The sequence below is a fragment of the Ferrimonas kyonanensis DSM 18153 genome, assembly GCF_000425405.1.
Classification (GTDB): Bacteria; Pseudomonadota; Gammaproteobacteria; order Enterobacterales; family Shewanellaceae; genus Ferrimonas; species Ferrimonas kyonanensis.
On sequence record NZ_AUDJ01000011.1, the window covers coordinates 1 to 57671 of the forward strand.

49 protein-coding genes and 2 riboswitches (1 of these 51 running past the window's edge) are annotated in these 57671 nt (G+C 58.2%); of the genes, 19 read left to right on the forward strand and 30 right to left on the reverse strand.

The window, feature by feature from the left end; genetic code table 11:
* The first annotated feature begins 88 nt into the window (after positions 1 to 88).
* Both H598_RS0104825 and H598_RS0104830 read left to right on the forward strand, forming a co-directional pair.
* Positions 89 to 1111, forward strand: coding sequence for an IS110 family RNA-guided transposase (locus H598_RS0104825; RefSeq protein ID WP_028111997.1), 1023 nt, complete (start codon positions 89 to 91; stop codon positions 1109 to 1111).
* A 658-nt stretch (positions 1112 to 1769) separates the two neighbouring features.
* Positions 1770 to 2420 carry an HAD family hydrolase gene (locus tag H598_RS0104830; RefSeq protein ID WP_028111998.1) on the forward strand — a complete coding sequence of 217 codons (651 nt, stop codon included), beginning with the start codon at positions 1770 to 1772 and terminating at the stop codon, positions 2418 to 2420.
* Between the two features lie 108 nt (positions 2421 to 2528).
* Here the strand turns inward: H598_RS0104830 and rssA are convergent, their stop codons facing one another.
* From rssA to H598_RS25440, 3 genes are all read right to left on the reverse strand, one after another.
* Complete coding sequence (gene rssA, locus H598_RS0104835; protein ID WP_028111999.1) at positions 2529 to 3461, reverse strand: patatin-like phospholipase RssA; 933 nt, start codon at positions 3459 to 3461, stop codon at positions 2529 to 2531.
* Between the two features lie 127 nt (positions 3462 to 3588).
* A complete protein-coding gene (locus tag H598_RS0104840; RefSeq protein ID WP_028112000.1) occupies positions 3589 to 4752 on the reverse strand; it encodes a helix-turn-helix transcriptional regulator in 1164 nt (387 codons plus the stop codon).
* On the reverse strand, positions 4736 to 5734 hold the full coding sequence (locus tag H598_RS25440; protein WP_169629217.1) for a helix-turn-helix transcriptional regulator: 999 nt from the start codon (positions 5732 to 5734) through the stop codon (positions 4736 to 4738). The genes H598_RS0104840 and H598_RS25440 overlap by 17 nt, the downstream gene beginning before the upstream one ends.
* A gap of 375 nt (positions 5735 to 6109) precedes the next feature.
* On the opposite strand from H598_RS25440, the gene H598_RS0104850 reads away from it, so the two are divergent.
* Positions 6110 to 7669 carry a SulP family inorganic anion transporter gene (locus H598_RS0104850; protein ID WP_028112002.1) on the forward strand — a complete coding sequence of 520 codons (1560 nt, stop codon included), beginning with the start codon at positions 6110 to 6112 and terminating at the stop codon, positions 7667 to 7669.
* Positions 7670 to 7980: 311 nt separating this feature from the next.
* On the opposite strand, the gene H598_RS0104855 is transcribed toward H598_RS0104850, so the two are convergent.
* Entirely contained in the window at positions 7981 to 10746 is a 2766-nt protein-coding gene (locus H598_RS0104855; protein WP_028112003.1) for a hypothetical protein, read from the reverse strand.
* Positions 10747 to 11440: 694 nt separating this feature from the next.
* Between H598_RS0104855 and rihA the strand changes: the two genes are divergently transcribed.
* Positions 11441 to 12376: a pyrimidine-specific ribonucleoside hydrolase RihA gene (gene rihA, locus H598_RS0104860; protein WP_028112004.1), complete on the forward strand. Its 936-nt coding sequence runs from the start codon at positions 11441 to 11443 to the stop codon at positions 12374 to 12376.
* A 62-nt stretch (positions 12377 to 12438) separates the two neighbouring features.
* On the opposite strand, the gene H598_RS0104865 is transcribed toward rihA, so the two are convergent.
* The 3 genes from H598_RS0104865 to H598_RS23370 all read right to left on the reverse strand — a co-directional run bounded on the left by H598_RS0104865 (position 12439) and on the right by H598_RS23370 (position 15480).
* The gene (locus tag H598_RS0104865) at positions 12439 to 14088 is read right to left on the reverse strand and encodes a methyl-accepting chemotaxis protein (RefSeq protein WP_028112005.1); all 1650 of its coding nucleotides are present in this window, start codon (positions 14086 to 14088) and stop codon (positions 12439 to 12441) included.
* 359 nt (positions 14089 to 14447) lie between these two features.
* Positions 14448 to 14771 carry a hypothetical protein gene (locus H598_RS0104870; protein WP_156896941.1) on the reverse strand — a complete coding sequence of 108 codons (324 nt, stop codon included), beginning with the start codon at positions 14769 to 14771 and terminating at the stop codon, positions 14448 to 14450.
* A gap of 124 nt (positions 14772 to 14895) precedes the next feature.
* Positions 14896 to 15480: an MliC family protein gene (locus H598_RS23370; protein ID WP_169629219.1), complete on the reverse strand. Its 585-nt coding sequence runs from the start codon at positions 15478 to 15480 to the stop codon at positions 14896 to 14898.
* Positions 15481 to 15684: 204 nt separating this feature from the next.
* On the opposite strand from H598_RS23370, the gene H598_RS0104880 reads away from it, so the two are divergent.
* On the forward strand, positions 15685 to 16299 hold the full coding sequence (locus tag H598_RS0104880; RefSeq protein WP_028112007.1) for an outer membrane beta-barrel protein: 615 nt from the start codon (positions 15685 to 15687) through the stop codon (positions 16297 to 16299).
* A gap of 109 nt (positions 16300 to 16408) precedes the next feature.
* Here the strand turns inward: H598_RS0104880 and H598_RS0104885 are convergent, their stop codons facing one another.
* The 13 genes from H598_RS0104885 to H598_RS0104945 all read right to left on the reverse strand — a co-directional run bounded on the left by H598_RS0104885 (position 16409) and on the right by H598_RS0104945 (position 28037).
* Positions 16409 to 16897, reverse strand: coding sequence for a DUF2059 domain-containing protein (locus H598_RS0104885; RefSeq protein WP_028112008.1), 489 nt, complete (start codon positions 16895 to 16897; stop codon positions 16409 to 16411).
* Positions 16898 to 16970: 73 nt separating this feature from the next.
* The gene (locus tag H598_RS25445; RefSeq protein ID WP_051252430.1) at positions 16971 to 17516 is read right to left on the reverse strand and encodes a DUF1131 family protein; all 546 of its coding nucleotides are present in this window, start codon (positions 17514 to 17516) and stop codon (positions 16971 to 16973) included.
* 30 nt (positions 17517 to 17546) lie between these two features.
* Positions 17547 to 18479: an esterase-like activity of phytase family protein gene (locus H598_RS23380; RefSeq protein WP_051252431.1), complete on the reverse strand. Its 933-nt coding sequence runs from the start codon at positions 18477 to 18479 to the stop codon at positions 17547 to 17549.
* Between the two features lie 70 nt (positions 18480 to 18549).
* Positions 18550 to 19440 carry a cation diffusion facilitator family transporter gene (locus H598_RS0104900; RefSeq protein ID WP_084144334.1) on the reverse strand — a complete coding sequence of 297 codons (891 nt, stop codon included), beginning with the start codon at positions 19438 to 19440 and terminating at the stop codon, positions 18550 to 18552.
* 236 nt (positions 19441 to 19676) lie between these two features.
* The gene (locus H598_RS0104905) at positions 19677 to 19913 is read right to left on the reverse strand and encodes an RNA recognition motif domain-containing protein (RefSeq protein WP_028112010.1); all 237 of its coding nucleotides are present in this window, start codon (positions 19911 to 19913) and stop codon (positions 19677 to 19679) included.
* A gap of 90 nt (positions 19914 to 20003) precedes the next feature.
* On the reverse strand, positions 20004 to 20348 hold the full coding sequence (locus tag H598_RS0104910) for a hypothetical protein (protein WP_028112011.1): 345 nt from the start codon (positions 20346 to 20348) through the stop codon (positions 20004 to 20006).
* A 170-nt stretch (positions 20349 to 20518) separates the two neighbouring features.
* Positions 20519 to 21280, reverse strand: coding sequence for an SDR family oxidoreductase (locus H598_RS0104915; RefSeq protein WP_028112012.1), 762 nt, complete (start codon positions 21278 to 21280; stop codon positions 20519 to 20521).
* A 2-nt stretch (positions 21281 to 21282) separates the two neighbouring features.
* Complete coding sequence (mmsB, locus tag H598_RS0104920) at positions 21283 to 22185, reverse strand: 3-hydroxyisobutyrate dehydrogenase (protein ID WP_028112013.1); 903 nt, start codon at positions 22183 to 22185, stop codon at positions 21283 to 21285.
* A 2-nt stretch (positions 22186 to 22187) separates the two neighbouring features.
* Positions 22188 to 23303 carry an enoyl-CoA hydratase/isomerase family protein gene (locus H598_RS0104925; protein WP_035415497.1) on the reverse strand — a complete coding sequence of 372 codons (1116 nt, stop codon included), beginning with the start codon at positions 23301 to 23303 and terminating at the stop codon, positions 22188 to 22190.
* Positions 23303 to 24076, reverse strand: a complete 774-nt coding sequence (locus tag H598_RS0104930; protein WP_028112015.1) for an enoyl-CoA hydratase — start codon at positions 24074 to 24076, stop codon at positions 23303 to 23305. The genes H598_RS0104925 and H598_RS0104930 overlap by 1 nt, the downstream gene beginning before the upstream one ends.
* A gap of 12 nt (positions 24077 to 24088) precedes the next feature.
* A complete protein-coding gene (locus tag H598_RS0104935) occupies positions 24089 to 25246 on the reverse strand; it encodes an acyl-CoA dehydrogenase family protein (protein ID WP_028112016.1) in 1158 nt (385 codons plus the stop codon).
* A 10-nt stretch (positions 25247 to 25256) separates the two neighbouring features.
* Complete coding sequence (locus tag H598_RS0104940) at positions 25257 to 26750, reverse strand: CoA-acylating methylmalonate-semialdehyde dehydrogenase (protein WP_028112017.1); 1494 nt, start codon at positions 26748 to 26750, stop codon at positions 25257 to 25259.
* 99 nt (positions 26751 to 26849) lie between these two features.
* A complete protein-coding gene (locus tag H598_RS0104945) occupies positions 26850 to 28037 on the reverse strand; it encodes a thiolase family protein (RefSeq protein ID WP_028112018.1) in 1188 nt (395 codons plus the stop codon).
* A 165-nt stretch (positions 28038 to 28202) separates the two neighbouring features.
* Here H598_RS0104945 and H598_RS0104950 point away from each other — a divergent pair, with 165 nt between their 5' ends.
* From H598_RS0104950 to H598_RS0104970, 5 genes are all read left to right on the forward strand, one after another.
* Positions 28203 to 29702 (forward strand): FMN-binding glutamate synthase family protein, encoded by a 1500-nt coding sequence (locus H598_RS0104950; protein ID WP_028112019.1) that lies wholly within the window; start codon positions 28203 to 28205, stop codon positions 29700 to 29702.
* Between the two features lie 589 nt (positions 29703 to 30291).
* Positions 30292 to 33108, forward strand: a complete 2817-nt coding sequence (locus tag H598_RS0104955) for a TonB-dependent receptor plug domain-containing protein (RefSeq protein ID WP_028112020.1) — start codon at positions 30292 to 30294, stop codon at positions 33106 to 33108.
* Positions 33109 to 33453: 345 nt separating this feature from the next.
* Positions 33454 to 33780, forward strand: coding sequence for a c-type cytochrome (locus tag H598_RS0104960; protein ID WP_028112021.1), 327 nt, complete (start codon positions 33454 to 33456; stop codon positions 33778 to 33780).
* A gap of 34 nt (positions 33781 to 33814) precedes the next feature.
* Complete coding sequence (locus H598_RS0104965) at positions 33815 to 35395, forward strand: DUF3373 domain-containing protein (protein WP_028112022.1); 1581 nt, start codon at positions 33815 to 33817, stop codon at positions 35393 to 35395.
* 65 nt (positions 35396 to 35460) lie between these two features.
* Entirely contained in the window at positions 35461 to 36843 is a 1383-nt protein-coding gene (locus H598_RS0104970; protein ID WP_028112023.1) for a tetrathionate reductase family octaheme c-type cytochrome, read from the forward strand.
* Between the two features lie 57 nt (positions 36844 to 36900).
* On the opposite strand, the gene H598_RS0104975 is transcribed toward H598_RS0104970, so the two are convergent.
* Together H598_RS0104975 and H598_RS0104980 are read right to left on the reverse strand one after the other, a co-directional pair.
* Positions 36901 to 37845 (reverse strand): GlxA family transcriptional regulator, encoded by a 945-nt coding sequence (locus H598_RS0104975; RefSeq protein ID WP_028112024.1) that lies wholly within the window; start codon positions 37843 to 37845, stop codon positions 36901 to 36903.
* The gene (locus H598_RS0104980) at positions 37842 to 38729 is read right to left on the reverse strand and encodes a LysR family transcriptional regulator (RefSeq protein WP_028112025.1); all 888 of its coding nucleotides are present in this window, start codon (positions 38727 to 38729) and stop codon (positions 37842 to 37844) included. Before H598_RS0104980 ends, H598_RS0104975 begins: the two co-directional genes overlap by 4 nt.
* A gap of 175 nt (positions 38730 to 38904) precedes the next feature.
* Between H598_RS0104980 and H598_RS0104985 the strand changes: the two genes are divergently transcribed.
* On the forward strand, positions 38905 to 39450 hold the full coding sequence (locus tag H598_RS0104985; RefSeq protein WP_028112026.1) for an NADPH-dependent FMN reductase: 546 nt from the start codon (positions 38905 to 38907) through the stop codon (positions 39448 to 39450).
* Positions 39451 to 39499: 49 nt separating this feature from the next.
* Here H598_RS0104985 and H598_RS0104990 read toward each other — a convergent pair whose 3' ends face one another.
* Positions 39500 to 41044, reverse strand: coding sequence for a methyl-accepting chemotaxis protein (locus tag H598_RS0104990; RefSeq protein WP_028112027.1), 1545 nt, complete (start codon positions 41042 to 41044; stop codon positions 39500 to 39502).
* Between the two features lie 136 nt (positions 41045 to 41180).
* A complete protein-coding gene (metA, locus tag H598_RS0104995) occupies positions 41181 to 42110 on the reverse strand; it encodes a homoserine O-acetyltransferase MetA (protein WP_028112028.1) in 930 nt (309 codons plus the stop codon).
* A 165-nt stretch (positions 42111 to 42275) separates the two neighbouring features.
* On the opposite strand from metA, the gene H598_RS0105000 reads away from it, so the two are divergent.
* On the forward strand, positions 42276 to 43001 hold the full coding sequence (locus H598_RS0105000; RefSeq protein ID WP_028112029.1) for an SDR family NAD(P)-dependent oxidoreductase: 726 nt from the start codon (positions 42276 to 42278) through the stop codon (positions 42999 to 43001).
* 58 nt (positions 43002 to 43059) lie between these two features.
* Here the strand turns inward: H598_RS0105000 and ompW are convergent, their stop codons facing one another.
* The 5 genes from ompW to H598_RS23385 all read right to left on the reverse strand — a co-directional run bounded on the left by ompW (position 43060) and on the right by H598_RS23385 (position 47998).
* Entirely contained in the window at positions 43060 to 43689 is a 630-nt protein-coding gene (ompW, locus tag H598_RS0105005) for an outer membrane protein OmpW (protein ID WP_028112030.1), read from the reverse strand.
* 244 nt (positions 43690 to 43933) lie between these two features.
* Positions 43934 to 44332 (reverse strand): YbaY family lipoprotein, encoded by a 399-nt coding sequence (locus tag H598_RS0105010; RefSeq protein ID WP_028112031.1) that lies wholly within the window; start codon positions 44330 to 44332, stop codon positions 43934 to 43936.
* Between the two features lie 77 nt (positions 44333 to 44409).
* Positions 44410 to 45771: an alanine/glycine:cation symporter family protein gene (locus tag H598_RS0105015; RefSeq protein WP_028112032.1), complete on the reverse strand. Its 1362-nt coding sequence runs from the start codon at positions 45769 to 45771 to the stop codon at positions 44410 to 44412.
* 107 nt (positions 45772 to 45878) lie between these two features.
* Positions 45879 to 45971, reverse strand: a riboswitch (glycine riboswitch).
* A gap of 3 nt (positions 45972 to 45974) precedes the next feature.
* Positions 45975 to 46065, reverse strand: a riboswitch (glycine riboswitch).
* 89 nt (positions 46066 to 46154) lie between these two features.
* Entirely contained in the window at positions 46155 to 47024 is an 870-nt protein-coding gene (locus H598_RS0105020; RefSeq protein ID WP_028112033.1) for an acyl-CoA thioesterase domain-containing protein, read from the reverse strand.
* An 86-nt stretch (positions 47025 to 47110) separates the two neighbouring features.
* On the reverse strand, positions 47111 to 47998 hold the full coding sequence (locus tag H598_RS23385) for an SDR family NAD(P)-dependent oxidoreductase (protein WP_051252434.1): 888 nt from the start codon (positions 47996 to 47998) through the stop codon (positions 47111 to 47113).
* 233 nt (positions 47999 to 48231) lie between these two features.
* Between H598_RS23385 and H598_RS0105030 the strand changes: the two genes are divergently transcribed.
* Together H598_RS0105030 and H598_RS0105035 are read left to right on the forward strand one after the other, a co-directional pair.
* On the forward strand, positions 48232 to 49113 hold the full coding sequence (locus tag H598_RS0105030) for a 1,4-dihydroxy-2-naphthoate polyprenyltransferase (RefSeq protein WP_035415435.1): 882 nt from the start codon (positions 48232 to 48234) through the stop codon (positions 49111 to 49113).
* Positions 49114 to 49245: 132 nt separating this feature from the next.
* A complete protein-coding gene (locus H598_RS0105035) occupies positions 49246 to 50934 on the forward strand; it encodes an NAD-dependent malic enzyme (RefSeq protein ID WP_028112035.1) in 1689 nt (562 codons plus the stop codon).
* Between the two features lie 56 nt (positions 50935 to 50990).
* Here the strand turns inward: H598_RS0105035 and H598_RS0105040 are convergent, their stop codons facing one another.
* Positions 50991 to 52916: a propionyl-CoA synthetase gene (locus H598_RS0105040; protein ID WP_028112036.1), complete on the reverse strand. Its 1926-nt coding sequence runs from the start codon at positions 52914 to 52916 to the stop codon at positions 50991 to 50993.
* A gap of 167 nt (positions 52917 to 53083) precedes the next feature.
* On the opposite strand from H598_RS0105040, the gene H598_RS0105045 reads away from it, so the two are divergent.
* The 5 genes from H598_RS0105045 to H598_RS0105065 form a co-directional block, all read left to right on the forward strand.
* Positions 53084 to 53485, forward strand: a complete 402-nt coding sequence (locus H598_RS0105045) for a MerR family transcriptional regulator (RefSeq protein WP_028112037.1) — start codon at positions 53084 to 53086, stop codon at positions 53483 to 53485.
* Between the two features lie 70 nt (positions 53486 to 53555).
* Positions 53556 to 54725 (forward strand): isovaleryl-CoA dehydrogenase, encoded by a 1170-nt coding sequence (locus tag H598_RS0105050; protein WP_028112038.1) that lies wholly within the window; start codon positions 53556 to 53558, stop codon positions 54723 to 54725.
* 47 nt (positions 54726 to 54772) lie between these two features.
* Entirely contained in the window at positions 54773 to 56380 is a 1608-nt protein-coding gene (locus tag H598_RS0105055; RefSeq protein WP_028112039.1) for a carboxyl transferase domain-containing protein, read from the forward strand.
* A gap of 10 nt (positions 56381 to 56390) precedes the next feature.
* On the forward strand, positions 56391 to 57173 hold the full coding sequence (locus tag H598_RS0105060) for an enoyl-CoA hydratase-related protein (RefSeq protein ID WP_028112040.1): 783 nt from the start codon (positions 56391 to 56393) through the stop codon (positions 57171 to 57173).
* A protein-coding gene (locus tag H598_RS0105065; protein ID WP_028112041.1) for an acetyl/propionyl/methylcrotonyl-CoA carboxylase subunit alpha crosses the window boundary here: on the forward strand, positions 57173 to 57671 show its 5' end (the start). Its footprint extends 1457 nt past the window's final position; only the first 499 of its 1956 coding nucleotides appear in the window; it begins with the start codon at positions 57173 to 57175; its stop codon lies beyond the right edge, outside the window. Before H598_RS0105060 ends, H598_RS0105065 begins: the two co-directional genes overlap by 1 nt.

Here is a 57671-nt window from a genome sequence, read left to right on the forward strand (position 1 = left end):
TGGGTGATGAGATGGACGCCCCTAAATTCGGCGTCAAATGCGCCAAACTGAGATTTGTACAAATCAGTTCACATTAGGAGCGTCCATCATGAAAGCTAACACAATCACCATCGATCTGGCTAAAAATGTGTTTCAATTGCTTGGTGTCGATAGCTCGGGCAATAAGCTGTTCTCCAAGCGATTGAATAGAGCAAAAATGATTGAATTCATGAGGCTGCAACCTGCTGCGTTTGTTGTCATTGAGGCTTGTTTTTCATCTCATTATTGGGGGCGTTTGTTTAATGAGATGGGGCACCAAACAGCCATTATTCCAGCTCAGCACGTTAAACCTTTCGTTCGTGGCAACAAGAATGATAAGAACGACTGCCTCGCGATCTACGAAGCCAGTCGGCGTCCAAACATTCGGTTTGTGCCTATCAAATCAGAAGCGCAGCAAGAAGTGCTGGCACTGCACCGCATGCGGGAGCGCTTTATCGGTTGCCGAACCCAGTGTATCAATCAAACTCGCTCCATCCTGTCTGAATTTGGCGTCACTATTCCCCAAAGCCACGCTCAATTTAAGATAGCGCTGGTTGATTACATGGGCGACAACACCATCCGGCCCTCAGTGCGCCTATTGCTGAACACGGTCTACGATGAGCTGGAACAACTCAACCAACACTTAGCACTTATCGATAGCCTCATTCGCCAATACAACCAACAAAGCCCGGCAGCCAAACTCATGCAGAGCCTTCCAGGTGTTGGCCCAATCATTGCCTCAGCATTCTCTGCTGCTATCGATAAAGGTCAGGCCTTTCAGAACGCCAAAGAGCTTCCGGTTTGGTTGGGCCTAACCCCTAAACAGCATGCTTCGGGTGAGACAAACCAACTTGGGTCGATAACCAAGAGAGGCGATAGATACCTGAGAAAACAGCTTATTCACGGTGCGAGAACGGTGGTGTCACATGCTCACAAGAAGAACGATGACTTTAGTCGTTGGATTAACCGACTCGTCGAGCGACGGGGCAAAAACAAAGCGGTTGTAGCAACGGCGCATCGGCTTGCTCGCCTGATGTGGATTCTGTTAGCCAAAGGGGAGGCCTATCAACCTCAGTACACGGCTTCAGCTTGAAGACGGTGGCGTACCAGTCATCGCCACCAGGGTAGCTCGGACAAGACAAGGGTCAACGAGCCCGGTTGGGTGTTTAGAGCCTCTGGTGGCCACTACCTGCTAACTTGGCGAAGATGAACAACGGTATACCCGGCCTACACTAAACCCGCTTGGGACATGGCTTTAAAAGCCGCATGGGTGAAACCAGTTTAGGGTGTGTTGGCTCGGAACTCATTTGGGGCGCTGCAAGGCAGTTAAGCCCGGATATATGTCAGAGTAGCGCAGTAAACTACTACAAAATCGACCAAATCATCGCATTGCGAGTCGGTAGGAGGTTAGAGCAAAGTACCGAGATTTACATCTTGGGGGCATTGCCTACGTTGACATCGCTGGGGCGCCCATATATGTCTTTATAAGGGATTCGACAAAACACACCGAATACGACGTCGACCTGACAGAACCAACCAATTTCCCCTCTTCGGAACTGATGCCTATCAATTCTGGTAAACGCTTTTAACCTGGGTGTCTTTATAAGGGATTGATAAGGGGTTGGGTGTCTGAATATGAGAGTCGTAAATAGGGGCTGGTAGTCTGGGTGTCTTGATATGAGGGATTTGTCAGTGACAGGGGTGGGGTTGTGGCATAATGCCGGCCTTCGCTCACTTTTGCTGTACGCCAAATGACATATCACGCTGCCATTTTCGACATGGACGGCCTACTGCTGGACACCGAACGCCTGTGCATGCGCATCTTTCAACAGGCCTGTGACACCCAACAACTGCCGTTCCACCAAGACGTCTACCTGTCTATCATTGGCCGCAACGCCGCGGGCATTGAACGCATCTTTCGACAGGCGTATGGCGAGGATCTCGACCGATTGCATGAAGAGTGGCGCTGCCGCTACCACGCCGTGGTGGAGCATCAGCCGATTCCGGTAAAACCCGGCGTGATTGACCTGCTGGAGTGGTTGCAATCCAATGGCATCGCTATGGCGGTCGCCACCTCGACGGCCAGAGAGGTAGCCAGAAAAAAACTGACGCTGGCAGGGCTAGACCGCTACTTTGACAGCCTGGCCACTGGGTGTGAAGTCAGCCAGGGCAAACCGGATCCGGAGATTTATCGGCTGGCCGCCAGCCGGCTCAATGTTGCCCCGACAGAGTGTCTGGCCTTTGAGGACTCCAACAATGGCGTCCACTCCGCCGTGGCGGCCGACATGATCACCTACCAGATCCCGGATCTCGTGGCCCCCAGCGATGAGGTACTGGCGTACGGCCACACCGTCCTGCCATCGATGGTTCAGGTACTCGATGATTTGAAACGGCGTCAGTAACTGCAGCACTGGCTGCGCCCATTGGGCCATTGCGGCTCACTCTCCAACGTAGCCAACCGCTGGCCAGTTCTGAGGCACGCCGAGTTAAGCGCTCGCCTCCCTGATGCGTTACGAGAAGCGCTGCACTTCGGCTTCGATCTGGTGCTGTATCCTCAGCACCGCTTCTTCACCGGCGGCAATCGCCTCACCCGCCCGCTGAAATTCCATGGTGTTGATGTCGCCCACTCTGGGCATCACCAGGGCTTCCGGCGGATCCCCCATTAACCGTGCCCGCTTATGCCGCTGCTCGAGAATCTCCATCGACTGGTGCATTACCGCCAGCATGTTCGGCTGAGCGGTCGCGGCATTAGAGAAGCGGTCGGCAAACTCATTCACCAACTCCTTACCACTGGCCAGCAGGTCCATAAAACCGGTCGCCGACTCCTCAGGTTGTGGCTGCACCTGGCTGGCAACCTTGGTCAGGCGCACCGGCTCGGCCACCGCCTGGCGGGCATCGCCGTGCAGGTCCACCGCAATCACCAGCTCCGCCCCCATGGCACGACAAGCCGATACCGGCACCGGGTTCACCACCGCCCCATCCACTAACCAGCGCTCGCCAATCTGTTTAGGTTCCATCAGGCCGGGGATGGAACAGCTGGCACGGACAATGTCAGACAGCGAGCCACTGTCCAACCACACCTCTTGCCCGGTGTACAGATCCGTGGCCACCGCCACATAGGGTTTGTTCAGCTGATCGATGTCGATAATTCCCAGTGCATCACTGGCGGCTTTGAAGATCTTATCTCCGGACACCAATCCGCCCCGGCGCCATGACAGGTCCAACAGCCCCACCACATCCCAGCTGGAAAACCCCCGTACCCACTGCTCCAGTTCATCCAGCTTGCCCGCCGCATACGCTGCGCCCACAAACGCCCCAATAGAGCAACCGGCAACATGAGTAGGAATGATGCCGATGCGATTCAACCCTCTCAGCACGCCAATGTGCGCCCAACCTTTGGCAGCACCGCTGCCCAGAGCCACTCCAATTTTCACATTCGCCATAGGATCTCCCGATTACGACCAACGTCCCGAAATCGGCGGCGGTCGCGAATAGAATCGCATTACTGCTTGATATACAAAGAATACAGTCAGGGTTGAAAAGGAACAAGGAAGTTGCCGTGTCGGGACGTTACCGGGCAGGGATCAAATCCGGGTGACCGGCCAGGGTCAGCAGGGGGTCGTGCAAGCGCGCAATCAACTGCTGCTGGCTGTGAACATTGAATTTTCTCAACAGAGACTGAATGTGAGTCCGCACCGTGGTTTCCGCCACAAAGCACTCATTGGCTATGGACCGGGCATCCAGCCCCCTGGCGACGTATTGCGCCACATCCAACTCCCGGGCCGACAACCCCATCTGCCGTTGCATCAGACTCAGGCTCAGGTGCTCAGCCTGGTGGTGGCTTCTTAACAGCAGCACCGCATTGAGGCTGGCATCCTCGAAGCTGTGGCTACTGACACACCAGGGGCGCACCAAGGCTTCCAGTGGCGAAGTACGGCTGCCCAGCATCAAGGGAGACAGTTGCGGCACGCTGTGCTCATCGACAATGTTGCAGGCACGATACAAGGCCTGCTGCAGCGCCTGTTGCTGATTGTGGTCACTGAGCACCAGACGGCCACCGCTGATCTTGCCGCCGCCATTGGCCAGCAACAGGGTTTCGGCCTCGGCGTTAAAGGAGCGCACCCGGCCAGTGGCATCACACACCACCGCCCCCACCTTCATCTCATCGAGATGACGAAATGGGCCGGCACGACACTGCAGGTGGTAACGGCTCAACTCATCCAGTTGCAGCGTCTGAGTCAGGTGCGGCATCAACAGATCAAGTCGACGAACAAAATCGGTATTGAATGGCGCCTTATCGGCTCCGCGGAAAAACGACAGCCGAAACACCTTATCACTGCCCGGCAAGCTGGCGTAGCCGCCGCACAGATGCAAGATACCGTGATCGGCATTGAAATCGTTATAGATTTCCGAATTCAGGTAGTTGTCGAAATCCACCACTTCCTGAATGGCGTAGAAGCGCCCCTCTTTCAATTCCCGGTTGACCATCAACGCTTCGGCCACCATGTCTTTATCGTGGTAGTAGTGGTTGTAATCGGCAATGCCTTCGAAGCCTACGTCGGCCAGACTGTCTGCCGCCAGCGTCTGCTTATCCACCAGCGTCACCCAACCGGCATCGGAACCGGCGTCCTGAAGAAAAGTCTCCAGCCAATACTGCCAATGCCCCCCGTGCACCACCCCTTGATAGAGGTTGATAATCAGGTCATTAACCTGATTGTCAGACAGCCTTGGCATCGCTCTCCTCCCCGCTGTCTTTGTAGCGCCGCAGCGATGGGTACAGGCCGCTCCATTCCAAACCATTGAGGCCGCAATGCATCTTCACCATCAGGTGATTAAGGCTGCGACTGTCGGTTTTTTGAAGGATCTTTCTGATGTGACTGCGAACGGTGCTTTCACCGATGTAGAGACTCTCGGCAATCTGCTGCGCCAGCAAACCGTTAGCCAGCAGCACCGCCACAGCGGCCTCTTTTTTGGAAAGGTCGTACAATTTCTGAAAATAGTCCGCGGAAAAAGCCCGGCTTTGCCCCTGCACCCGAATCAGCATCAGGTGCGATCCCGGCGGGTCGAAGAATGGCCGTACCAAGACCTGATAACTGCGACCCCACAGCATCCTCGGTACCCAACAGGATTGATGGCTTTCCATTACACTGGTCAGGGCCGTCATCAGCGGCGACGGCAGCATTGCCACAGAGTGGGCAGACTGACACCGAAGCAGTTCGGCCCCTAAGGGGTTACTGGCCAGCAGTTGACCACCATGGTCACACAGCAGTGCTGCGGTATGATCCGCCGAGAGCAGAAACTGTTCCGGTTTGACGCTGGCGTGCAGCACACTGCCCCATTGCACCAGATGGGGCCGTAACAGGTCCATGGCGGGATGCTGCCACAACATCGACTGTTCATCGGAACCCAGGCACAACCACAACCCGTAGGGGGTGTCCTGGCGGGCAAACCAGCCAAATCGTTGCTGCACCCGATCGTGGTCACGCTCAGACATCAGCGCGGCCTTGAAGGCATTCAGATTATCCCGAGCATGGCCATCATCGTGGTCACAACTGATAACCACGTCGCGGCCATCGGCAACCCCCACCACCGCCAATTGCACGGCGTCGGCTTGCAATAGTGCCTGCAACTGCCTAATCCAGGCCAACCAGGGCTGTTCCTCGGTGCCCGCAACGTACAGCCGCTGTATCAGTGGATTGACAGATTCAATCACCACAATGATGCCTCCTTGACTCCCCTTTAACATGTTCGCAAACACCTGAAAAATCAACCGTTGCCGTCAAAAAAGTGTCACCAGGAATATTTCATCAATAAAGATAACGTTAATCCTCAGATTTAATGCCGAAACAGATATATCCACCAATAACCAATATTTCCCATATTTTTCATAGGGATAATTACACAATCAAACCAATTATTATCCCAAAAGAAAGCGAATATTCTCGAGCAAACTTTGACATATAAAGCTTCATATTCCATACCTTCCCAAAAGCAACGAAAATGTAATTATTTTTGACTATCCTAGTCAATAATGTCAGACTGCGCGGCTTTTTAGTGTCCCATCAACCAACATACAGTGGTGAAATAAGCAATGTTTGAGCTTAGAAGTAATCCAGACGCATCGGCTCGGGCCGATATTCTGTCGGGATTAACCGTTGCCCTCGCGCTGGTGCCAGAGGCCGTTGCCTTTGCATTCGTCGCAGGAGTCGAACCCAAAGTCGGCCTCTACGCCGCCTTTATGGTCGGCCTGATCACCGCCCTCATCGGCGGCCGCCCAGGCATGATCTCCGGCGCTACCGGCGCCCTGGCTGTGGTCATGGTCAGCTTGGTCGCAGAGCACGGCGTTCAGTACCTGTTCGCGACAGTGGTGTTGATGGGACTGATTCAGATTGGCGCTGGTGCCTTTAAGCTGGGTAAATTCATTCGCCTGGTGCCCCATCCTGTTATGCTTGGTTTTGTGAATGGCCTGGCAATTGTGATCTTTATGGCACAATTGGGCCAGTTTAAGGTGGCCAATGCCGCCGGCGAAATGGTGTGGATGCAAGGCGAGCAACTGTACATCATGCTCGGTCTGATTGCCCTGACCATGGCCATCATCCGCTTCCTGCCCAAGCTGACCACCGCCGTGCCCTCCTCGCTGGCCGCCATCGCCACGGTGACGGCTCTGGTGCACTTTGTCGGCATTGAAACCGGTACCGTCGTGGACTTCCTGCGCAACATGACCGGCGATGCCAATGCCAGCCTGTCTGGCACGCTGCCGGAGTTTGCCATCCCCATGGTGCCTTTCACCCTGGAAACTCTGTACATCATTCTGCCCTATGCCTTTATTCTGGCCGCCATCGGTCTGATTGAGTCGCTGCTGACCCTGACCCTGGTGGATGAACTGACCCAGACCCGTGGTCAGGGAAATCGTGAGTGTGTCGGTCAAGGGGTTGCCAACATCGTCACCGGTTTCTTCGGCGGCATGGGTGGCTGCGCCATGATTGGCCAGAGCATGATCAACATCAACTCCGGCGGCCGCTCGCGCCTGTCCGGTGTCACCGCCGCCCTGGCCCTGCTGGCCTTCATACTGTTTGCCAGCAGCCTTATCGAGATGGTGCCGCTGGCCGCCCTGGTGGGCGTGATGTTTATCGTGGTTCTGGGCACCTTTGAGTGGTCCAGTTTCCGCATCATGCGCAAAGTCCCCAAGTCCGATGCCTTTGTGATTGTGCTGGTGTCTGCGGTAACCGTGGCCACCGATCTGGCCATCGCGGTACTGGTGGGTGTGATCGTTTCGGCGCTGCGCTTTGCCTGGGAACACGCCACCCATATGGTCATCAGCAGTAAGGAAGATAAATTCGGCCGCAAGGTTTACCAGATCAATGGCCCGCTGTTTTTCGCCTCGACCTCCAGCTTTCTGGAGCAGTTCGATGCCAACAATGACCCTCAGGAGGTGATTGTGGACTTTGGCGAATCCCGAGTGTGCGATCACTCGGCACTGGAAGCCATCGATACTCTGGCAGAGCGCTACTTGAAACAGGGCAAGCACCTGCATCTGCGCCACCTGTCCGACGAATGCCGCAAACTGCTGCAAAAAGCCGGTAACCTGGTCGAAGTGAATGTCATCGAAGATCCCACCTACAAAGTGGCGGTCGACGAACTGGGAGGCTAACGCCTCGCTGCTTCACCACAACGCCGTGGCCCTGCCGCGGCGTTGTCGTTTTCGGACCCCAACCGCCTTAGCCACACCAGGCTCTTCCCCTTGTCATGCCCCCCGCCTATGGGAATCATCGCCTTCAGCGATCTGTGCCAAATAAATACAACAACGCCGTGGTCCTGCCACGGCGTTGTTGTCTTTGGCCCGTAACGCCGCATCCATTGCGGTAAACAGGCTAGCAACTGCTAGTCACGATGAAGAATCATCCGAGTGCAACGACAGTCCCCTGGAGACAGTAACGCCCCCAATCGGGGGCGTTGTCTTCGCTAGGGAATGACGATATCCACGTCCAGCAACCACCAGACCCTGGCCTGAATCTCGCTGCTGTCAACCACGCCTCCCGGCTGGTATGGACGAGCATAGTGCACCAGCATCAGCGGCGTTTTCGATACAAAATGACCCGACGGCAAGCTGGCGTTAAAGGGATCAGCATCGTTGAATGTCACCGTCACCTGAGACGAACAACTGTTTACCAAAGTTGAGGCCAGTGGCAACGCCAACTGAGATCCATCCTGACACACCGACGTTTTTTGCAACCTCAACGTCAAATTCAGACAAGCCGTAGGACGATCTTTCAGACACACCGCGGCGGCCTGCAAGCTGTAGCCTCCGTGAAGATTGTCGTCATCCCCTGAGGTGGTACCATGACGACCCAGCTGAAAAACTGAGAAGTAGCTGGCTTCTTTGGCTGCCACCTGTGCAGGCGAGTCAATCACCAGCGAGGTTCCGTCAAAACTCAGCGTGCTCTCCTCTCCGCTTCCCGCCTCATAGTTTTTGAAATACACCGGGACAATTCGGGAGGCCGGCTGATAATTGCGACCGCCATCATCGGTCACCAGGACGTTTATCGGTGTGCTTTGAGGGTATCGATGAACAACCAGGGTGCCATCTTCTCTCAGGTCATAATCCGATGTTGTATAGTCTGCCACGAGTCGATAATGCAGGCTGCCCTTTGGATCGACCACCGCAATCGGCGGCAGGAGCATGCCGGGTACAAACGCTTGAGCGATGGGGGCCTCAATTTCCAGAGAATCCGGGTAAGAGGCTTTATTCACCCGCAGTGTATACTCCAGGCTGGTGTCTTCGAAGTTGCGGCTGGTTTCTGTCACCACAAACTTTGCCTCACCGGCATTGTTGACGGTCATTTGGCCACTGTCGTAGTCCAGATCCACCACCTGTTGATTGAAGTCCACCGGCAGGAACTGCAGCTTGCCATCCTCGGCTTGCCCAGTTACCGTCGGCGCCAGCACGGTTTTACCATCCTCAAAACGCGCTTCGAGCAAGGTCTGCTCCAGCGACAACGTGGTGTTCTGCGGCGCCTTATCAATGGTCACCCGCATCATGACACCCCGGGCTCCATGGCCGGCATCGCCAGAATCAGTAATGCCGATGACGGTCGTTCCCGCATTGCGAATGATCAGGCGACGTTTGTCCAGATCGATCTCTACCACGTCTTCGGGCTGAGCACTGTCATAGCGGTAGCTCAATCTCCCCAGCACACCGGATATCGGAATCGACAACTGCTTGCCTTCAACATAACCGGCCGATACGTTCCCCACTTTCAAAGTGCCATCGGCATAGGAAACGTCCACATGAAACTGGGTACTGCTGCTCAGGTAGAAATCATCGCCACTGTCAGTCACCGTCACCAGACTGCTGCCAGCCGCAACCAGAGTCAGGCTGCCATCACCGTTTTGACGCAACACATCACCGTTTTCAACGCTGAAGCTGAGCTGGCCGCGGTTGCCTCGAACCACAGGCGTTAACTGCACATCGTCGGCAAACTGCAACAACAGGTCATCAGCCACCAAAGCCTCATTCACCATCTTGTCGATGGTAATCTCGACGGTGGCACTCTGAGGCTGATAGAGACCATCACCGTCATCATTCACCCACAAGATGGTGGTGCCGGGCTTCAATACCTGAATCTGACCGTCGTCAGACACCGTCACCACATCCTGAGGCTGACCTTCGACAAGGCCAAAACTCAACTGACCGTTGGCACCAATCACAGGCACAGCGAACTGGGCATTAACCCCATACGTCCGACGCACCGCTTCGGTGGTCAATCCGGAGCTTGGTAGCTGGTTAACGTTGATGGTTGCCGTCACTTCGGCGGGCAGGTGGTCGCGATCGCCGGCATCGGTGATCACCACCTCTGTGTCTCCAATACCGTCAAAGCCAAATAGCCCCTGAGCCGCATCGATCAGATGCACGACACTGTTGTCGTCCTGGTTCAGGGCATAGGTCAATGCCCCCTTGGCACCAGAAGCCACTAGGGTAAACGATTGATCGAAGCCGTAATCCAACGTCAGGTCCTCTACCGAAAACGCGCTATTGGCGACCTTCTCAATCACGACCCTAAAACGTTGAACCGATACCGGCGTGATCCCGTCGGTGGCAAATTGAGTAACCTCCACCTCCGTTGCCCCGGCATGCAGAATATCCATATCGCCACTGTCTCGATTGACTCGAATAACATCCGCCGCCGCCCCCGCCGCAATCTCGAACCTGTGGTGAGCCTGAAGCGGCCCCACATAAGCGGGTTTTAACTTACCTCCGCTGACAAAGGGCTTTGGCGACAGATCAGTAAAGCGAGCGACCGACTCATCCGTTGCCCGAACCTGAACTGAAATCTTGGCCTCGGCTGGCTGATAATTGCGATTGCCCGCGTCCCGAACCGTGATCTGAGTGGTTCCCACACCCAGCACTCGAATTAAACCAGAATCGTTGACCTCAACCACACCAGACTCACCCGTCAGTGTGTAACTCAGTGCACCTTTGTTTCCTTCAGTGACAATGGCATGTTCATCATAAGGCTGATAACCCAACATCAGATCATCCACCAACAGTGGCGGCCGGTTAGCTTTATTAATCACCACATCGATGTAGGCGGCCGTTTCTTTATAATGACTGCCCCCACTGTCGCTGACCTTTAGTCGCGTGTGGCCGGCATTAAGAATCCGAACTTCATCACGCAGAGTCAGCGCAATAACATCTACCGCTTCCCCGTCGGCAAAGCCGACACCCACAACGCCTTTTCCACCGCTTATCTCCAGCGGCAACAATAAGTCAGACTGATAATCATGGGTAATGGACGCAACCTTAAGACCTGGGTGCGTTTTTTTTTCAACAACATCGGTTGATGTGGATCCTCCGCCACTGCCGCCCCCACAGGCGCACAACAGCAAAGGAAACAGAACTATTAAAAGTCGTTTCACTAGCTACTATCCTAATCTTCAATATTTACTCTTCTATTTTCGCTGGCAATATTAATCCTAAAAATCAAAAAGACCAATCAAAAATCAACCGAGAAGTAAACAATATCACCCGCTCCACCTTCAGGGTTCTTAGCCATTCAACGAAAAACAAAAAAATCCTTAAAAATCATATGCAAATAAAGTTTTCTCAAAAGTTAATTCGTTTAACAATATGAATCCAATGATTAAACAATAAGAAAATATATGACTTAGCAAATATGATGAGCGAGAATATCGATAAGCGGCAAATTATAGGCTTGTTTAATTATGAATGAATATACCCAATAGTCTGTATATTTATCCTTAATTAATATTAATTAATTTAGCAGTACATTAATTAAGGCCCTCTCCCCACCTGTCCTGACAGATTTACCCAGACACCCTGAGTTTCGCTACCCTTGTCACCTTTCCCAGCCGAAAATCCTGATAGCGTTATCTTCCTGCGCAACATCAGTATGGAGCCCCAATGCGTACCCCGATTATTCTTGATTGTGACCCCGGCCATGACGACGCCATCGCCCTCATTTTGGCTCTGGCCTGCCCCGAACTCGAGCCTCTGGCAGTGACCACCAGCGCCGGAAACCAAACCCCGGACAAAACCCTGAACAATGCCCTGCGGGTGCTGACACTGTTACAGCGAAGTGACATCCCGGTGGCCGGTGGCGCCATTAAGCCATTGGCCCGGGAGCTGATCATCGCCGACAACGTCCACGGTGAATCTGGGCTCGATGGCCCCAAGCTGCCGGATCCTGGCTTTGCCCCCCAATCCATCAATGCCGTAGAGCTGATGGCGAACAAACTCAGAGCCAGTTCAGTTGCCGTTACTCTGGTCCCCACCGGCCCACTGACCAACATCGCCCTGCTGCTGGCCAATCACCCGGAGCTGCACAGCAAGATAGAACGCATTGTGCTGATGGGCGGAGCCGCCGCCATGGGCAACTGGACGCCGGCAGCGGAGTTCAATATCTACGTGGATCCAGAGGCCGCCGACATGGTGTTCAAATCCGGCATCCCCATTACCATGTGTGGTCTGGATGTGACCCATGAAGCCCAGATTATGGACGAAGACATCGAGCGAATTCGTGCCATCGGCAACCCCATCTCCAACGTGGTGGCGGAACTGCTGGACTTCTTTATGATCTATCATCGCGATCCCAAGTGGGGCTTTACCGGTGCCCCGCTGCATGATCCCTGCACCATCGCCTGGCTGGTGGCGCCAGAGCTGTTTGACACGCGAGAGTGCTGGGTCGGGGTAGAGACTCAAGGGGAGCACACTCAGGGGATGACGGTGGTGGACTACTACCATCTCACCGGCAAACCGGCCAATACCCTAGTGGCCATAGGCCTGGACCGGCAAGGTTTTGTGGACCTGCTGGCAGAGCGATTGCGCTTCTACGGCTAAGTCCGTCGCAACAAAAAGGCCGGTCCAAAGGACCGGCCAATTACAATCTCACACTCCCTCAATCAACTGACACGAAAGCGCTGGGTCAACTCGGTCAGGCCGTGGGCCAGCTTAGCCAACTCCTGACACGCACTGGCCGTCTGCTGCGTCCCCGCCAGTACCTCAGCCGCCGTATCGTGAATATTGACAATATTGCGATTCAGCTCGGCGGTCACACTGGACTGCTCCTCGGTAGCACTGGCAATGTGTGCCGACATATCCCCAATTTGGCCCATAGCCGCATTGATGGCACCAATCACCTCACCGGTGCGGTTGGTCTCCAACACGCTTTTCGCCATGGTATTGCGACTCTGCTCCATCACCCGCTCGGCATCGGACGCGCGCTGCTGGGTGCTGTCGATGATCTCGTGAATCTGGGTAGTCGAGTCTTGAGTCCGGCTCGCCAGGGTGCGAACCTCGTCGGCCACCACCGCAAATCCCCGTCCCTGCTCACCGGCCCGGGCCGCTTCAATGGCGGCGTTCAATGCCAGCAGATTGGTCTGATCGGCGATCTCCCGAATCACCGACAGCACCACCGCAATCCGGGAGCTGTCGGCCACCAATTGACGAATCACCTCGCTGGCCTCGGTCAGTTCCTGAGACGCCGCCTGAATGCTGGCCTGGCCCGACTGGGCCACCTGCTCGCCCTCATTGGCCGAGATTCGAGCCTGGTTGGCGGTGTCGGCCGCTTCCGAGGTATTGCCGGAGATCTCACCGATGGACGACTGCATCTGATTCATGGCGGTCGCCACCATATCAACATCGGTACGCTGGCGCTCCATGCCAGTGGCCGCATCCTGAGAGATGGCGCTGACCTCCTCGACGGCGGTCGCCAACTGGGTCGCGGCCGTACTCAGTTCAATCACCAGGCTGTTCAACTGACGCTGCATCTGCAGGCCGTCACTGGCCAGTTCCGCAAACTCGCGGGCGTGGAAACCGTCGTCGCTGATGCTGGAGGTCAGATCACCGGCGGCAATCCGGCGCAAAAAGTCCCCCATGGCGCTCAGGGGAACCATGATGCTGCGCAGTAGCAAGAACGCCGAAAACAGCAGCAGAGCAATGAAACAGGCGGACACCACCAGACTGTACTGCGACAACTCACTCAGAGCGGTCACCGTGGTGCCTTTGGCCTGCTCCACCCGGCTGGCGGACAACTGCTTTAACTGATCCAGCGTTTGCTGAACCTGCATGTACACCTCCCAGCTTTGCCGGGACGACAGGTAGCGGGCGGCACCCTGGGTGTCGCCGGCAGCATCCAATGTTAAAAACTGATCGTGGATGAGACTGTACTGAGCAATGTCGCGCTGCAGCTGCTGCAGCAACGTCTGCTCCTGCCCGTGACTCTCTGCCAGGGCTTTGGCTAATACTCGCTGTTGATCCTGACGAAGATCCTCCAGATAGCTAAGGGCGGTATCCGGCATCGGAGCACCGATGTCCCGCCGCAAGATGTACCCCAGCTCTTCGCGCCGCAGGCCGTCGAAGCCAACGCTGATCTGACTCAGATCGGACTGGTTCAAAAAGCCCTGCTCAAGTTGGCCGACGGCGTCGCCAACCCGTGAGGAACTCAGGTAAATGGTTCCAACCACAACCAAAAACAGGGAAAACAAGCCAAGAAATACCCCGGCCAGCAATGCACGGATGGAGGGTGGTTGAAGTAATCGTGTCAATATCATGGATGCAGCTCTCTTTTAAATTGGCAACAAAGTTGCCGGGCAGTCGATGCATCCTGACCCTTGGCCTCAGTGAGGCCGATATAGTTATAGTGGTGTTGTTATACGCTGAATAGCGACGAAAGACCTTGATCTATTAACCGATTCCTATTTCGGCGCGGCAATTTCTCGATCCGGCTCGCACTATTTTGCTCAGCCAACCGACCCGAAGATGATCAAACTTCTGTCCCAGTTCGGCCAAACCTGATGATGCGGGTGGCAACCGGCAAGACGCCGATAGCAGACCCTCTGGTGCTGTCATAGAGACAGCCAACGCCGAAAAAAGAAAAACGGGGCGAACAGGCTTTCGCCCCAGGGAAGAGTTAGCGGGCTTTCACGCCGGCGGAGAGCAGTACCGACACCAGCGCACAGGCGGCAATGCCCATCAACCCCCAGCCAACGTTGTCACCGATATCCATAACGTACTTGCCGGCCAGCAGCAGGGTCGCGACGGAAAACACCACCGCCAGGGCTTTCTGTCTGGCCCAGATAGCAATCGCAAACAACACGGGTAGTCCCAACAACCCGTAGGCGATTCCGCCCCAATGCTCTCCCGTTTGATAGAAACCAGCAAAACTGTTGAACGGCTGATAAAAGAAAAACGCACTGGCCAGCGCCAAGATTACGGCAACGATTTTTTTGTTCACGGCGTGTACAACTCCCAATGACATACAAAATTGCCTTGCATCATAGAGTGTTAGATTTATAAGAACCACCGTTCAAGCCGCTAAAATACCCCCTAGTCACAAAACTGGGTGCTCGCCTTCAACCTCAGTGATTGGCACCATGGCTCTGGCACACCACCGCCTCAGCCTGGTAGCCCCAGGTCAACCTGACCTCCCCCTGATGTTCCCACAGGCTTTCATTGCGACCACGATAACGCACCCCGCTGCCACTGGGCTGGCGAGTCATCAGCGACCGCTGTCCGTTGTAGTCGGCCACGAGCGTCGGCTCCGAGGTGGCATAGTGCCTGATCCGTAACGTCTGCGACGGTGTCGTCTGGCACCGAAAGCTGAGCCAGGGGCCTGCTTCAACCAGTTCGTACTCCGCCTGCAGGGTGACAATGCGCTGCCGATAGCTGTCCGCCATGCAGCGATCGGGATCGGCGCTTTTCCAACAGTCATTGCGCCCCTTAATCCAACCCCGCTGCTCCGCTACCAGCATCGAACCAGGCTGACTCTCTGCCACAGTACGCGCCTGGCGATACACTCGGCTCAATTGCCGATCCAAAGCCGCCAACGACTCCGACCGGCAGATGCGCGACTCCATGCTCCCGCTTTCCACCTGCTGGCAGTCAAAGGCCGGGCCGCTGGGTGACCCCGGCTCGGCGCTGCAACCGGCTAAAACCGACAACACAGATAACACCATTGGAATGCCCCTGTTTCTCACACTTCTCTCCTCACGACAATACCCGCTGCCGGTTACCGCCCCGCAGTGGCAAGCTACCCGGTTAAGCAAAAGTTCAGGCAAGAATCTACCAACTGACCTAGGATAGGTTAAAGGAAAACATAAGTGCATGAACTAGCGATATTAAATTTATGAAAATCTAAGGGAGTGACCATGAAAGCCGTGACATTGATGACGCTAAGTGTGCTCTGCTGTGCCCCGGCATCGGCACAGTGGTTTGTGGCCCCATTTGGCGGCTACAGTTTCGGTGCCAGTGACTTTGATCTGACCAACACCGAAGAAGAACAAGACAGCGGTAATCTGAGCATCGAAGAGTCGAGCCACTTTGGCTTCATGACAGGCACCATGGTCGACGACACCGGCAGCGTCTACCTCTACTACAGCCATCAGGACACCGACCTTCGCAGCGGTGGCGCATTCACGCCACAACTGAGAGAAACGCTCAGCGTCGACTATCTGCACCTGGGGGGGACTCGCTACTACCCGCAGGCTCAGTTCAACCCCTACATCAGCGCCAGCATCGGCCTGACACAACTGCGCCCCGGCGGCGACCTGTCCAATGAAACCAAGTTCTCAATGGGGCTGGGCACCGGCCTGGAGTATCAGATCAGTTCGCGGCTGTCATTTTTCGCCGAGATTCGCGGCTTCGCGACCTTTACCGACTCCGAAGGAGGAATCCTGTGCGACGGCGAGCGCTGCGTCTGGAAAATCAAATCCGACATGTTCTGGCAGGGGCAGACCAACCTGGGACTGAGGCTGAAATTCTAAAGCGGCGCCAGCACTGCTGACCACTGCCGCTCCAGCACCGCCAACGCCGACTCAAGCCCACGGCAGGCCGAGCCGCTGCAATGGGGGGCACCGCCCAGCCACAGCGAGATCAGTGGGCGTGGCCCTCAGAGTCACCTTCCAACGCCTTCAGCCGCGCGTCCTCCTGGGCGATCATCTGCTGCAATTCGGCGATGTTCTGCTGCACTTTCGCCGCCCCCAATTTGGCCCCTTGAGCGGTCAATTGCGGCATCAGGGCAATGCTCTTACGGCCGGTGGGGGTCTGGTAAAAAGCATTCAGGTCTTGCAACTCCTGTGCCGTAAAGGCTTCCGAGTACATATCCACCAACAGCGGTTTCAGACTGGTGTAACTCATGTGTTTATGCAGAAACTGGCTCATTACCTGCTGGTAAGGCGCCATGGCCGGGTTTTGTTGTACTTGCAGAGTCAGCATCTGGTCGATGGACTGCTCCAGTACCTGCGCCATGCCCATGGAATCCAGCAGTCGCTCTGCCTCTCCCCGGGGATCGCCTGCCGCCCGAACCACCATGGTGGTCATCATCATCATTATCACTACGGCCACTCGCCAAATGGGTTTCAAGGGCACCTCCTGCACACACTGTGTCGATAACATCATGCTCATCGCTCAAAGGCAATGGCACTCCATTGATAAGTCAGTCATTGAACCAGAACATGGCCGCCAATGTTGCGCCCTTCAACACAAACTTTGGCGGCAACTCGCCATCGGGGCCGGGCCAATCATAATCAAACAGATAACGAATGTGGCCGCTGCCAGGCGCCGGACAGATCACCCGGCCGGACAACGCCTCCATCCCAGCCACGCACAGTTCGGTTCCATCCGGGTACACCCATTCAAAACCATCGCCAATTCGATGATCCAGGTAGGAGGCAATCTGAGACTGACGATTCTCAAGGCTGTATAAGCCTTTATCGTCAAAATGAAAAATCAGTTCCTGCTGCTGCAGATTGACCACCCGCAGTTGCCGATGGCGCCCAGCCTCAGACAGCGGCCATTCCTCGAATACCTGCGACTCTGGGAACCGGCGCTGCACCTGGGTCCGCGTTGGCGCACTCAGCTCAAGCCCGGTAAGGCCCTCTTCGGTTAGGCGCAATTCCGACCCGGCGCAGGCCGCCAGAGCGGCGACGCTGATGCCCGCCAGCAGACAGCGTCCACGCTTGGTGCCATTACCCTTGCTCATGCTTCTCTCCCATGGCCACAGTGTGGCGCCTCACCACTGCAGGGCATCGAAGTCCGTCGATGGCGGCAGCAATGGCCGCCATACCCCGGGGTAATGCTCATCCTCAGTGGCGAAGCTCATGACGCTGCCGGCCACCCCCGCAGCCGGCCCGGAGAGTGCCTCCACCTTAAAGCCGTCGATAATCCAGCCCATGCCCCGCTTCTGAACTGGTCGCAACAGTGGTCCGGCCGGGGCCGAATTCAACTGTGCCACCGAGTAGATCAGCGATCGAAATGGACCGGCGTCGCCGCCGTCATCGGTGGCCGAAGCCCACAGAGTACCGTCAGCATCCAGATACAGATCGGAGATCGCCCGGCGTCCCGGGCGCTGCGGCCCCGGAGCCGTCACCCGCATCAATGGCGCATCCAGCCAGTTCAGGCGGCCACTCTGAGGCTCAAACTCCCCCAGACGCACTACCCCTTCGGGGTAGTGGCGGCTGCCGCCACGCTCGGCAATGATCACCTTAAAGCCGCGATCCGATGCCAGACACACCATGCCTTCAACATTATCCCCCTCGATCCCGGGCTTACTGTCCACCCGTCTGGGCAACGGGTACACCGCCATCACCCGGGCCCGATCCCCCTCAAGGTGTACGTGGAAGACTCGGCCAAACCGTCCCTGCCAGGTACCGGACTCCGCCAGTAAAAACTCGCCATCCCGTCCCGGCAGGGCGCACAGCGACTCCAGGTCACTGGCCTGGCCATCGGGACTGTGCCAGTCATCGATACGCACCGGCCGATACTCGTAACCGGACGAGGGGGTCAACCGCACAATCCCCAGCCGCTCCCCCGCCGCATCACTTTTGCGGTCCAGCACCACCACAAAGGCGCGGCCATCCAACGGCGCCATGCCGCTGAATCCCGGCACCGACGCCCACACCGGCTGTGACAAGCATGCCACAGCCACCATCCACCAACGCCACATAGAGAGTTTCCGATTTACTGACAACAAAGTGCCCGGACCTCAGTCCGGGCCAGTTAGAGACAGGGGACCATCATATCCATTCCGGGTCATGGGTAAAGCTGACATTCACCCAATAGCCGGGCTGAATCTTCGACGCCACGTCAGCGACGCGATAACGGACTTCGTCCATCTGCCTCACCGTCATCGTTCGATGAGCCATCAACAGATTCAGCTCCACGGTCACGTTCCGGCCGACACTGACGGTACGCAGTTTAAACTGGGCGTCCAACTCGGCGGCAATGGCTTCAGCCTCCCGCCGCAGCGGCGCCAACTGCTTATCGCCCACCCGAAACTGCAACACCTCTTTGAACGCCGACACCAGGCTTTTCAATGGCAGCAGAATAAACAGGCTCGAGGCCACTACCAGCATCAGTGGATCCGCGTAGGGCACCAACCAACTGTACGCGCTTCCCTGCAGTAGAAAAGCCACCGAAAACCCCACCAGGACACCGATACTGAGCAATGAATCTCCCAGCCATTGGTTGCGCTCTGCCTGCAGCAATCCGGATGAAAGGCGCCGATTGCGTCGCTCGATCACCAGGGTTACGACCACGCAGCCCACCGAACTTATCAAGGCATACAGCATCGCCGAAGAGGGGGACACATCGCGGCCACCGGCCATCAGATCGGCCAGGGCTTCAAAGGCTGAAAAGGCACACATGCCAATGAGAGTCAGTGACTTGAACACCACCAACAGGGGTTCAAAATGGGCTTTACCAAAGGGAAATCGTTCGTCTTCATCCGCCTGCTGTATCTGCTGTAATACCAGCAGAGACAACAGGCTCAGGCCCATGCTGATGAGCGAGTAGACTCCATCGAAGAGGATCATTGCGGATGAGGTTAGGAGCCCCCACCCGACCCCGAACAGGGCAAAAGCAAAGGTCACTGCTACCGATAATTGAAGGAGTCTCTGTTCATTCATAAAACCTGCTTAGTTGAGGGTGTTATCCATTCGTAGCAGGAGTCGGGGTTAGCCCGAAGCCCACTCGCACATGAGTTAAGTTCATGTAACTATTAAATTTTACCACAATTTACGAACAAAAACTGACCCTGGAGATCGGCGCCAACCGTTATGCTGCAATAACCCGCCGCCGTTCCACTGCCCCAACCACAAAAAAGCCGCGCAAAGGCGCGGCTGCATGACACGTCATAACGACCTTAATCGGCCTGACGAATCTTAATCGGTTTACGCTCGATCAGTTTGCCATTGAGGGTAAACATCGCCTTGCGGGCCTTGTCGTAGCTCGGCATATCAACAAAACCAAAGCCCTTGGACTCGCCGCTGTGCTCATCCATGACCAGCGTACAGTCGCTGACATCACCAAAACGCTCAAACAAGGCTTTCAGCTCAGCCTCGGTCAGGGTGCGGGCAAGATTTCGTACCAAAAGTTTCATAGTAGGCCGTCGTTATACAAGAAGGGAAAACACAATAAGCCGGCCATTATCCCAGATGCCCCAGCCCAAACCAAGCACTGCGTTTGTTGATCACGGTGCCTGCTGAGCCACCTGCATCTTAAGCCAGTGCCTCTGCTGGCAGCGATTGTAAAACTGTTTGCCCAGTGGCCGAATCGCCAACCCCGCAGTTTCGGTGACCCGATAACTGATCCAGCACTCCGGACAAGAGTCCATTGCCGCCTCCGATTCCGGAATCAGGTCCTGCTCTTCGAGGTGCACCAGCTCGACACCGTTGTCAAACCAGTAGCGGTACTCGGTTTCGCACACCTGCAAATCCTGCTCCTGATGCCAGCGCTGCTGTTGCTGCTGCCTGACCAACTTCACTACGGAAGGGCACTGACCAATGGCCAGGATGTAACTGCTTAATTGCTCCATCGACACTCCCATGGACACTGAGTTTCCGCTCGAGCGGGAACGGTACGGCGCCTCAGTGTAGGGCCACTGAGGCCAAATACAACCCACAACCAGTAGGGTTAAGTCATTGACTCAAAATAAAAACGCCACGAGTTACCCCGTGGCGTCATTCTGGATCCACCCAAGCTGAACTAGAGGCGGATGCCGCCGTCGACCTCGATGCAGCGACCGGAGAAGTAGTCATTGGCAATGATGAATTCGATGGCCTGAGCAATCTCATCCGGCTGCCCCAGACGCCCCACCGGCACCGCCTGCTCCAACCGGGCCAGCGCCTCGGGCTTCATGGCATCGGTCATCTCGGTTTTGATCACTCCCGGTGCCACCACTCCGGTGCGAATGCCGTAGCGAGCCAGCTCCCGAGCCCAGCCTACGGCCATGGTGGCCACCGCCGCTTTCGAGGCGGAGTAGTTGGTCTGGCCGATATTACCGGCTTTGGCCAGCGATGAGATGTTGATGATCACCCCCCGACTGCCGGTTTCCACCATCACCGCGGCGGCTTCCCGACCGCACAGGAAGGTACCGGTGAGGTTGACGTCAATCACCTTCTGAAACTGTGCCAGGCTCATCTTGGCGCTGACGATCCCCTCTTTGGCTTTCAGCAACATGCCGTCCGCCAGCACGCCGGCATTGTTGACCAGCACATCCAGCGCCGCATGATCGCGCTTGATGGCGGCAAACACCGCTTCCACTTCCGCTTCATCGGTAATGTTGACCTGATAGCCACTGGCATCAATGCCCTCGGACGCCAGCGCCTGGCAGGCCTGGTCCAGAGTCTCGGCCTGAATGTCCAGCAGCGCCAGACGGGCGCCCTGACGGCCAAGGCGCTGTGCCATGGCCAACCCCAGTCCTCGGGCTCCGCCGGTAATGGCCACCACCTTGTTGTTGAGTTCCATCTCTACCCCTTGTTCGTGTTCTGCTGTTCAAATTGCTCAAAAATGCTGGAAAAATCCCGCCGACCATTGCCTTTGGCCGCATGCAGACGGAACAGGCTGGTGGCCAGCGATCCCATCGGCGTCGCGCTGCCGCTGTCGGTGGCGGTGTGGGCCGCCAGCCCCAGATCCTTGCACATCAGGTCCACCATAAACCCACCCTGATAGCCGTTGCTGGAGGGCACACTGTCCATCACGCCCGGGCAGGGGTTGTATTTCTCCAGGGTCCAGTTGCCGCCGGAGCTGACCTTGATGATCTGCGACAACACCTTGGGATCCAGGCCATTTTGAATCCCCAGTTGCAGCGCTTCCGAGGTACCGGCCATCAGCACCGCCAGCAGCATGTTGTTGCAGATCTTGGCCACCTGACCGGCACCGGCGGCGCCGGCATGAAAGATGTTGGCGCCCATGGAGGCCAGAATCGGCTGCGCCTGAGCAAAACCATCATCACTGCCGCCGCAGATAAAGGTCAGGGTGCCGGCGGCCGCGCCGGCGGTGCCTCCGGATACCGGGGCATCGACAAACTTCAGCCCCTTATTCTGGGCCGCCTGCGCCACCACTCGGGCACTTTCGGCATCGATGGTGGAGCTGTCGATCAACAAGGTGCCCTGCGCCACGGTCTCTACCAGGCCCGACTCTCCGAGATACAGGCCGCGAACGTGCTGGCCCGCCGGCAGCATGGTGATCACCACCTCGGCACCGGCGGCGGCGCCACAGCTGGAGGGACAGGGAATCGCTCCCTGCTCGGCAATGGCGTGTACGGCGTCGTGATTAAGGTCAAACACCCGCACGGTGTGGCCGGCCTTGACCAGGTTCAGGGCCATGGGCCCCCCCATGTTACCCAGGCCGATAAAAGCGATGGTCGCCATAACTACTCCTTGTTCCAGTTCTGTAATGGGTGATCACGCCAGGGTGGGGTCACCATGGCGTCGATGTGGGCCGCCGGCACCTCGTCGACCGAGGCAAAACGCCACTTTGGCTGGCGATCCTTGTCGATCAACAGGGCTCGAACCCCCTCGACAAAATCCCCCAGCTCGGCGCAGCGTACGGCCATCACCAGCTCTTTTTCAAACACCTGCTCCAGGCTCAAGTTCTGCCCCTGCTGCAGCTGGTGCCACAGCAGATGCATGGTGATGGGGCTGCCCATCGCCAGGGTGGCCGCAGCCCGGGACAGCCACTTCTGGTCACTGTCCAGCCGACTCATACGGGTCACCACTTCGGCCACCTCGTCACCGGCCATCAGGGCATCAATATCGGCCTGATTGGCCTGCAGTACACTGTCCGGTAACTGCGGCAAATCCTCGTCCTGGTACCGCTGCAGCAGCCCGTCCAGAACCTGATGGGCTTCGGCGCCAGACCAATCCAGCTGGCACAGATCGCTCAGCAGCCGCCCACGGCGTTGGCTGGCCACCCCGTAATCCGCCAACCCCACATAACGGGCATCGGCGCCATTCATCTGATAGCCGCTCAGGCCGAGGAAGCGTCCACACTGTCCCGGCATGCGATTCAAAAACCAGGTGCCACCCACATCGGGAAACAAACCGATGCTGATCTCGGGCATGGCGATACGGGAGGTTTCGGTGACCACCCGGTGACTGGCGCCCGCCATCAACCCCAGGCCGCCGCCCATGACGATGCCACTGCCCCAGAGCACGATGGGCTTAGGATAGACATGGATCAGATGGTCGAGTCGGTACTCGGCGGTAAAAAATTGCTCGACCTCCTCGACCCGCTCGCCGGGGTGAGCCACACAGGCGTCGTACATGGCCCGAATGTCACCGCCGGCACAAAACGCCTTATCGCCGGCCCCGTCGAGCAGCACACATTGAATGTCATCCCGACTCTGCCAGGCCAGCAACTGCCGGTACAGACGTTCAACCATGGGCAGAGACAGGGCGTTGAGTGAGCGCTCACTATTGAGGGTCAGCTGACCGATACGGGCACCATCGCGGCCCTGATGTTCTTGAACATGAACCAACTCAGTCATCAGCGATTCTTCCATTGTGGGGCGCGCTTCTCCAGGAAGGCGTTGACGCCCTCTCCCTGATCTTCGCTATCGAACAGATCCAGGAATCGCTCCCGTTCATTCACCAGCGCCTGCTGACGAGGCATGCTGCGGCCCGCCTGAACCAGGGTTTTGCAGGCCGCCACGGCGACCGGACTCTGCCTGGCCACCTTTTGCGCCAGGGTCAGGGTCGCCTCCAGGGCGCCGCCGCGATCCACCACCTGTTCAACCAGACCGATGGCCAGGGCGTGATCCGCCTTGAGACGCTCACCACACAAGATCATCCGCTTGGCCCAGCCCTCGCCCACCAGCGCAGTCAGGTTCTGGGTGCCTCCGGCACAAGGCAACAGCCCCACGGTGGCTTCCGGCAACGCCAGTTGCGCCTGAGATTCCGCCACCCGCAGATCGCAGGCCAATGCCACCTCCAGGCCACCGCCCATGGCATAGCCATTGATGGCGGCGATAGACACGCCTCGAAACGCCGACAGCGCTTCAAAGGCTCGGCCAAAGGCGCGGGCCATATTGGCCGCCACCGCCTTGTCACCGTCGGCAAACAGTTTCAAATCGGCGCCGGCGGAGAAGAACTTGTCGCCCTCTCCGGTCAAAACCAAGGCGTACACCGAGGAATCTGCATTCAATTCCGCCACCAATTGCTCCAGCTCGCCCAGGCTTTGCAGCGTCCAGGTGTTGGCCGGCGGGTTGTTGATGGTCACCAGGGCGATGTGGTCCCGACGCTCAAGTGTCAAAAATTCCATTTACTCTCTCCGTTACACGATGGCGCTGGCGTTGTCGTCCAGCAGGCGCCGGGCGATGATCAACCGCATGATCTCGTTGGTGCCTTCCAGAATCTGATGGACCCGCACATCACGAACGTGGCGCTCCAGCGGGTACTCCTGAATGTAGCCGTAGCCGCCATGGATCTGCAGCGCCTCGTTACACACCATGAAACCAACGTCGGTGGCGAAGCGCTTGGCCATGGCGCAATAGGCCGTTGCCTCGGGGTCGCCGTTGTCCAGCTTGAACGCCGCCAGACGCACCAACTGCCGTGCCGCCACCAGTTCGGTGGCCATGTCCGCCAGCTTAAATTGCAGCCCCTGAAACGCCGCCAGCGGCTTGCCGAACTGCTTACGCTCGGCCATGTACTGCTGCGCCCGCTCCAGTGCCGCCTGGGCAGTACCCAGTGAGCAGGCGGCGATGTTGATGCGACCGCCATCGAGCCCCTTCATGGCGAAGGTGAACCCCTGGCCTTCGTCACCCAACAGGTTAGCCACCGGCACCCGCACGTTATCGAAGGTCACCAGCCGGGTCGGCTGAGCGTTCCAGCCCATCTTCTCTTCGGCCTTGCCGTAGATAATGCCGTCCAGATCCGCAGGCACCGCGATGGCACTGATCCCCTTGGGGCCGTCGCCGCCGGTGCGACACATCACCACCAACAGTTCGGTGGCTCCGGCACCGGAGATGAACATCTTGGCGCCATTAAGTACGTAATGGTCGCCGTCCCGCTCCGCCTTGGTGGTGAGGCTGGCAGCGTCGCTGCCACTGCCCGGCTCGGTCAGGCAGTAGGAGGCCAGTTTCTGCCCGGTAGTCAGCGCCTCGCACCACTGGGTTTTGAACGCCTCGGTGCCCCAGGTTGCCACCATCCAGGTGGCCATATTGTGGATGGTCATCATGGCGGTGGTGGCGGTGCAGCCCTTGGACAGCGCTTCGAAAATCAACGCACTGTCGAGTCTGGACAACCCCATGCCACCGGCCTCTTCCGGCGAATACAGGCTACAGAAGCCCAGCTCACCGGCCTGTTGAATTACCGCTTTGGGAAAGTGGTGGTCCTTGTCCCACTGACCGGCATTGGGCGCCAGTTCCGCCTCGGCAAACTGCTCCGCCACCTCGATGAAGGCCTGCTGATCCTGAGTCAGATTAAAATCCATAATTGCCTCCTTATTTCAGGGCGATGGTCAGGTTCTGACCTTCGACAATGCCGGACTCGGGCCAACGGGCGGTGACGGTCTTGGTTTCGGTGTAGAAGCGCACCGCCTGCTTGCCGTAAGCATGCAGGTCACCATAGAAGCTGTTTTTCCAGCCGGTAAAGGAGAAAAACGGCAGCGGTACCGGAATCGGCACATTGATGCCGACCTGGCCCACTTCAATCTCGTGCTGGTACTTACGGGCAGCGGCGCCGGAGTTGGTAAAGATGGAGGTGCCGTTACCAAAGGGGTTGTTGTTGACCAGTTCGATGGCCTCGGCCAGGGTATCGACGTTGCTGGTGCACAGCACCGGCCCGAAGATCTCCTCGTTGTAGATGCGCATCTGTGGCGTCACGTCGCTGAACAGCGTTGGCCCCACCCAGTTGCCGGACTCGTGACCGGGCACGGTAAACTCGGAGCCATCCAGCAGACAGGTGGCCCCCTCCTCCTTGCCGGACTGAATCAGTTCCAATACCCGCGCCTTGGCACCTGGGTTGATCAGCGGCCCGTAGCCTGCCTCCTCGTCGTCCCACAAGCCGGGGCGAACCTTGGCCAGCGCCTGTTGCAGTTCAGGGATCCACTGCTTGGACTCGCCGACAAATACCGCCACCGAAATCGCCATACAGCGTTGACCGGCGGCGCCCACGGAGGACCCCACCAACTGATTGATGACGGTATCCTTATCGGCGTCGGGCATCACCACCATGTGGTTCTTGGCACCGGCAAACGCCTGGACTCGTTTCAGGTTGGCGGTACCGGTTTTGTAGATGTATTGCCCCACGGGCACCGAACCGACGAAGGAGATGGTCTTGATGTCCGGGTGGGTCAGAATCTGATCCACCACCTCTTTGGCCCCATGGACCACATTCAGCAGCCCCTTGGGCGCCCCGGCCTGCTCAAACAACTCTGCCAGCAGCATCGGCGTCATCGGGTCCTGTTCAGAGGGCTTGAGGACAAAGCCGTTGCCGCAAGCGATGGCCATCGGGAACATCCACAGCGGAATCATGGCCGGGAAGTTAAACGGCGTGATACCGGCACAGACACCCAGCGGCTGAATGTAGCTGTAGGTATCGATGCCTCGAGCCACGTTTTCCACCGTTTCCCCCATCATCATGCTGGCGATGTTGGCCGCCTGCTCCACCACCTCGATGCCACGCCAGACGTCCCCCTTGGCATCGGCAAACGTCTTACCGGTCTCTTTGGCCAACACGGTGGCGATGCGGTCGTGGTTCTCTTTTAACAGGTGCTGATAGCGCAGCATTAAGCGGGCCCGCTCCGAGACTGGCGTTTCCCGCCACTGCAGCTGGGCGGCCTTGGCGCTGGCCACCGCCTGGTTGACCTCCGCTTCGGTGGCACAGTTAAGTTGGGCGATGGTTCCGTTATCGGCGGGGTTGGTGATCTCGATGATGCGGTCGCCGCTGCCATTCAGGCATTCGCCGCCAATTAAGTGCTGTACTTGTGTGGTCATTGTTGCTTCTCCCGTTAGCTATGTCGCCACCTGCCGCCTGTGCCTTAACGGCGTTCTTATCAGCAGGTGACCAATCCTTGGTTGTAAGAGGTGCCGTTGTTAATCGGCCAATTCGATGGCCACCGCGGTCGCTTCTCCGCCGCCGATGCACAGGGACGCCACCCCCTTGCGCAGCCCCCGGGCCTTAAGGGCATGCACCAGAGTCACCAGCAATCGAGTTCCGGAGCAACCGATGGGGTGTCCCAGGGCACAGGCACCTCCGTTGACATTGACCTTGGCGGCATCCAAATTCAGTTCCGAGATCGCCAGCATGGTCACCATGGCAAAGGCCTCATTGATCTCATACAGATCCACCTCATCCCGCTGCCAGCCGGTTTTTTCCAGCAGCCCACTCATGGCGCCAACCGGGGCAATGGTAAACTCCTCAGGTGCCTGAGAGTGGGTATGGTGACCGGCAATGCGCGCCAGCACCGGCAAGCCGTTAGCCCGGGCGTAACCGGCGCTGGTCAGCACCACCGCGGCGGCGCCGTCGGAGATGGAGCTGGCATTGGCGGCAGTAATGGTGCCCTGTTTGGCAAAGGCGGGACGCAGGGCGGGAATCTTGTCAGGGCGAGCATTGCCCGGCTGCTCATCCACAGTCACGGTCACGTCGCCCTTGCGGGTAGTCAGGGTCAGCGGAGTGATCTCAGCCTCAAAGGCTCCGGCTTCGATGGCGGTGTTGGCCCGGCGCAGACTTTCCAACGCGTAGGCATCCATCTGCTCCCGGGTTAGCCCGTAGTCATTGGCCGTGGTCTGGGCAAACACCCCCATGGCCTTGCCGGTATAGGCGTCCTCCAGGCCATCGAGAAACATATGGTCCATCACCTGACCATGGCCCATGCGCATGCCGCCGCGGGCTTTTTCCAGCAGATAGGGCGCACGGGTCATGCTTTCCATGCCGCCGGCCACCACCACCTCGGCACTGCCGGCCTTAATCAGATCATGGCCAAGCATCACGGTTTTCATGCCGGAACCACACACCTTGTTGACCGTCGTGGCACCGGTAGATTGCGGCAGACCGGCTTTCAGGCTGGCCTGACGGGCCGGGGCCTGCCCCAGGCCCGCGGGCAACACACACCCCATCAGCACCTCATCCACCTGCTCGGCAGCCAGCCCGGCCTGCTTGACGACCGCAGCAATGGCAGCGGCACCCAGCTCCGGCGCCGCGACGCCACTCAGGCCCCCCTGAAAACCACCCATGGCGGTGCGACTGGCGGCCGCTATCACAATCTCGTGATCCTTGATCATTTCCAACTCCTTGTATTCCGATTAGGGCTAGGTTACTTGATATCTGACGTTTACGGCAACGTAAACTTTGGTTTAATAACGCCGAAAGTTTCACCACGCTGTAAGCCCACGCTGACGCAATCTCCACTATTCTTTATTCACCAGTTACAAACAGATGGGATTTCAATGGATAACGGACAGATGATGATCAGTTGGTTCAGCCGCCTGCTCGAATTGAGTGCGGCCCTGCTGATCTTCCTGCTGGGGCTGGGATTGCTGGTGGTGATCTACCTGTACATCAAGGACGTCACCCAGACCCAACAGGCGATTCGCCGCAACTACCCGGTGATCGGCCGGTTCCGTTACTGGTTCGAGCACATGGGCGAGTTCTTTCGCCAGTATTTCTTTGCCCTGGACCGGGATGAAATGCCGTTTAACCGGGCTCAACGAAGCTGGGTCTACCGGGCCGCCAAGAACGTTGACAGCACCATCGCCTTTGGCTCCACCCGCCCGTTAAATCAACCCGGCGACATCATCTTCCTCAACTGTCTGTTTCCGACTCTGAAAGAGGATGCGGTACCGCCCACCCCGGTTACCATCGGCGAAGGGGTGGCCCGCATTCCCTATACCACCAGCAGCTTTTTCAACGTCTCTGGTATGAGCTTCGGTGCCCTGAGTGTGCCGGCGGTACGGGCGCTGTCCATCGGCGCCAGGGAGGCCGGTATCTGGATGAATACCGGTGAGGGCGGGCTGTCTCCCTACCACCTGGAGGGCGGCTGCGACGTGGTCTTTCAGATAGGCACCGCCAAATACGGCGTCCGTGACGCCGACGGCAACCTCAGTGATGACAAGTTACGGGAGGTGGCCCGCCATGAGCAGGTGCGTATGTTTGAGATCAAGATGAGCCAGGGCGCCAAACCGGGCAAAGGGGGAATTTTACCCGCCGGCAAGGTCACCGCCGAGATCGCCAAAATCCGTGGCATTCCAGAGGGGGAAGATTCCATCAGCCCCAATGGCCACCCGGAGATACGCAGCGTCGACGATCTGCTGACGATGATCGCTCGAGTGCGCGACGTCACCGGCAAACCCTGTGGCTTTAAATCGGTGATCGGCCACACCGCCTGGCTGGAAGATCTGATGAGCGCCATCAAAACCCGAGGGCCGGACTCGGCGCCGGATTTCATCACCGTGGATTCCGCCGATGGCGGCACCGGTGCCGCCCCGCAGTCGCTGATGGACTTCATGGGCCTGCCGCTCAAACGCAGCCTGCCGCTGGTGGTGGACACCCTGGAGCGCCACGGCTTGAAATCGCGCATCAAGGTGATCGCTTCCGGCAAGTTGGTCAACCCATCCGACGTGGCCTGGGCCTTGTGTGTTGGCGCCGATTTTATCAACTCGGCGCGGGGATTTATGTTCTCTCTGGGCTGCATTCAGGCGCTGCAATGCAACCGCAACACCTGCCCCACCGGCATCACCACCCACGACCCCAAACTGCAAAAAGGGCTGGTGGTGGAAGACAAGGCTATCCGGGTGGCCCATTACGCCACCAACCTGATGCACGAAGTCGGTGTCATCGCGCACTCCTGTGGCGTACGGGAGCCACGATTGCTGCGCCGGGATCACGCTCAGGTGATCAACGACCACGGTTTACCGGTGTCCCTGCAACAGCACGGCGACAGCCAATAACGAACCAGACCAGCAGAGTGTCGATGGCCGAGATTTTTAATAGCCACATTGGTCTTTAATTTCCCAGAGAGGGTAACCACAAGAGCAAAACCAATACCAAACTCGATTTTGTTGTGCCAATCCGTATCCAGGTCAACCGCACAACTTTATCGATATAGGGAATAATCAAAAATAGTGACACTCTATTTTTGTATTAGTCCGCCACACTATAACAACGCCCGGTTTATAATCTGCCTTACGGCAATTAAACCATCACAAAAATTCTCATCTTGAGCCCAACCTTCATTGCTTTTGCCTCCATTCGTTACATCGACCACGACAATTCACCGCCAGCGCAGACTAACCGAGCCTTATTTCGCCCCCAATTCAGTGGGTCTCGCTAATTGACAGCTATTTATCACGACAATTAACCAAGCGAGTTCGGAATAAATTAGAATTTTGCTGCGAATTATTCTGCTCACAGTGCATTTGTAAAATCTTCTACTACGCTCAATGTTGTGTCGTATTAACCGACATTTGCGCTCCGATATTGCGGAGCATGCGGATACAACTACACAGATAATAAGTTTCAAGGGATTTGGAGACGAAGATGAAAAACAGTTTACTGTCCACCACGATCCGTTTTTCCATGATCGCTGGTGCCACCACCGCCGCCCTCGCGGTACCCGTTGTTTACGCCGAAGAGGAAGTCGAACGCATTGAGGTCACCGGTTCGCGAATTAAGCGAACCGATGTCGAGACCCCGGTACCGGTCACCGTCATCAGCCGCTCAGACATGGACGCCATCGGCGCCCTCAATGTGGCCGATGTCCTTAACTCCTCACCGGTGGCCATCGCCGGCAGCGACCAGTCCAACTCATCGTTCTCAACCACCACCGTCGGCCTGGCGACCACCGAACTACGAAACCTGGGAGCGGAACGAACCCTGGTGCTGGTCAACGGCCGTCGCTTTGTCTCGGGTGTGGATCCGTCCACCGGTTATGCGGTGGATCTGAACTCGATCCCCACCTCCATCATCGAGCGGATTGAGATTCTCAAGAGCGCCTCGTCCGCCATCTACGGCTCCGACGCCGTCGCCGGGGTGGTCAATATCATTACCCGCAGCGAAATTGAAGGGGTAGAGGTCAACGCCCAGTACGGCACCTCAGACGAGAGTGACCGCGATACGGTGGAGCTGAACATCACCGCCGGTGGCAGTTGGAGCTCGGGTAACGCCTACGTCACCATGGGCTGGGACGACGACGAGGGCCTTAAGGCCAGCGATCGCGGCTTCTCCGCCCAGGATACCGCCATCTATCTGGATGAAAACGGCAACGAATTTGCCGATGTGCTGTTCTCCTCGTTCCCACCCCAGGGACGGATCACCATTCCCGATGTCGGCAGCTTCAATGCCGATGGCACCCCCTTCACCGCCGACAGTCGCTTCAACCGGGCCGACTACCGTCAGTTGGTGACTCCCATTGAGCGCCGTTACGCCGCCGCCGGATTGAATCAGGAGATCAACGACGACGTACGCTTCTTTGCCGAACTGAACTACAACGGCAGCGAAACCAACGACTCCACCATTGAGCCGACGCCGCTGGATGTGGTCAACGACATCTGGCTGCAAGACCGTAACGGCACCGGCGGCATGGACGTTAACTCGCCGCTGATCCCAGAGCTGATGCGTCAGGAACTGATCAACGCCGGCATCACCAACCTCAACGAAGTGGCCTTTGTGCGCCGACTGGTTGAATTCGGCGCTCGCTCCACCGACGTCGAACGAGACACCATTCGCATGGCCACCGGCTTCGACTGGACCATCAATGACGACTGGGAAGCCGAGTTCTACTACACCTGGGGTAAAACCGACCAATGGCAGGACAACGGCGGTCAGATCAACATCGAACGGGCCGCTCTGGCACTGGATGTGATCGATGACGGCAGCGGCAACCTGGTGTGTCGCGATGAAACCGCCCGCCTGCAAGGCTGTGTGCCGCTGGACCTGTTCGGTGCCGGCACCGTCACCCCGGGCGCGGTGGATTACGTCCGCTCCCCGGCTAAAGCCACCGGCGAAGTCACCCAGGAGGTGTTCGGTGCCAGTGTCGCCGGTGAGATGCCACTGGAACTGCCCGGCGGCCGCATCGGTGCGGTGCTGGGGTATGAATACCGCGATGAGTCCGGTAACTATCAGCCCGGGGATCTGGCCCAAACCGGCTCCTCCAGTACCAACCTGTCTGAACCCACCGACGGCAGCTTCCACACCAACGACATCTTTGGTGAGCTGCAACTGCCGATTCTCGATGAGTTGATTCTGAATCTGGCGGCCCGTTACTCGGATCACTCCATTGTCGGCGGCCAGACCACCTGGAACGCCGGGGTGGAATACTCACCCATCGAATCACTGAAGCTGAGGGCGTCTGCGGCCACGGCGGTACGAACTCCTAACATCGCCGACCTGTTCGGCGGCCGCGGCCAGACCTTTGCCAGCGTCAGTGACCCCTGCTCCGGCCTGATTTCGGAAGGCACCTCCGGCAACATTCTCGACAACTGTCTGTCCATCGACGCCATCGCCCAGCGAGTGGCCGATGACGGCGACTTCGTGCTGACCCAGACCGAGGCTCAGGGTACCGGCGGTTTCGTCGGCGGCAACCCGGACGTGCAGGAGGAAACCGCCGAAACCTTCAGCCTGGGTTTCATCTGGCAGGCCATGGACAACCTGTCGTTCACCGTCGATTACTACGACATCTCCATCGATGATGCCATCACCACCACCACCCGAACCACGGTACTGCGCCGCTGTTTTGAGCAGGACCCGTCTCAGTTTGAAGAGACCTGTGGTGGCAACGCCATCCGTAACGCCGATGGCGCCCTGATTGAGGTCAACTCCGGTACCGCCAACGAAAACCAGATCGACACCTCCGGTTTCGATTTTGAACTGAGCTACAACCAGGAGATGTTTGGCGGCGACTTCAGGGCGGCGCTGATCTACAACTACATTCGAGAGTATGTGGAAACCGGCATCGAGAGTGGCGACAGCATCGATCTGGCTGGAGAAGTACTGAAGCCGGAAAACCGGGCGGTGGCCAACCTCAGCTACGGCTACGACGATTTCGACGTCAGCTGGCGTATCCGCTTCTGGGATGAGGTGGTGGACTCTGTGGAAGGGGCCAACTTCAACTTCACCGATTTCCAGCCACTGGATGAGTTCAACAACGTCGGCACCTACGTGATCCACGATCTGAACTTCGGTTACGCCGTCACCGACAGCGTTCAGACCAACCTGGGTATTCGTAACCTGTTCGATAAAGAGCCGCCACTGCTGCCTCAGGGTACGGTGCACGGCGGAACCGGTATCAATACCGCATCGGAAGCCTATGACGTCACCGGGCGTTACTTCTACGTTGGCCTTAACATGAGCTTCTAAGGCCAGCGACGCTCTCCCTAGACGGCCCCCTCCTGGCACTTTACCGAGGGGGCCTTTTTCATTGTCGGCCGCCGACTTGGGGTGGACCCAACCCGGTTCCTGAACCGCAGCTGTCTTGTTCACAATTTCGTAACCCACTTTGAGTCGTTAACCCCATCCGCCAACCCGGTTCTGCCGCCCTGTGCCCCCACCGGCGTGATCCTGCTCACCCTTTACTCAGTTTCGAGAATCAAGACTTACCCCCTGCCGGTTTTTCTTATACCCCCCACGGTTTTATGCGTTCTGAACAATTAGATTTTTCTAATACAGTTGTAACTAAAGAAACAACATTGCTCAGAGGTATCTATGAAACACCGTTCATTTCAAGCTCTTACCGCAGTTCTACTGCTGACCGTTTCCGCCGGGCTGGCCGCCGCCGACGGGGGGAATCCCAAAAAAGGCAAGCACCTCTATAAGAAACACTGCAAGGCGTGCCACAGCCAGAGCAGCGAAGGCATGGAGTTAACGCCCATGTCCAAGACCATGTCCCAATGGGACCGTTTCTTTGACCGCAATAAACACAAAGCCAAGCCCGAAGCCTTCGAAGGGCTGTCCGAACAGGCTCTGAAAGACATTCAGCAATTCCTGTATGACCACGCCGCCGACTCCGATCAACCGGCGACCTGTGGCTAACCAATAAAAACAAAACCCTGTGTTAAGGAAGATGATGATGAAACCCACACTCGTAGCACTGCTTGTCAGCCAAGCACTTATCCTTCCCCAGGCCCTGGCCTCGGACAGCACCGATCAGAGCATCGAGCAACTCAAACGCCAACTTCAAGAGGTGACCGAGGAGCTGGAATACCTGTCGGACCGCCTCGACAAACCGGAGTCGCACGCCGCCACCGACCGTATCCTGTTTACCGGTGACTTCCGTACCAAGGCCCACACCCTGCACTATCAGGACGTGGTCTGGAGTCCGGGAATGACCATCCAAACCCCGCAAGGGCAGATGATGCGGTCCATGTTCGATCAGGGACAGGGCTACACCCCAAGCCCTAAAGACATCGACAACGACGTCTACTACACCACGCGTCTGCGCCTGAATATGAAAGCCAAGGTGTTCGACAACGTTAACTTTGCCGGCCGCCTGACCATGTTCAAGAACTGGGGCGACTCCACCGGTGTCAACGTGTTCGATTCCTGGAACTCCTTTACCATGGATGGCACCAGCAGCGGTCACCCCAATGGCGATTACGTCCGGGTGGAGCGAGCCTATTTTGACTGGAAAAACATCAACGACAGCCAGTTCTACCTGTCTGTTGGCCGCCGCCCGTCCACCTATGGCTACCCCACCAACTTCCGCGAAAACGAACTGCGTGGCGGCACGCCTTCCGGCCACCTGGTGAACTTCAATTTCGACGGTGCCACCCTGGGTTACCACACCGAACACCTGACCGGCATCGAAGGTCAGGTCGTGCGCTTCTGCTACGGTCAGGGCTATGAGTCCCAGTGGGGCAACGGCGAACTGTTTGGCAACACCTCGGTGGACGATGTTCACCTGGGTGGCTTTAACATCGACCTCCTTAACGACGGCACCAACTTCCTGCAGATGATCCTGTTTGGTGCCAAGGATGTGGCCGATGGCTTCAAGGGCACCATGGCGATGCCCGACGAGATGCTGGGCCTGTTCCAGCAACAGGGCATGGGCAACATCACACCGGTATTGCGCTATCAGCCCAGCACCAACATCGGTGACATCTACCTGGGCGGCCTGACCTTCGTCCGCGACGAAGACAACGGCATTAAGTGGTTCACCTCCCTGGGCTGGACCCGCACCGACCCCAACGGCAACTTCGGTATGTTCGGCGGCATGAACAGCGACCCGCTGTACCAGATGACCAGCCCGACCGAGGCCACCCCCGTCGGCGTTACCGACGCCGAAGCCCACGACGGCTACTCCCTGTACGCCGGCGTGCAGATCCCGGTGGGCAGCGGCAAATTTGGCCTGGAGTACAACTACGGCTCCAAGTACTGGACCCCCTTCACCCAGGCTCAGGATGATCCCATCGGCAGCAAGCTGGCCACCCGGGGTCACGCCTACGAGGGTTACTACATCTACGACGTCAATCCGAAGATGTTCATCAAACTGGCGGCGCTGTATTACGACTATGACTACAGCGGTTCCGGCTCACCGGTCGGGGCGCCGCAGAACATCGACAGCATTCTCAATGGCACCGCCTTCAGCATGCTGCCGGTGGTGGACACCGCCTACGACGTCAACGCCTCCATCACCGTCAAGTTCTAAGTTTCATCATCTCGGCGGCCCAACCTCAGCACCAGAGGGGGCGGCCGCCTCTGCAGGGAAAAGATATGCGTACATTACTGTTAACGACTCTGCTAACCGGCCTGATGTTGCCGGTTGGCGCACACGCGGAGAACCCCCACAAGGAGTTTATCTCCGGTCCCATCAACAACGGCAGCGACGCCACCGCCCAGTGCATCGAGTGCCATGAAGAGCACACCGACGCCTTTATGAAGACCAGTCACTGGACCTGGGCCAAGGAGCAAACCGTCAACGGCAAGACCGTCAAACTGGGCAAGAAAAACGCCATCAACAACTACTGCGTCTCCGTCTCCAGCAACGAGCCCCGCTGCACCAAGTGCCACGCCGGCTACGGCTACGAGGACGCCACGTTTGACTTCAGCGACGCCACCAGGGTGGACTGCCTGGTGTGCCACGACACCACCGGCACCTACCAGAAAGATCTCAGCGGCTATGCCTTCAAAGGGGCTAACCTGCTGAAGATCGCTCAAAATGTCGGTGCTCCGGTGCGCGACAACTGCGGCAGCTGCCACTTCTACGGTGGCGGTGGCGACGGCGTCAAGCACGGTGACATGGACTCCAGCATGGCCTACCCGGACAAGGCACTGGATGTGCACATGGACGCCGACGGCATGGATTTCCAGTGCCAGGATTGCCACAAGGGCGAATCCCACACCATCCAGGGTCAGGCAATGAGTGTCTCCCCCGGCAGCACCGACCACATGGAGTGCAGCAGCTGCCACGACAACACTGTCCACAGCAACGCCAAACTCAACCGCCACACGGAAAAGGTCGCCTGTCAGACCTGCCACATCCCCGAGTTTGCCAAGGTAGAACCCACCAAGCTGTGGTGGGACTGGTCTGAAGCGGGCCAGGAACGGCAAGAGGTCAAGAACCAGTGGGGTCGCAAGGACTACATGAAGAAGAAGGGCAGTTTCCAGTGGGGCCAGAAGGTTCAGCCCGAGTACGCCTGGTATAACGGCACCGCCGAAGCCTACCTGTTTGGTGACAAAATGGATCCAACCAAGATCACCGCCTTGAGCAAGCCTGCGGGCGCTAAGGATGACGGCAAGTCCAAGATCTACCCGTTCAAGGTGCACCGCGGCAAGCAGTTGTACGATGCCAAACACAAGGTGTTTATTCCCACCAAGGTGTTTGGCAAGGACGGTTACTGGAAAACCTTTGACTGGGACAAGTCCGCCACTGCGGGCATGAATACCCACCCGGCCATGCAGGCCAAGGGCCTGACCTACAGCGGTCAGAAAGGGTTTGCCGAGACCGAGATGTGGTGGCGCATCAACCACATGGTCTCGCCCAAAGAGCAGGCTCTGGGCTGCATGGACTGCCATGGCAAAAAGGGACGACTGGATTGGAAACAGCTGGGGTATGACCTCGACCCAATGAAAGCCGCAAACAAGAAAAAGCAGTAAGACTCCCGAGCAGTGTCACCTTGGCCCACCGATATGGTGGGCCTTTTTTGGCGCCGGCTAACGCTGAAACCGAAGCCGAAACTCTCTTGGTGCCAGCCCCATTAACCGAATGAACACCTTACGAAACGCCCCGGCATCTTCATAGCCCACCCGGGCGGCAATCTGCTCCACCGACTCGGTGGTGGACTCCAGCAGATCGCAGGCCTGCTGAATCCTCAGCCGTTGCAGATAGTGCAGCGGCTTCAGGCCGGTGTGTTTGACAAAACGGCGCAAGAAGGTGCGTTCGGTCAGGCTGGACAGACGCGCCAGTTCAACCACACTGATCCCCTGAGCATACTGAGCCTGCATATGGTGCTGCACACGGACGATGGCGGCGTCACCATGATCAAGGCGTGGAGAGAAACGTTGATAGTAACGCTGCTCCCGGGCACCGGTATCCACCAGCAACACCTTGCCCAACTGCCGCATCAGCGCCTCACTGCCAAACCGCGCCACCAGAGCCAAGCCCAGATCCAGCCAAGCCATCAATCCGCCGGCACTGATCACATCACCATCATCGATCAGGATCTTATCGACATTCAGCACCACATCCTCAAACCGATCGGCAAACTCCGATGCCAACTGCCAGTGAGTGGTCATTGGACGCCGAGCCAGCAAGCCGGTCGCGGCCACGATAAAACTGCCGGCACAGGCACAGGCCAGAGTGGCCCCCTGTCGGTGCTGCCTACGTAACCACCGCAGCAACTGAGGATCCGGTTGCCGGTAAAACTCCCCCTCCAGGCAAGGGGGAACCAGCACCACTTGAAACCCTGACGCCTCAAAGGCGGGCAACTGCTGCAGCGACAACCGCTGCAGCTCAAAACCATAGGGGTAGTGATGCTGGCGGCACAACCGCTCTGCCAAGCCAAACAGGTCGCAAAACCCCAGTACCGATGACGGCATCGCCTCGGGGTAATCGATTACGGCGATTCTCACCGGCGTCACGGTTGCCTGTCGGGTCATTGAATAAACGCCTGCTCAATGCTGGACACCAGAGGCCGGAACCAGGGCTGACTCTGGCTGTCCCAGGACGCCAGCAAGCTGCGATGACACAGATGCTCAAACCCATCCAGTTCAAACGCCATCAAGGCCCCCGAGCGCAGATGGGGTCGTATCAAGGCACTGGAGATAAAACCGACCCCCTCTCCGGACAACAGGGCATCCACCATCACGTGCAGATCGCCACAGGAGACCTGAAACTTAAAGCTCTCCAGCTCCATGCCACGACGGCTGAGGTTGTGCATCAACAGTTCGCGGGAGCAACAGCCGGGCTTGGCGACGTACAGGGGGTAGGCCAACAGTGCATTGAGGCTCTGGTAATCGATGCTGCTCAATAACGACGGCGCCGCCACAAAGATCACCTTGTCCGGTGGCAGCGGATGGCGCCAGCAGGTGCTGGTGCTGATGGGCTTAATGTGCTCGGTAATGGCGATGTCATAGCGCCCCTCGTTGAGGGCGGTGACCACCTGGTCGCTGGCCAGGTAGTCAAACTCCACCGAGTGGTGATACTCACGATTGAACTCACTCAGCGCAATGGGAAAATAACTGGCACCAAAGGCCGGCGTGCAGCACAGACGCAGTGCATCGTTGCCAGAGCACTGCAATCGCGACAGCAACTGCGCCTCCATCTCCAACACTCGGCGGCCGTGCTCCAGCACCAACTCTCCCATCGCCGTCGGTTGAATCGGCGTCAGTTGCCGATTCAGCAGCGAGGTACCACAGCGCTCCTCCAGGTGCTTCAGCCGCTGGGACGCGGCGGAGTGGGACAGGTTCATCGACGCTGCCGCCTTGGAGATACTGCCCAGCTCCACGGTTTGTACCAGAGTATGCAGATCCTGAGTTTTCATGCTTCTATCCTTGTCCAAAAGGCGATGGCTGCCAGGCCTATTAGCAATAAGATAACAATTAGAATTAGCCAATTCTAATATAAACATCGGTTCCGTGACCGGATTCACTGCCCGAATCCTGCCGCCGTACCACTCAGCGGCTACACTGAGTGGATTCCCCTTCAGGAGTGATGATATGGACACCATCAATGTGGTTGCCCTGTGTGGCAGCCTTCGGCAACAATCTTTAAACAAAAAGCTGCTGCACCAGGCCATCGAGTTGGCCCCCAAAGAGTTGCGCTTCCGCCATGGCGATCTCAGCGACCTGCCGCTGTTCAATGAGGATCGGCAAAACGCCGGTTTTCCCGCCAGTGTCGACCGGCTTCACCAACTGCTGATTGGTGCCGACGCCATCCTGATCGTAACCCCGGAGTACAACTACTCCATTCCCGGAGTCCTGAAAAATGCCATCGACTGGCTGTCACGCTATCAGCCCCATGGTTTTCATAACAAACCCATCGCCATCATGGGCGCCAGTCCGGGACGAATGGGCACCTGTCGCTGCCAGTACCATTTGCGCCAGGTGATGGTGTTCCTCAATGCCTGGGTACTGAACAAACCGGAGATCATGCTCAGTGAGGCCCATCACGCCTTCGACTCCCAGGGGCGCCTAAAGGATCCCAAACTGGTAGAGCTGGTGCAGAGCCAGATGCGCAGCCTCAAACAGATGGTTCATACCTGATCCACAAAAAAAGCGGGGTCGCCCCCGCTGATTTGCCTCGCAGAGCGGGCTATTGATTAAAACTCAAATGCAACGAGCCGATGACCCCCACCTGCTGTTGCAAGGTCTGGCTGCACGCCTCCACCTGCTCGGTGGTTTCCAGGTTGCCAAAAGTCAACTCCTGAATCTCCGCCAGGCTGGTGGAGATCTCATTCACCGCCTGGCGCTGCTGCACCGCCGCGGTGGCATTTTGTCCGGCCAGGTTGTTGGCCAGATCGATGTGGCTGTTGATCTGCTCTATTTCGGCGGCACTGGCATCGGCGGCCTGGGCGCAGCGTTCCGCCAACTGATGATTGTGCTGCATCTTTTCCACCCACTGCTTCAGAGTCGAGTGCATCCCGTCGATGTTGTTGGTGATCTGGGTGGTGGCTTGCTGAGTGCGATTGGACAACGCCCGCACCTCATCGGCCACCACCGCAAACCCCCGTCCCTGCTCACCCGCCCGGGCCGCTTCAATGGCCGCATTCAGGGCCAGCAGGTTGGTTTGCTCGGCAATGCCATCGATCTCATTCATGGCGATGGCCACCTTCTCCGCTTCACCGTGCAACACTGAGGCATGGGTTGCCGCCGCTTCTACCTCCCGGGCCAGATCGACGATCTTGTCACGGCTGTCGAGCATACCGGTCCGAGCCGCCCGACAATACTGCCGCGACTGCTCGGTGCTGGCCGCCGACTCCTCGGCACAGGAAGCGATCTCGGTGACCGAGACGTTCATCTGCTCCACCGCAGTGGCAATCTGATCCAGGCGGGTATTTTCCTGCTGAACCCCACCTTTGGCCTGTTCACTCATGGCCACCAGGGTATTGGACATGGCATCCAGTTGCCCGGCGGCATCACGGGTCCGCCCCAGCACGCCGGTCATTCTGGCTTGGGAGAGCTGCAACTGAAAATCGAGAATGCTGCTGCTGCCGTGGCCGGAAAACAGATAACGACTGACGCTGTCGTACTCCTGTTTCAGTGCTTCCAACTGCGCCGGCACTCGAAACGCCTCATCAAAGAACAACGCCAGCATCGACGCCACCATCAGCAGGCCACACAGTACCACCCAGGGCTGGAACAGCCAGGCGACCCCGACAAATCCCAGAGTCAGAATGACACCGCTGAGCCAGCGTTTCTGAGCCAGAGTCAGATGGCGGGACAGGGGTTTTCCCGCCGACAGGCGCCGATACAATGCCGTGGCCCGATGCTTGAGATTGGCGCTGGTCGCCCGCCGCACCGATTGGTACCCCACCACCTGACCATGCTCAAAGATCGGCGTTACAAAGGCATCCACCCAGTAGTAACGGCCATCTTTGGTGCGGTTTTTCACGATGCCCCGCCAAGGCTGTTGGGCTTTCAGTTTCTGCCACAATTCGTCGAAGGCCTGCGGTGGCATGTCCGGATGGCGGACCAAATTATGATTGTGGCCGATGAGCTCCTGCTCACTGAAACCGCTGATGTCGATAAATGCCGGATTTGCGTAGGTGATGACACCACGCAAATCGGTAGTGGAGACCAACTCCTGTCCCTGAGGAACCACGACTTCTTCGTTGACGACGGAACGCTCTCGTCTCATGTGACCTACATCCTGTAGTTAATTATCCAATGTCTACCCGGATCACATTTTACCCATTGCCAAGGGATAGCGCCATCTGTTAGGGGCGGAAATCTTTTTCCGCCCCTAGTTTAAAAAACCATATTTATCAGTGGTTTTATTCGGTTTTTTGATGAAGTGAATTCAGATCGTAGGGGGTTTGCTGATAGACACAATAGTTGAGCCAGTTGCTGATCAACAAGGCGCCATGGGCATGCCAACGGGCGTGGGGCGGCTGGGTTGGATCATTCTTGGGGTAGTAGTTTTTCGGCACCTGAGGACTGCCACCGGCGGCTCTGTCGCGTCGATACTCATCCTGCAATGTGGTGCGGGTGTACTCGGGATGACCGGTGACAAACAGGTTGCGGTTGTCCTCGCTGACAACCAGGTAGGCCCCGGCCTCATCGGATTCTGCCAACACCTGCAACTGGTCGTGGGCCTTAAGCCGGTCCAGGCTGACCTGGGCGTAACGGGAGTGCGGTACCCAGAATTCGTCGTCGAACCCCCTCAGCAACGGCACATGGCTGTGCACCCGGCGATGACGAAAGACCCCGGAGATCTTATCGTCCCGCAGGTACCGTTTAATGCCATACAAGTGATACAGAGCCGCATGAGCCGCCCAGCACAAAAACAACACCGAGGTTGCCCGCTGTTGCGACCACTGAATGATTTCACAGATCTCATTCCAATAACTGACCTGTTCGAATTCGATGTTGCCCAGCGGCGCCCCGGTGATGATCAGGCCATCGTAGTTGTTGTCCCGCACCTCATCGAAATCACGATAAAAATCGTCCATGTGGTCAATGGAGGTGTGCTTGGAAGGCTTGCGGTGAATCCGCAGCAACTCGACATCCACCTGTAACGGCGAGTTACCCAACAACCGCAACAACTGAGTTTCCGTTTCAATTTTATTGGGCATCAGGTTGAGGATCAGTAGCTTAAGAGGCCGAATGTCCTGTGATTCGGCCCGCTCATCGGACATGACAAAGATGTTCTCGCTGCGCAAAATTTCCGATGCGGGCAAACGACTGGGTATTCTGACTGGCATGGCACCTCTCCTCACTTGATACCCTGTTATACCAAGACATCTAGACGGCTACAACTCCAGACAGCCAAAAAATCGACATCCTGCCTTTGACGACCCGGGTTAGCCGCAGAAGCCAGGCGCAATAACTGCTATCATTCCGCTACTTAGAATGAAATGAAGGTCGATATGAGCCAACTCTCCGCCATTATCGTCGGCGCCAATGCCGGCCTCAGTCAGATGCTGGCCCACAAGCTGGCCAGTGAAGGGGTTCGCCTGGGTCTACTGGCCGCCGATCTCGATGCCCTGGCCCCGACCCTGGACAAGCTGCCGGACAACACGTTAGCCAGAGAGATTAACATCTTCGACGCCGACGCCAGCCGCGCGGCGCTGCAAAGCCTGTGGCAGCAGTTTGACGGGGTTCAGCTGGTGATCATCAACACCGCCGCCTCCCACCAGGAGCTGGATCTGCCCTGGGCCGCCGATCGACAGGTACTGGAGGTCAACGTCACCGGTTTCACCGCCCTGGCCAACGCCGCCTTTGCCGAATTTCGGGAGCAGAAATACGGCCAACTGGCCGCCATTACCTCCATCGCCGGCGAGCGCGGCGGCGCCAGCAGTGCCTTCCACGCCAGTAAGGCGTTTCAACAAAACTACCTGCAGGGACTGAGACTGCATGCCCAGCGACTGAAACTGCCGATCACCATCAGCGACCTGCGGCTGGGGTTCATGGAAAAGATGCAGGCTCGGGGCAGCAAGGCCTGGGGCTCAAACCTCAACACCATGGCCACCCAGATCCTCAAAGATCTGAAACGAGCCCGCCACACCAGCTACGTCACTCGCCGCTGGCGACTGATCGCCTGGCTGGGTCGTTGGTTGCCTGAGTTCATCTACAACAAGCGCAAATACAAGTAATCTCAGGGCCAAAAAAAACGCCGGCATACGCCGGCGTTGTTCATTGCTCGAATGGCAATCAGAACTTGTAACCCACAGACACCATGTACACCCAGGGATCGATGTCGGTTTTGATCTTCACATCATCCCCGGCCAGCTTGAATTCCACGTCGGTCTGAATGTCGATGTACCAGATGGAGGCATTCACCAGCCAGTTGCTGTTGATTTCATAATCGATGCCCACCTGACCCGCCAGGCCCCAGGAATCCGATGCTTCCAAATCGGTCAGGGCGCCGCCCAGATCGTTGGTAAACTCCTCATCCCAGAAATAGGTGTAGTTGATACCGGCACCCACATAAGGACGCAAGTTGCCACTGCCGAAGTAGTACTGGGCCATGACCGTCGGCGGCAGATGGGTGACTTCGGCAATTTTACCGACCTTTTCCAGACCCACATCGTGCTTAAACGGGCTGGCTGCCAGCACCTCAATGGCCCAGGCGTCGGTCAGCATGTAGGTAAAGTTCAGACCCAGTTGGTTGTCTTCATCCACAGTAAAGGAACCTTGACCGGCCACATCCGGGGAGGATTCATCGGGATTCACCTGAGCCCAGCCGGCGCGGACAATAAAATCACCGGCTTCGCGGGCGGCAAAGGCTGGGGCAGACAGGGAAGCCAGAACCAGGGCGGCTACGAGGGTTTGTTTCATCATTATTCTCACTCCATGAAAACTCGGAAACCAAATTCATGCGGTTTCCCAACAAGTTGCGAAGGAATGTAACAACTAAGAGGTATTGATTTTTTGATCTAAAACAGGCTTTGATTTGCTAATTGCGCCCTAGCAGCTTTTTTTGATCGTGAAAAGTGACCAGGCTCACTTTCGAACAACAAAAAAGGCACCGAAAGGTGCCTTGGCGCAAAATTTGCGAGTCTCAAGAATCTGCCTCGAACCGCGATCAGCGCAGCACCTCCATGGTCACCGTAGCCACCTCTTCGCCATTGGTGATCACCGGGTAGCGCTGATAGGTCTGCAGTACCAACTTGTCTTTAATTTTTAACATCGCCACCACCACGTAGTCGGCATCATCATCGATGCTCTCCTTAGGCAGCTGAAATTTGAACAACGCCGGCAGCTTGGCGACACTGAAGCGTTTTTGTGCCAGGATACTCCCCGGTACCTTGGCATCAATAATGGCCACGGTAATCACCGCCTCCTGAGGCAGGGTGGTCACCCCGTTGGCACCGGCCAGACCTGCCACACTCACCATATCCTGATGCTCAAGCTCAGGTCCGCTCACGGTAACGCAGCCGGTCAACACCAACAGTAGCACCGCAGTCAGCAAGGATTTATACATAAAAAAAGCTCCAGTTATCTGGAGCCTTTATACCAAATCTGCGCTGCGGCGAACAGTCGCCGCAGCGCTCGGCCCCTCTAGCCGGGCTGTTGAACACCGGTCACAGGCTGACGGGCGGCGAAGTAAGCCAGGGTGTCAGCCACCACCTCTTTACGCAGCAACAGCAGCGCAATCAGGTTCGGTACCGCCATCAAACCATTCACCACATCCGCCAGCAGCCAGATCATGTCCAGTTGCAGCAGGCCACCCACGGCCACCAGCGCCACAAAGCACCAGCGGTAAGGCAAGCGGGCGCGTTCGCCCCACAGGAACAGCACGGCCCGCTCGCCGTAGTAGTTCCAGCCCAGGATGGTGGTAAAAGCGAAAAACAACAGCGCCAGGGTAATCACCTGCTGGCCCACTGTCGCCGACAGGCCGGAGGTAAAGGCCGACGACGTCATGGCCGCTCCGGCCAGCTCCCCCTGCCAGGCGCCGGTCACGATCAGCGCCAGGCCGGTGAGGGTACAGATGACAATGGTATCGAAAAACGTCCCCGTCATGGACACCAGGCCCTGCTCTACCGGCGAGTTGGTGCGGGCCGCTGCCGCTGCCATCGGCGCGCTGCCGAGGCCGGATTCATTGGAAAACACCCCGCGGGCAATACCGAACTGAATCGCCATCATCACCGTGGCACCGGCGAAGCCGCCGCCGGCCGCCTGAGGGGTAAAGGCCGCTTCCACCACCAATGCCGCCGCCGCCGGCACCGCCGCCCAGTTCAGTCCCAGCAGCATCACGCAGGCGATCACGTAAAACACCGCCATGGAAGGCACCAGCGCAGTAGCCACCTTGGCAATGCGCTTAACGCCGCCAAGGGTTACCAGGGCCACCAGGATCGCCAGCGCCGCCATGGAGAACCAGTCGGGAATGCTAAAGGCGATGCGGGCGCCGTCGACGATGGCATTGACCTGCGGAAAGGTACCGATGCCGAAAAACGCCACTCCAAGGGTAAAGAAGGCAAACAGCTTCGCCAACCAGGCTTTGCCGGTACCATGGAGGATGTAATACATGGGTCCGCCCACCTGCTGTCCGCGCTCATCCTGACGACGGTACTTCACCGCCAGCATGCATTCGGCGTACTTGGTGGCCATGCCGGCAAACCCGGCCATCCACATCCAGAACAGGGCGCCCGGGCCCCCAAGCTTGATGGCGGTGGCCACGCCGACGATGTTACCGGTGCCGATGGTGGCCGCCAGGGCGGTGCACAGGGCCGAGAAACTGCTGATGTCGCCTTGGGCCTGATTCGGCCTCAGCATCAGTGAGATCGCCAGTGGCAGTTTTCGCACCTGCATCAGGCGTAACTGGTAGGTAAAGTAGCAGCCGGTGCCCACCAGCAGGATCAGCAACGGCGGTCCCCATACCCAACTGCTTAGGGTGGACAGTGCGTGTTCGATTGTGTTCATTGATTGTCTTCCTCAGTGTGACATCTTAACTACACAGAGGAGAACCATGCCGGACAGACAGATCCGAGGATCCGTCCTTTTGAAAGGAAAAAAATTGAGCAATGTCACCCTGTCCTTTTGCCTGAGCGTTTGACTCGCCACCGCCCTAGGGGGTGTCGAGCTTGCGCCTTCGGCGTCCAAGTCAATGGATCTCTCCAGAGGCCCGTCCAGTAACAGTCCATATCGGCAGAAGCCGACGCCTGAAAGATTTACTTCTTCGGCGGACGCAGTGCGTCACTCTCCTATTACCTTCATCCGGGTTTCCACCCGCCAAGGTGGAACTGCATACGTTAGCAAAAAGCGCGCCGTTTAGGCGCGCTTTTTTGGTGATTATTGTCACATAATCAGGATTTTCGGTGCATCTGTCTAAGCAAGCCTTCCTGGGCCGAAGATGCCACCAACTGCCCCTGCTGATTAAAAATCTGGCCACGAACCAGGCCGCGGGAGTTCATGGCATTGGGGGAATCGACGGCGTACAGCAACCACTGGTCGAACGCCACTGGACGGTGGAACCACATCGAGTGATCGATGGTCGCCATCTTCAATCCCGGCGTCAGGTAAGACACCCCATGGGGTTGTGCCGCGGTCACCAGGAAGTTCAGATCCGACGCGTACGCCAGCAGGTGCTGCTGCAGGGACTGGTTGCTCGGTAACGGACCATTGGCCTTCATCCATACATAGCGCACCGGCTCACGGGGTTCCGGTTTCAACGGGTTGATGGGGTCCACCAATCGAATCTCGATGGCGGTATTGTTGAGGTAGATGTCCAGTAACTTGTCCGGCACCTTGCCCCGCATCGCCTCGGCCAACTGGAACTGGTTCGCCAGCCCGTCAGGGCCGGCCACATCCGGCATGGCAGCCTGATGCTCAAATCCGGGTTCGCTGTGGTGAAAGGAGCCGGTCAGGTGAAAAATCGGCCGGCCGTGCTGAATGGCACTGACCCGGCGAGTACTGATGCTGCCGCCATCTCGCATGTTCTCCACTTCATAGATCACCGGCCGCTGCAGATCACCGGCACGCAGAAAGTAGGAGTGAAAAGAGTGCACCTGACGATCGTCGGCCACGGTCTGAGTCGCCGCCGCCAGCGCTTGACCCAGTACCTGCCCACCAAACAAGTGACCAAATCCCAGATCCTGACTCTGACCCCGAAACAGGCCCTGCTCTAGCTGCTCGAGAGTCATGATCTCCAGCAGGGTATCCAGTGAATTGGACATTGATGCGTCTCTATTTTACCAATCAGCCGTTCATGGTACCCAAGGCTCACGCCTTGGGCAACGGCGATGCTGAGACGATGTCGCGACTACCAGCTGAACAGATTGCGAATCCGATCCCGGAACGACGAGTAGGGGTTCACCACCGATTCGCTCTTCAGCTCATCCCAGGCCAGGCACAACTCCTCCGGGCGCTGGTTCTCCGGTCTTAGCTTAATGCCATGGGTCTCAACGGTCTTGGCCAGGGTAAAGTGACCGGCGGCCGCCGTCAGCGTTACCCCATTGGGGGCTTGCGGAGACAGCAGATACAGCAGTCCGGGTACCACGGCACTGCTTTGCAGGTACTTCAGTTGCTCGGCGTCGTAGAAAGAAGACACCATGCGGGTGGCGGCGGAAGCGCATAAGGCGTTGCAGCGAATGCCGTACTCGGTCGTCAGGTGCGACAGGGACAACATAAAGCCGCGATTGGCCATCATACTGGCGCCAAAGCCTCCCAGCTCGCGGTCGCCGTAGAGGCCCGAGAAGCCGCAGCCCACCACGATGGCCCCCTGGCTTTTGATCAGCTCGTCGGTGGCAGCATGAATCAGGTTGACGGTGCCGAAGTGATTCACCTCCATCATCCGCCGGTACTCGTCGAGCTGGCATTGAATCGTTTGCTGAATCAGAATCCCGGCATTGGCCACCACCGCATTGACCCGGCCAAAGCGCTTGACCGCCGCCTCGACCACCGCCTCCATGGCCTGGTAGTCGGTGACGTCGGCGCAGATCGGCAACGCCTCGCCATCGAGGCTGTCCACCAGTGCCGCAACCTCCTCCACGTAGCTGGCATCGACGCCACTACCGTCGGCGTCACAGCCGTTGTCCACCAGCACCAGCTTGGCGCCCCGCTCGGCCAGGGCGATGGCAAACGCCCGTCCCAGGCCTCGACCGGCGCCAGAGAGGATCACCACCTGATCATCAAAACGGATTGAATTCATACACTTTCCATCCCTGAATTCCATACCAACCCAAGTAACTTCCCCATCGATTTCTATTCGCCAAAGAAAGCACTCTCCATTTGAAAACAATGAGTTAATCCTAATTTAATTGCCAGTATTAACTCGGCTTCGTTGTCCGATTCTTAACCCGGATCACAACCGAATAGGATGAAAAGTGAAACTCCTCTCTTTCGGGTTACAATAAACGCGTCCTAACCACTTCCAGAGAAACAATGAACCTACAATATTGGATTCTGGCCATTCGGCCCCGTACCCTGCCGGCAGCCATCGGCCCCCTGCTGGTGGGCAATGTCCTGGCGGTGTACCACCAGGATTTTTCCTGGCTGGTGGCCATCGCCTCCATGGCCTGCGCGGTGTTGCTGCAGATTGGCGTCAACCTGGCCAATGACTATTTCGATTTCAAATCCGGTGTCGATACCGACGAACGCCTGGGGCCAACCCGAGTCACCCAGCAAGGGTTGCTGTCGGCCACCTCGGTGCGCAACGGCATGATCCTGTCACTGACGCTGGCCACCCTCATCGGCCAGTACCTGATCTTTGTCGGCGGCTGGCCTATCGCCGGATTGGCGCTGTTCGCCCTGGCCGGTGCCCTGTGCTACTCCGGCGGCCCCTACCCGCTGGCCTCCCATGGGCTGGGAGAAATTGCCGCCTACATCTATTTTGGCCTGGTGGCCGTGGTGGGCAGCTATTTCATTCAGACCGGCACCACCGACTCCAGTGCCTGGCTGCTGGCCAGTGCCGTCGGCCTGCTCAATGCCGCCATCATGCTGGTGAACAACACTCGGGATCGCAGCACCGACATTAAAGCCGGCAAACGTACCCTGGCTGTGCGCCTGGGACTGGAGCGGTCGCAGTTGCTGTACCAGATGCTGATTGCCAGCCCCTACCTGATGGTGACGCTGGGATGGCTGATGGGACTCCTGCCCGGCGCCACCGTGGCCGCCTGCGCCATCTCCATCCCCATGGCCAAGGCCCTGGCGACCGAATTCGCTCATACCCAGGGCGCCGCCCTCAACCCGCTGTTGGGGCGCACAGCCAAACTGACGATGTTTTTCAGTGGCCTGGCGTCCGGTGGCTTGCTGATGGCGCTGTAAGCCTGCGTCACAGAAACACCCAAGCGGGCCTCGAGCCCGCTTTTTTATTGCCGAGCCTCAGTGATGAGTGTCACACTCAGGCCAGTTGCTGATACACTAGAGGGGTCTAAAACCACAAATAAAAACATGCCGATGGAAGATATTAAACGTCCCCTGTACATCCCCTATGCTGGCCCGGTGCTGCTCGAAACCTCCCTGCTGAACAAAGGCTCCGCTTTCTCCGAAGAGGAAAGAGTGGCATTCAACCTGGCAGGCCTGTTACCTGAAGCGATTGAAAATATTGAAGAACAGGCAGAACGCGCCTACCTTCAGTTTCAAAATTTCAGTAACGACATGGATAAGCACATCTACCTGCGCAACATCCAGGACACCAACGAAACCCTGTTCTATCGACTGGTGAACAACCACATCACCGAGATGATGCCGATCATCTACACCCCCACGGTTGGTGAGGCCTGTGAACAGTTCTCCAACATCTACCGCCGTGCCCGCGGCCTGATGGTCAGTTACCCCAACCGTCACCGCATCGATGACATCCTCAACAACGCCACCCGGCATAACGTGCGGGTGATCGTGATCACCGATGGTGAGCGGATTCTGGGCCTGGGCGACCAGGGCATCGGTGGCATGGGCATTCCCATCGGCAAACTGTCGCTGTACACCTCCTGCGGCGGCATCAGCCCGGCCTACACCCTGCCCATCGTGCTGGATGTGGGCACCGACAACCCCCAGCGCCTCAACGACCACATGTACATGGGCTGGCGCAACAAGCGTATCTCCGGTGACGAATACAATGAGTTTGTCGATGACGTGCTCAGTGCCGTGCAACGCCGCTGGCCCAATGCGCTGGTGCAGTTTGAAGATTTTGCCCAGAAAAATGCCATGCCACTGCTGGAGCGCTACAAAGACCGGCTGTGCTGCTTTAACGACGACATTCAAGGCACCGCGGCGGTCACCGTCGGCTCGCTGCTGGCCGCCTGCAAAGCCGCCGGCACCCAACTCAAACAGCAGACCATCGCCTTTTTGGGCGCCGGCTCTGCCGGTTGCGGCATCGCCGAGGCGATCATCGCCCAGATGGTGGCCGAAGGCCTGGAAGATCACCAGGCTCGAGAGAAGGTGCACATGGTCGATCGCTGGGGTCTGCTGCAGGAAGGGATGCAAAACCTACTGCCGTTCCAGCAAAAACTGACCCAATGCTTGGACAAGACCCAGTCCTGGAGTGGTGACAACGGCGCCGTGTCGCTGCTGGAGGTGATGGAACACGCCAAACCCACGGTGCTGATCGGCGTCAGCGGGGCACCGGGCCTGTTCACCGAAGAGGTGATCAAGACCATGCACAAGCACTGTCCCCGCCCCATCGTGTTTCCACTGTCCAACCCCACCAGTCGGGTGGAAGCGATTCCGGAGGACATCCTGCGCTGGACGCAAGGCCAGGCCCTGGTCGCCACCGGCAGCCCCTTCAACCCGGTAGAGCTGGACGGGGAGGTCTTCCCCATCGCCCAGTGCAATAACAGCTACATCTTTCCGGGTATCGGCCTGGGCGTGCTGGCCTGCAACGCCGACCGGGTCACCGATGGCATGCTGATGGCCTCCAGCCGGGCCCTGGCGGAGTGTTCACCTCTGGCCATCGAAGGGGAAGGCGCGCTGTTGCCACCTCTGGAGCAGATTCAGGAGGTCAGCAAACAGATCGCCTTTGCCGTGGCCCGGGCCGCCATGACCGACGGCGTCGCCAAGATGATCAAGAACGTCGACCTCAAGGACGCCATCGAGCGACAGTTCTGGCAACCGGAATACCGCGACTACAAGCGCACCAGTTTCTGATCAACGCAAAACAAGAAGGGGCTCCGAAGAGCCCCTTGTTTTAGGCCATCGCCCACTCAGGACAGGTCCAGCACCGGCTGATGGGCGGTGGTCAGCCCCATCTGCGCCAACGCCTGGCCGATGACATTGAGGCTGTCCGGGTCTTCGATGGTGGCCGGTGGCACCACCGCCTCACCGTTGGCCAGCTTACGCATGGTGCCCCGCAGGATCTTACCGGAACGGGTCTTGGGCAACTTTTCCACCACCGCCACCAGTTTAAAGGCCGCCACCGCCCCTACCTCGGCCCGAACCAACGCCACCAGCTCGGTTTTAATCCGCTCCAGATCGGTGTCCATCCCCTGCTTCAGCACCACCAACCCCAGCGGCAACTGACCCTTAAGGGTGTCCTTAACGCCAATGACCGCCGCCTCGGCGACCGCCCCGTGCTGCGCCAGCACCTCCTCGAATCGACCGGTAGAAAGCCGGTGCCCGGCCACGTTGATGATGTCGTCCACCCTGCCCATGACATACAGGTAGCCGTCCTCATCCATATAGCCGGCGTCGCCCGTCAGGTAATAACCCGGGTAACGGCTCAAGTAGCCATCCCGGTAACGATCGTCGTTGTTCCACAGGGTCATCAAGGTGCCCGGCGGCAGTGGCAGTTTGATGGTGACCGCGCCACTTTGTCCCGCGGCCACCGGTTGCCCCAGCTCATCCAGCACCTCCACCTGATAGCCGGGCACTGCCAGTGCCGGCGACCCCGGTTTGATCGGCAGCGGCGCCATCCCCAAGGGGTTGGCACAGATGGGCCAGCCAGTCTCGGTTTGCCACCAGTGATCCACCACCGGCACCTGCAGCATGTCCGCGGCCCAGGTCAGGGTATCCGGGTCGCAACGCTCACCGGCCAGGAACAGCGCCTGCAGGCTGCTGATGTCCACCCCCTGCAGCAAACTGGCGGTGGCATCCACCCGCTTGATGGCCCGAATGGCCGTCGGGGCGGTAAAAAAGGTTTTCACCCGGTACTGCTCGATGATCCGCCAGAAGGCACCGGCGTCCGGCGTCCCCACCGGCTTACCTTCGTACAGCAACGTGGTCGCCCGGGCCAACAGCGGCCCATAGACGATGTAGGAGTGGCCCACCACCCAACCCACGTCCGAGGCCGCCCAGAACACATCGCCGGCATCGATGTTGTAGATCTGTTTCATCGACCAGGCCAGCGCCACCGCATGGCCGCCGTTATCACGGACCACCCCTTTGGGTCGGCCTGTGGTGCCAGAGGTATAGAGAATGTAGAGCGGGTCACTGGCCGCCACCTCGACGCAGGGCACCGGCTGTGCCTGCTGCAACAGTTGCTGCCAGTCCCGGTCGCCCTGGCGCTCCAGATCCGCCGGACACTGGGGCCGCTGAAACACCACCGCGTACTCCACCCGGTGCTCACACAGATCCAGCGCTTTATCCAAAAGCGGTTTATAGGGAATCACCCCGGACGGCTCGATGCCACAAGAAGCCGACAGCACCAGCTTGGGCTTGGCGTCATCGATGCGACTGGCCAGCTCCGGTGGTGCGAACCCACCGAACACCACCGAATGCACCGCCCCCAGACGGGCGCAGGCCAGCATGGCATAGGCCGTTTCTGGAATCATCGGCATGTAGATCACCACGCGATCGCCCTTGCCCACCCCCAGATTGGCCATGGCTCCGGCCAGGGTGGCCACCCGCTGCTGCAACTGCTGGTAGCTGATCGCCTCTTCGGTGCCCGTGACCGGGCTAACGTACTGAATCGCTACCTGCTGACCGTGCCCCGCCTCAACGTGGCGGTCGACGGCGTTGTAGCAGGTATTGAGGCTGGCACCGGGGAACCAGCGATAGAAGGGCGCATCACGATCATCCAGCACCTGATCCACCGGTTGCATCCATTCGATTTGAGTGGCGGCGTGACGCCAGAACGCCTGAGGGTTCTGCCACGCCTGCTGCTGCATCTGCTTGACCTTATTTAACGGCATAGGGCCTCCATGGTCGGGATTAACTGGGTCAGGCTTTCAGTTGTAGCAGATGACGGCCGGCGGCCCCATTCGACCATCGGCTAACTTCTGACCAGTCGCAACACAAACTTTACCTTTACGTAAACTTCCTATAAGGTGACTTTAAGCTAGAAGAGACCGATACCAAGATGACAGAAACTACAGACGTGACCTATTCCATCAGCGAGCTGGCTCGTGAATTTGACATCACCACCCGCAGCATTCGTTTCTACGAAGATCAGGGACTGATCAGCCCCCGGCGTCGTGGCCAGACCCGCATCTACAGCCTGCAGGACAAAGTCCGGCTGAAGCTGATCTTGCGCGGCAAACGTCTGGGTTTCTCCTTGGCGGAAACCGGTCGGTTGTTCGACCTGTACGACGCCGACAAGAGCAGCGGCACTCAGTTGCATACCATGCTGGAGCTGATCGAAACCAAGAAAGCGGATCTTCAACAACAGATGGACGACATTAAGGTGGTGATGATGGAACTCAGCTCCGCCGAACAGCAATGCAAGCAAGCACTGCAAGAGCTCACCGCCGAACTACAATAACAGGCGGGCCCTCTTTTGTGGCCGGAGTGCCACCAGTCTTGCTGCCCAAAAGGAACCAAGGGGAGAAGATATGAGCCTTTACCAATCCAGCTTCAATTATGGCTTGGGAGAAACACTGGAGATGCTGCGGGATTCGGTCCGGGACTTTGCCCAGGCCGAGATCGCGCCGCTGGCAGCAGACATCGACAGCAACAACAGCTTTCCCAATGAACTGTGGTCCAAGATGGGCGACATGGGACTGCTGGGGATCACCGTGGCCGAAGAGTATGGCGGCGTCAACATGGGCTACCTGGCCCACGCCATCGCCATGGAGGAGATCTCCCGGGCCAGCGCCTCGGTGGGCCTCTCTTACGGTGCCCACTCCAACCTGTGCGTGAATCAGATCCATTGTAACGGCAGCCACGAGCAGAAAGCCAAGTACCTGCCGAAACTGGTCAGCGGTGAGCACATCGGCGCCCTGGCCATGAGCGAACCCAATGCCGGCTCCGACGTGGTGTCCATGAAGCTCAGCGCTCGCCTCGACGGCGATCACTACATCCTCAATGGCAATAAAATGTGGATCACCAACGGCCCCGACGCCGACACCTACGTGATCTACGCCAAAACCGACACCAGCGCCGGTGCCAAAGGCATGACCGCCTTCATCGTCGAACGCGGCTTTGCCGGCTTCAGCCAGGCACAAAAACTGGACAAGCTGGGAATGCGCGGCTCCAACACCTGCGAACTGGTGTTCCAGGACACCCCGGTGCCGGTAGAGAACGTTCTCGGGGGCGTCGGCAACGGTGCCAAGGTTCTGATGAGCGGCCTGGATTATGAACGGGTGGTGCTGGCCGCCGGCCCGCTGGGGATCATGGCCGCCTGCCTGGACCAGGTGGTGCCCTACATCCACCAGCGCGAGCAGTTTGGCCAGGCCATCGGCCAGTTTCAGCTGGTGCAGGGCAAAGTCGCCGACATGTACACCCGCAGCAATGCCGCCCGGGCCTACGTCTACAGTGTCGCCCAAGCCTGCGATCGCGGCGAAACCACCCGCAAAGATGCCGCCGGGGCCATTCTCTACAGTGCCGAGCTGGCCACTCAATTGGCCCTGGACGCCATTCAGTTGCTTGGAGGCAACGGCTACATCAACGAGTACGCCACCGGGCGCCTGCTGCGGGACGCCAAGCTGTATGAAATCGGTGCCGGCACTTCCGAGATTCGCCGCTTCCTGATCGGCCGGGAACTGTTTACCGAAACCGCCTAACGCACGCTCTGGCGGGGGTCGCCCCGCCCGTTAAAGGACTGACAACCGTGACCATACTCCGTTCCAGCATTAACCGGCAGGAGCCGGGCTTTATGGCCCGGCGCGATGCCATGGCCGACCTGGTGGCCGATCTGACCGCCACACTCGACGCCATCGTTCCCGGCGGCAATGACCGCGCCCGCAACAAACACCTGGCCCAGGGGAAACTGCTGCCTCGACAACGGGTCGAACTGCTGCTCGATCCTGGCGCCCCGTTCCTGGAGCTCAGCCAGCTGGCCGCCCACGAGTGCTACGACGACAAGGTGCCCGCCGCCGGCGTGATTGCCGGCATTGGCCGGGTCAGCGGCATCGAATGCATGATCGTCGCCAACGACGCCACCGTCAAAGGCGGCACTTACTACCCGTTGACGGTAAAAAAACACCTTCGGGCTCAGGAAATTGCCGAAAAATGCCACCTGCCCTGCATCTATCTGGTGGAATCCGGCGGCGCCTTCCTGCCGCGTCAGGACGAGGTGTTCCCAGACAAGGATCACTTTGGTCGCATCTTTTTCAACCAGGCCAACATGTCTGCCAAGGGGATTCCCCAGATTGCCGTGGTACTGGGCCTGTGCACCGCCGGTGGCGCCTACATGCCGGCGATGGCGGATGAATCGATCATCGTCAAAGAGCAGGGCACCATCTTCCTCGGTGGGCCACCACTGGTGAAAGCGGCCACCGGCGAAGAGGTCAGCGCCGAAGAGTTGGGCGGCGGCGCCGTTCACACCCAGATCTCCGGGGTGGCCGACCACCTGGCCGATAACGACGAACACGCGCTGCAATTGGCCCGCCAGGCCGTGGCCCGCCTCAACCACCATCGCGCCCAGCCACTGGCCGACACCGACGTTCGCCCCCCCCGCTACCCCGCCGACGACCTGTATGGCATCGTCGGCAGCAACCTCAAACAGCCGTTCGAGGTACGGGAAGTGATCGCCCGGCTGGTGGACGACTCCGACTTCGACGAATTTAAGGCCGGCTACGGTGCCACTCTGGTGTGCGGCTTTGCCCGCATCTATGGCCAGCCGGTGGGTATCCTGGCCAACAACGGCATCCTGTTCTCGGAATCGGCCCTTAAAGGCGCCCATTTCATTGAGCTTTGCTGCCAGCGCAACATCCCCTTGCTGTTTCTGCAGAACATCACCGGCTTTATGGTGGGCAAGAAGTACGAGCACGAAGGCATCGCCAAGCACGGTGCCAAGCTGGTGACCGCCGTTTCCTGCGCCCGGGTGCCGAAATTCACCGTGGTGATCGGCGGCAGTTATGGCGCCGGCAACTACGGCATGTGCGGCCGCGCCTACGACCCCACCATGATGTGGATGTGGCCCAACTCCCGCATTTCGGTGATGGGGGGCGAGCAGGCCGCCAACGTCCTGGCCCAGGTCAAGACCGACGCCCTGGCCCGCAAAGGCGACAGCTGGAGCGACGATGAACAGCAGGCGTTCAAGCAGCCCATCGTCGAGCAGTACGAACGCCAGGGCCACCCCTATTACGCCAGCGCCCGCCTGTGGGACGACGGCATCATCGATCCGGCCCAGACCCGCGACGTGGTCGGCCTGGCCCTGACCGCGGCAATGAATGCGCCCACCGAAGCCACCCGCTTCGGCGTGTTCCGCATGTAAGGAGAGTGAAATGACCTTTCAATTCATTACCCTGACCCAGAGCGACGGCGTTGCCCGCCTGACCTTGAACCGGCCGGACAAGCACAACGCCTTCGGTGACGCCATGATTGCCGAGATCAATCAGGCCTTGACCGGGTTGACCCGCCAACCGCCGACCCTGCTGGTGCTGGCGGCCAACGGCAAGCACTTCTCTGCCGGTGCCGATTTGGCCTGGATGAAAAGCCAGGCGGCCATGGACCAGGCCTCCAACCTCAGCGATGCCCGCGAACTGGCCCGTCTGATGCACACCCTGGATCGGTTTCCGGCGCCGACGCTGGCGCTGGTGGACGGGGCCGCCTTCGGTGGCGCCCTCGGGCTCATCGCCTGTTGTGACATCGCCCTGGCCAGCCCCCGCGCCCGTTTCTGCCTGTCGGAGGTCAAACTCGGACTGATCCCTGCGGTGATCAGTCCATTCGTGGCCCGGGCCATCGGCCAGCGCCAGTCGCGGCGCTACATGCTGTCCGCCGAAACCTTTGATGCCAACACCGCCCATCAGATCGGACTGGTGCATGAGGTGTGCGACGATCTGCACAGCAGCAGCGAGCGCCTGATCACCACCCTGACCGGCAACGGCCCTAAGGCGATGCAGGCGTGTAAATCGCTGCTGCACACCATAGAGCAGCACCCTTTTGATGACGCGTTGCTGGCACTGACCGCCGACGCCATTGCCCATATCCGAGTGTCCCCGGAAGGCCAGGAAGGCCTGCAGGCGTTTTTTGATAAGCGCCCGCCCCTCTGGCAAGGAGAATCCTAATGTTAACCAAGGTCCTGATCGCCAACCGCGGCGAGATCGCCTGTCGCATCATTCGCACCTGTCAGGCTCTGGGCATCCGCACCGTCGCCGTCTACTCCGACGCCGACCGCAACGCTCAGCATGTCAACATGGCCGATGAAGCGTTTCTGCTCGGCCCGGCAGCCGCCACCGAGTCCTACCTGCTGGGCGATAAGATCGTCGCCCTCGCCAGCCTGGCGGGCGTGGATGGCATTCACCCCGGCTATGGCTTCCTGTCGGAGAACCCGGAATTCGCCCGCGCCTGCGCCGACGCTGGCATCGCCTTTATCGGCCCCAATACCGAAGCCATCGAACAGATGGGCTCCAAGAGCGCCGCCAAGGTGATCATGGAGCGGGCCGGCGTGCCGATGCTGCCTGGCTACCATGGTGATGACCAGAGTGACCAGAGGTTGACCGAAGAGGCAACCAAGATCGGCTACCCGCTGCTGGTCAAGGCCGCCTTTGGCGGCGGCGGCAAGG

Excerpts from the sequence above, each read along its gene's own strand:
- H598_RS25445 (WP_051252430.1), bottom strand. The coding sequence starts at position 17,516 with ATGAGCAAGGGTAATGGCACCAAGCGTGGACGCTGTCTGCTGGCGGGC.
- H598_RS0105035 (WP_028112035.1), top strand. The coding sequence starts at position 49,246 with ATGGAAGATATTAAACGTCCCCTGTACATCCCCTATGCTGGCCCGGTG.
- H598_RS0105060 (WP_028112040.1), top strand. The coding sequence starts at position 56,391 with ATGACCTTTCAATTCATTACCCTGACCCAGAGCGACGGCGTTGCCCGC.
- H598_RS0105040 (WP_028112036.1), bottom strand. The coding sequence starts at position 52,916 with ATGCCGTTAAATAAGGTCAAGCAGATGCAGCAGCAGGCGTGGCAGAAC.
- H598_RS0105015 (WP_028112032.1), bottom strand. The coding sequence starts at position 45,771 with ATGAACACAATCGAACACGCACTGTCCACCCTAAGCAGTTGGGTATGG.
- H598_RS0104985 (WP_028112026.1), top strand. The coding sequence starts at position 38,905 with ATGGACACCATCAATGTGGTTGCCCTGTGTGGCAGCCTTCGGCAACAA.
- H598_RS0104975 (WP_028112024.1), bottom strand. The coding sequence starts at position 37,845 with ATGACCCGACAGGCAACCGTGACGCCGGTGAGAATCGCCGTAATCGAT.
- rssA (WP_028111999.1), bottom strand. The coding sequence starts at position 3,461 with ATGGCGAATGTGAAAATTGGAGTGGCTCTGGGCAGCGGTGCTGCCAAA.
- H598_RS0104850 (WP_028112002.1), top strand. The coding sequence starts at position 6,110 with ATGTTTGAGCTTAGAAGTAATCCAGACGCATCGGCTCGGGCCGATATT.
- H598_RS0105045 (WP_028112037.1), top strand. The coding sequence starts at position 53,084 with ATGACAGAAACTACAGACGTGACCTATTCCATCAGCGAGCTGGCTCGT.
- H598_RS0105000 (WP_028112029.1), top strand. The coding sequence starts at position 42,276 with ATGAGCCAACTCTCCGCCATTATCGTCGGCGCCAATGCCGGCCTCAGT.
- H598_RS23380 (WP_051252431.1), bottom strand. The coding sequence starts at position 18,479 with ATGTGGCGTTGGTGGATGGTGGCTGTGGCATGCTTGTCACAGCCGGTG.
- H598_RS0104925 (WP_035415497.1), bottom strand. The coding sequence starts at position 23,303 with ATGACTGAGTTGGTTCATGTTCAAGAACATCAGGGCCGCGATGGTGCC.
- H598_RS0104880 (WP_028112007.1), top strand. The coding sequence starts at position 15,685 with ATGAAAGCCGTGACATTGATGACGCTAAGTGTGCTCTGCTGTGCCCCG.
- H598_RS0104915 (WP_028112012.1), bottom strand. The coding sequence starts at position 21,280 with ATGGAACTCAACAACAAGGTGGTGGCCATTACCGGCGGAGCCCGAGGA.
- H598_RS0104945 (WP_028112018.1), bottom strand. The coding sequence starts at position 28,037 with ATGATCAAGGATCACGAGATTGTGATAGCGGCCGCCAGTCGCACCGCC.
- H598_RS0104965 (WP_028112022.1), top strand. The coding sequence starts at position 33,815 with ATGATGAAACCCACACTCGTAGCACTGCTTGTCAGCCAAGCACTTATC.
- H598_RS0104865 (WP_028112005.1), bottom strand. The coding sequence starts at position 14,088 with ATGATATTGACACGATTACTTCAACCACCCTCCATCCGTGCATTGCTG.
- H598_RS0104840 (WP_028112000.1), bottom strand. The coding sequence starts at position 4,752 with ATGCCAAGGCTGTCTGACAATCAGGTTAATGACCTGATTATCAACCTC.
- H598_RS0104900 (WP_084144334.1), bottom strand. The coding sequence starts at position 19,440 with ATGAATGAACAGAGACTCCTTCAATTATCGGTAGCAGTGACCTTTGCT.
- rihA (WP_028112004.1), top strand. The coding sequence starts at position 11,441 with ATGCGTACCCCGATTATTCTTGATTGTGACCCCGGCCATGACGACGCC.
- H598_RS0104970 (WP_028112023.1), top strand. The coding sequence starts at position 35,461 with ATGCGTACATTACTGTTAACGACTCTGCTAACCGGCCTGATGTTGCCG.
- H598_RS0104830 (WP_028111998.1), top strand. The coding sequence starts at position 1,770 with ATGACATATCACGCTGCCATTTTCGACATGGACGGCCTACTGCTGGAC.
- H598_RS0104910 (WP_028112011.1), bottom strand. The coding sequence starts at position 20,348 with ATGGAGCAATTAAGCAGTTACATCCTGGCCATTGGTCAGTGCCCTTCC.
- H598_RS0104940 (WP_028112017.1), bottom strand. The coding sequence starts at position 26,750 with ATGACCACACAAGTACAGCACTTAATTGGCGGCGAATGCCTGAATGGC.
- H598_RS0104960 (WP_028112021.1), top strand. The coding sequence starts at position 33,454 with ATGAAACACCGTTCATTTCAAGCTCTTACCGCAGTTCTACTGCTGACC.
- H598_RS0105020 (WP_028112033.1), bottom strand. The coding sequence starts at position 47,024 with ATGTCCAATTCACTGGATACCCTGCTGGAGATCATGACTCTCGAGCAG.
- mmsB (WP_028112013.1), bottom strand. The coding sequence starts at position 22,185 with ATGGCGACCATCGCTTTTATCGGCCTGGGTAACATGGGGGGGCCCATG.
- H598_RS23385 (WP_051252434.1), bottom strand. The coding sequence starts at position 47,998 with ATGAATTCAATCCGTTTTGATGATCAGGTGGTGATCCTCTCTGGCGCC.
- H598_RS0104990 (WP_028112027.1), bottom strand. The coding sequence starts at position 41,044 with ATGAGACGAGAGCGTTCCGTCGTCAACGAAGAAGTCGTGGTTCCTCAG.
- H598_RS0104930 (WP_028112015.1), bottom strand. The coding sequence starts at position 24,076 with ATGGAATTTTTGACACTTGAGCGTCGGGACCACATCGCCCTGGTGACC.
- metA (WP_028112028.1), bottom strand. The coding sequence starts at position 42,110 with ATGCCAGTCAGAATACCCAGTCGTTTGCCCGCATCGGAAATTTTGCGC.
- H598_RS0104825 (WP_028111997.1), top strand. The coding sequence starts at position 89 with ATGAAAGCTAACACAATCACCATCGATCTGGCTAAAAATGTGTTTCAA.
- H598_RS0104980 (WP_028112025.1), bottom strand. The coding sequence starts at position 38,729 with ATGAAAACTCAGGATCTGCATACTCTGGTACAAACCGTGGAGCTGGGC.
- H598_RS0105050 (WP_028112038.1), top strand. The coding sequence starts at position 53,556 with ATGAGCCTTTACCAATCCAGCTTCAATTATGGCTTGGGAGAAACACTG.
- H598_RS0105030 (WP_035415435.1), top strand. The coding sequence starts at position 48,232 with ATGAACCTACAATATTGGATTCTGGCCATTCGGCCCCGTACCCTGCCG.
- ompW (WP_028112030.1), bottom strand. The coding sequence starts at position 43,689 with ATGATGAAACAAACCCTCGTAGCCGCCCTGGTTCTGGCTTCCCTGTCT.
- H598_RS0104935 (WP_028112016.1), bottom strand. The coding sequence starts at position 25,246 with ATGGATTTTAATCTGACTCAGGATCAGCAGGCCTTCATCGAGGTGGCG.
- H598_RS0104950 (WP_028112019.1), top strand. The coding sequence starts at position 28,203 with ATGGATAACGGACAGATGATGATCAGTTGGTTCAGCCGCCTGCTCGAA.
- H598_RS0105010 (WP_028112031.1), bottom strand. The coding sequence starts at position 44,332 with ATGTATAAATCCTTGCTGACTGCGGTGCTACTGTTGGTGTTGACCGGC.
- H598_RS0104955 (WP_028112020.1), top strand. The coding sequence starts at position 30,292 with ATGAAAAACAGTTTACTGTCCACCACGATCCGTTTTTCCATGATCGCT.
- H598_RS0104905 (WP_028112010.1), bottom strand. The coding sequence starts at position 19,913 with ATGAAACTTTTGGTACGAAATCTTGCCCGCACCCTGACCGAGGCTGAG.